Genomic DNA, 55995 nt, shown 5'->3' on the forward strand with positions numbered 1-55995 from the left:
GCCTTGATCTGCTGGTCGGCATTGCCCTTCTCCCAGCCATCGCGCAGCAACCAGCCGAACGAAGAGTGGGCTCCACGGGCGCTGATATTGATGTTCTCGGCGACGCTGGACAGCGGAATGATGCCTTCCTTCTTGCGATCTTCCGGGCACAGCAGCACACCGGCGGCGATGGCGTCGCGGGGTGAGCGCAGTTGCAGGGCCTCCCCGCATAACTCAAGGCTGCCGGCGCTGGCGCGTTCCAAGCCGCTGAGCAAACGGAACAACTCCGTGCGCCCTGCCCCCACCAGGCCGAACAGACCGAGAATCTCGCCCTTGCGCACCTCAAAACTGACCGGCTCACGCAAACCCGGACCCAGCAAACCGTCGACCTTGAGCGCCACCTCACCGTGCTCGCGCGGGCGGTAGTCGTAGATGTCCTGGATGTCGCGGCCGACCATGCAGGTCACCAACTGGTCGTGGGTCAACGCGCTCATGTCGTCGAAGGTGCGCACGTAACGGCCGTCCTTGAACACCGTGACCGCGTTGCAGATGCGGAACACCTCTTCCATGCGGTGCGACACGTAGAGCACCACTTTGCCCTCGTCCCGCAGGCGCGTAATGATCGCCATCAAGCGGTCGATCTCCCGCGCCGACAGGCTGCTGGTCGGTTCGTCGAAGGCAATCACATGGGCGCCACGGGACAGCGCCTTGGCAATTTCCACCAGTTGGCGCTGGCCCAGGGACAGGCGCCCGAGTTTTTCCTCGGGGTCGATTTCATCCGCCAGGCCCTTGAGGCAAGCCAGGGCCTGCTTGCGCAACAGGCCCCGGTTGACCACGCCGAAGCGCGAGGGCAAATGCCCGAGGAACAGGTTTTCGGCGACGGTCATTTCCGGCACCAGGTGCAGCTCCTGGTGGATCACCGCCACGCCGCTGGCGATGCTGTCGGCGGCGCATTTGAACGCCATGGTCTGCGCGCCGATCTGCACCGTGCCGCTGCTGGGAATATAGGCGCCGCCGAGGATCTTCAGCAGCGTCGACTTGCCCGCACCGTTCTCGCCCATCAGGGCGTGCACCTGCCCCGGGTGGGCGGTGAAGCTGATGCCGTCCAGCGCCTTGACCCCGGGAAAGGTTTTGCCGATAGCGTCGAAACGCAGGGCCGCCGCCGTCATTTCCACAGCCCGATCTTGGTCAGTTCTTCCTGGAAGTTGGCGCGGGTGATCAGGGTCACTTCATCCATGGCCGTGTACTTCGGCGGTTCGGTGCCCTTGGTGACCCACTCGTACATCATCAGCGCGGTGTTGTAGCCTTCGATGTGCGGGCTTGGCAGCATGGAGCCGAAGAAGCCGCTGTTGGCCTTCTTCAATTCGCCGATGGCGTCGGTGCCATTGATGCCGATGCCGATCACATTGGCGGCGGCGAAACCGGCGCTTTCAGTGGCGCGCACGCCGCCGAGCACGGTGTTGTCGTTCATGCCGCCGATGATCAGGTTTTTCGCGCCGCTGGGCAGCTTGACCAGGGCCGAGTTGGTGGCGTCCATGCTGCCGGGGACGTCGAGGGTTTTCAGCGCGGCGGTGAGGATATGGTCCTTGGGAATGCCGGCTTCTTCCAGGGATTTGATCGAGCCATCGGTGCGTTTTTTGCCGGTGTCGAGTTCATTGAAGGTGTTGATCACCGCGTAGGTGTCCTTCCAGTCCCAACCGCGTTTTTTCGCTTCGGCGGCCATGGCCGCGCCTTGTTTCTGGCCCACTTCAAACGCGGCCATGCCCAGGTACGGCACGTCTTCCATGAAGTTGCCCTTGGCGTCGACAAAGCGATCATCCACGGCAATCACTTTCAGGCCGTTGGCCTTGGCCTTGGCGACGATGGCCGGGCCCAGGGACACATCCGGCGGGCAGATCACAAAGCCCTTGGCGCCGTTGGCGGCCAGGCTGTCGATGGCCGAGAGGGTTTTCTCGCCATCGGGCACGGCGATCTTGATCACGGTAAAGCCATGTTCCTTGCCGGCTTTTTCGGCAAAGGCCCATTCGGTCTGGAACCACGGCTCCTCGGCCTGCTTGACCAGGAAGCCGATCTTCACTTCCTCGGCAAATGCGAAAGTACTGAGGCCGCTGAGCACGGCGGCAGCTGCCAGTACGCGTATTGCTTTTTTCATGAACGGCACCTCTTGTTGTTATTGGGAGTGGCAAGTTCTAGTCGTGGTACATCACCGACCGCCCGCCATCGATCATCAGGCAGGTGGCATTGATAAAGGGCGCCTCGTCGGTGGCCAGGAACAGCGCCGTCATCGCCACCTCGATGGGCTGGCCGATGCGCTTGGGCGGGTGCAGGTCGAACGCACGCTGGCGTTCGGCGTGAGGGTCGGGGAAACGGTTCCAGTAGTCGACGTTGAGCTGGGTTTCGATATAGCCCGGGGCGATGGCATTCACGCGGATGCCCTTGGGCGCGTATTCGATGCCAAGGGCGCGGGTAAGGCCGAGCAGGCCGTGCTTGGCCACGGGGTAAGGGAAGCAGCCGGGAATGATGTGGCTGGAATGGGTGGAGGCGATATTGATGATGTTGCCGATGCCCTGCTCGAGCATGTGCGGCAACACCGTGCGGCAGCCATACCAGGCGCCGTCGAGGTCAATGGCGAAGCAACGGCGCCAGTCTTCGTCGCTCATCTCCAACGGGTCGCGGAACACGTTGACCCCGGCGCAATTGACCAGCACATCCACCCGGCCGAAGCGCTCAATGGCCACATTGACCAACGCCAGCCATTGCGCTTTGGAGGTGATATCGACGGGTTGGGCGTAGATCTCGGCGCCGCGTTCGCGCCAGTGGGCAGCGACTTTCTCGACCTTTTCGCCCTGGATATCCGCAATCACCAGGCGCGCCTGCTGGGCCTGGAAACACGCGACGATCGCCTCACCAATGCCCTGGGCGGCGCCGGTGATGATCACCACCTTGTTCTTCAGGCGCTCGCCGTAGGTTGGCTCGGGCACGGCGGGTAATGACAACGGTTGGGGCTGCATCGCGTCACCTGTTTTATTTTTGGCAGTGAGTGCTGATGCAGACGACTATAAACCCATCATTTGAAACATCTCAATATATAAATTTGCATCCCACATAGTGAGTAAAATCAAAAAATAATGTGGGAGGGGCTTGCTCCCGATAGCGGCACGTCAGCTACAGAAAGGCTGACTGATTCACCGCTATCGGGAGCACGCCCCCTCCCACATTTGATCTACAGTGTGTTCAAGAAGGTGGCTTCAGCCGAGAGCAAAATCCCGCAGCGCATCACCTTCCATGCGATAGCGCACCCACTCCTCCTGCGGCTGGGCGCCGATGGATTTATAAAAGGCAATCGCCGGCTCGTTCCAGTCCAGCACGCTCCACTCGAAGCGCGCGCACCCGTTATCAAAGGCAATCTTCGCCAAATGACGCAACAGCTTCTTGCCCGCCCCACCGCCACGTTGTTCCGGGTTGATATACAAGTCTTCCAGGTACAGGCAGTTGCTGCCCAGCCACGTGGAATAGCTGAAAAAGAACACCGCAAACCCAATCGGCAAGCCATCCCGCGAGCAGATCAGGCCATGGGCGGTGGCGCCCTCGCTGAACAGGCTGCGCTGGATGTCCACCACGCTGGCGATCACTTCATGCCGGGCTTTCTCGTACTCGGCGAGTTCGGTGATGAAAGTCAGGATCTGCGCAGCATCGCTGGGCACGGCGGGGCGAATCTCGATGGTCATGGGCGAGCCTTGGGCAATTTCAAAGCACACATACTAAGGCGCTTTGATGACTGATTGCAGTGCAATTTATGGGGAGCCCGGCAACCGACACACAAAATCTTACAGGTGCCACGGCACCGTTCGTCGCCACCCAGGCACGATCATCAAGGCACAACTGACCAATAGAGGGTAAGGACATCAATCATATGGAGACACCCTCATGAAGCATTCCAAGTTTGCCGCCCTCGCATTTGCTGGCCTGTTGTCTTCGGTTTCGCTGAGTGGTTTCGCTGCCACGTCGTCCACCGGCCCTACCAACCCGGACGCCACCACCGAATCGCAGAAATCCATGGGCACCGGCCTGGACACCAACGGCGGTGCGGTCATCGATAACACCAATGGTGCCGACCCGCATACCCAGGGTCACGATACCCAACGCCAGGCGCCAGCGGCCGTCGGCAACGGCAAAATGGGCCCTTCGGTGAATGAGCCGAAGATCAATAAAGGCGATGACTCGAACCTGCCGGGCGCGCCGAAACAGCCTGCGCCTTGACGCATCAAATGCAATCGCAACACCCGATCATTCCCCAATGAAGAGGTACGCATGAACGTCGATAAAGACCTTGAAAAAGAAGTCCTCACCCGCCTGCTGCACGCTCATCCTCAGGGGCTGGGCAAGGAAGTGCTGGATAACTACCGCGGAGAGAAAGTGGTCGCCAGTGCGTTGGCATTTCTGCAAGACCGCGGGTTGATCAAGGATGGGCATGTGACCACCGACGACGCCGGTGAATACTCGCTGAATCTGCCGATCAAGTTGACGGCGTCGGGTGTGGACGAGGCGCGCAAACTCGAAGGTGAGACGCGCCAGTAGTCCTCATATAAAACCCAATGTGAGAGGGAGTAAGCCTTCCTCTCACATGCTTGGGCCTATCTTCAGTCAGTAAGTAATGCGTCGACTTCAGCGGTGCCTGGGGAAGTTGCCGGGCCCCAACGCGTCACCGCCAGGGCCGCCGCTGCGTTCGCCCGCTGTGCTGCCGCAGCAGGTTTCAACCCAGCCGCCAACCCCGCAATAAACACGCCCGCATGCGCATCGCCCGCGCCATTGCTATCCACCGCCTGCACCTTGAAGCCCGGCACATGCTCGATCTGACCCGCACGCCCCACCCAGCAGCCATTCGGTCCGTCACGCACCACCAATAGCGTCTCGGCGCGCAGGTGCTGGCTGAGCGCCGGCAACGCTGCAGCGATGTCCGCCGCGCCGGTAAACGCCAAGGCTTCAGGACCATTGCTGGTCCAGATATCGATACGTGGCAACAGCGCACCCATCAAGGCCGAATCCGGCGCTTTGACCAGCGGCCCCGGATCGAACACCACCACGACTTCCCGGGGCAGTGCCAGCAGCCAGTCGATCAGCGCCTGGGCCTTGCCTTCCAGGAGCAGGCTGTAGCCACTGACGTAGACGTAGTCGTCGACACGCGGTACGACGGTGGTCAAATCCTCCTGGCTGAGTTCACCCTCGACGCCGATATGGGAAATGAACGTGCGCTCGGTAGTGGCTTCGGTCAGGGACACGCACAAGCCAGTGTCCTTTGCGCTGCTGGCCGCCAGGGCCATGTCAATGCCCTCGGCCTGCATCGCTGCGCGGGCCAGGTCGCCGAAGCGGCCAGTGCCGTGACGGCCCAGATAGACCACCGGCAAGCCATTGCGCCGCGCCGCCGCCATCACGTTGAAACCACCGCCGGCTTCGAAGCTGGCGGACTTGGCCAGCACGTCGCCGCCGGTCGCAGGCAAGGTGTCGAGGGCCATGACCAGGTCGACGATGACCTGGCCGGTGTGCAGCAATCTAGACATTAGGGCTCTCTACCAACGCCGGACGACGGTCAGCCGCGCCGCCCAGTACCGCATAAATCCCACCGGCAACCAGGAAAGTGACGATCCAGCCCAGGCCATTGTGGCCCAGCCAGGAGTCGGACAACGGCCCGGCGAACCAGATGTTCTCGGCAGTGGTGCCAATGGTGGTGAAGCTGAAACCCAGCACGATGGCCACGGCCCAGGCGCCGAAGGCACGCCATTCCACACCGCCGCGATACCAGTAGGCGCTGCTTGGGCTCACGTCCAGCAGGTCCTTGGGGCTGTAGTAGTGACGATGGATCAGGTCGACCACGAAGATCCCCACCCACGCGGTGATCGGCACCGCCAGCAACGAGATGAAGGTGATGAACGGGCCGTAGAAACTGTCGGCGATCAGCATGAAGTAGATGGAACCGGCGAAGATCGCCACGATGTCGACGATCACCGCATGCACGCGCTTGACCTTCAGGCCAAGGGTCAAGGTGGTGAGGCCGGCCGAATACACCGACAGGTTGTTCGACAGCAGCAGCCCGCCAAACGCGGTGATCAGGTACGGCACCGCCATCCAGGTGGGCAGCATGTCGCGGATCGCGATGATCGGGTCAGTGGCCGCGGCCAGGTCGTTGTTGCCGACCGACAGCAGGCCGCCGAGGGTAATCAGCAACACCAGCGGAATGCCCGCACCAAATGCCGCCGACGCCACCAGGCGCACGGCCGTGACGCTGCGGTGCTGGTAGCGCGACATGTCGGCACCGGCGTTGGCCCAGCCGATACCGGTACCGGCGGCCATGGTGCCGATGCCGATGATCATCGCGCTCAGGGGAGCCGGGGTGGCGTTGAACACCGCACTCCAGTCGATGGTGGCGCAGAGGAAACCGCCCACCAGGATATTCAACGCGCCGAACACGTAGGTGGCCCACTTCTGGATCACCAGCAAGGTGGCGTGGCCCAGGCCCGATACGGCCAAGGTCAGCAACACGAACATGCCGATGAAGATCAGGGTGAGGACCGGTGCGCTTTTCGCTTCCACCGCAGAGCCGAACAGAATCGAACACAACGACAGCAACACGAAGGCCGCCGTGGTGGTGTTGACGGTTTCCCAGCCCAGGCGCGACATCAACGACACCAGCGTCGGGCCGATATTGCCGCGCACGCCGAAGATGGCGCGGGACAAGGTCAGGCTGGGGGCACGGCCGCGACGGCCGGCGATGGAGATGATGCCCACCACGGCGAACGAGCCGGCAGCACCTAGGATCGCGACGATGATCGCCTGCCAGATGGCCAGGCCGCGAAACGCCACGAGGGTGGCGCCGAGGGGCAGGCCGAGGATGCTGATATTGGCGGCGAACCACACCCAGAACAGTTGCAGTGGATGGCCGTTGCACTCGCCTTCAGGGACCGGTTCGATACCGCGGGTTTCCAATTGCCCGGCGCTTTGGCCGGAAGAAGTGCTGCTCATGAGTGGTGCTCCTGGTGCCTGTATTGTTGTGGTTGTGGCGGATACGCGGTCTTCCTGACTCAGCGCAATGCGAGCAAGCCTTGAACCAGCGGCTGCAGATCGAGGCCGTTGACCTGCTTGACCTGTTTGATCATCGATTCGGGCCAGCACTGCAGGCCGAGGCAGGCACCGAGCATCGCGCCGAGCATCGCGGCAATCGTGTCGGTATCGCCGCCCAGGCTGGCAGCCAGGCACAGGGCTTCGAACGCGTTCATGGCCCCCACTGCCACTTGCTGGGCGAGGGCAAACGACACCACCACCGACTCCTGGGAGGCGACGGAGGTGCCAATCAATTCATACAGCAGGTCGGCGAACAGGGCTGTGTCGCCGCTGCCGACGCTCAGGGTGCGCGCCCAACTGATACGGGTGGAGATGCGCCCGCCGGCAATCCAATGGCCATGGCCTTCCGCCTGTTGAGCCACCTGGGTGCCGATATTCAAGGCTTCACCCAAGTCCACACCGTTGATGCCCGCGGACACCACCGCCGCCACTGCCGCGGCGCTGGAGATGCCCAGGTTGGTGTTGTGGGTGACCTGGCAGGCCTGGATCACCGCCTGGATAAATCGCGCCGGGTCGCTGACATCGGCGGCGATTCCCACTGGGGTGATGCGCATGGCGGCGCCATTGGTGGTGCCGTAGCGCCCGGATTCTTCCGGGGTATGGCCGTTGAGGATCATATCGATTGCACGCTTGGTCGACGGGCCGAGCAGATCCTGGGAGCCCTTGGCGCGCATCACCGCTTCCCAATCGATCAGGCGCCGGGCGAGCACGGCGGGGTCGATCTTGCCTCGGCCCTCGACCAGCAGCTCACCGACCAGGATCGCTTGCTCGGTGTCATCGGTGATGGAGCCCGCCGGCATATTGGGCGCGATGGGTTGGTCGGCGTCGGCATTTTCCAGGCCGGTAATGGCACCAAAGCGCTGTTGCACTTGCTCACGGCTCAGGGATTGGGTGGGCATGCCCAGGGCATCGCCCAACGCCAGGCCGTAGAAAGCGCCGAGGGCGCGGGTATTGGGGGTCATTTTGAAGATCCAAACTGCAGGTGCAGGCGAAAGTGCAGAGGGTCGAGCAGGCTTTCGACGTACTCCATGAAGCGCTCGCGGCGATCGTAGGTGGTGCGCGAGGCCTTGAGGAACACCGTGCCCACCGGGCGGCCAAGCAACTCGGCATCTTCATCGCTGAGGGGCTCGGCGCCGATCCATTGGTCACCTTCGGCACCGACGTAACCGTAGGCTGCCAGGGTGATGGTCAGGGAATTATCGATCAGCCCAACGCGCGGCAGGCTTTCCAGGCCACCGGACGCGGGCATCAGCGAGCGCTCAAGGGAAACGGCCGTGCCATCAGTCGTGCGGCGACGGCGGTCGAGGGCGATAAATTGGTCGGTGCCGAAGCGACTGAACAGATCGGCGCGCGTCACCGCTTCCAGGCGCAGAATATCGGTGGTCACCAGGGCCCCGGTGTCCGCCAGGGCCTGGGCCCAACCGCTGGTTTGATCCAGCGCCATGCCATCAAATGTGACGATGGAGCCCACGCCGCTCTGGGTCGCGATGTAATTGCGCCTTTTGAGTTCGGCGAGGGCTTCACGCAGCGTGCCCCGGCTGACCGCAAACTCTTCAGCCAGTTGATGCTCGCCCGGCAACAGGAAACCGTCGGCCATCACCCCTCCCTCGATACGGCGGATGAGCTCGTCGACGACGCGTTTTTTCTTATCAAATCGGACATGTCTAATCATGTACAAATTGATAACCGAAAGCGGCCATTTGCAGCAAGCGAATTATTTCAGGGAGATGAAAAAACCGGTCTCACGGCTCCAGGCCAATACGGAAAAACTCGCCGCCGCTCCATACGCCAAGCCAGTTCTGACCATTGATCGGGCGACTCACTGCCAACTCCACCAATTGGTAGAACACATTGCGATGCACCAGAGCTTCGAGGTTGGTACGCACGCGCAGATAGGGGGACGGTTCCTGGGTGACGGGATCGATCACCACCCGCAGTGGATGCTCAATATCGGCTGCAACCTGCTCGTCGACGTTGGTGGTGAAACGCAGCACCTGGCTTTCGCCCTGCCCTTCGACGTCGAGAGTAACCGCGACAAAGGGCGCATCATCGACGGTGATACCGACTTTTTCCACTGGGGTGATCAGGAAGTAATCATCGCCATCTCGGCGGATGATATTAGAAAACAATTTGACCATCGGCTTACGCCCGATCGGCGTGCCCTGGTAGAACCAGGTGCCGTCACGGGCGATGCGCATGTCGATGTTGCCGCAGAAATCCGGGTTCCACAGATGCACCGGCGCCGGTCCCTTGCCCTTGGGCAACTGAGCCAACAGATCGTTGGCCTTGGCGGAATCGGTCATGGTGTTCTCCTTGGTGTTACTGATCGCCCATGCCCAACAGGCCTCGGGCGTACTGCGCCAAGGGGCGGGCAATCAGGTCTTCTGGCTTGTTGTCGTGGAACGTCAGTAAACCGCCACGACTGCGAATACGTGCAGTATCAATCAAATACTGGGTGCTGGTCTCGATCAACATGATCTGGATTACCCCGTTGTCCAGGCCAAGCCGGTCCAGCGCCTCTTGATCAGCCCATTCGTCGGCGTTGCCGATACGGTCATCGGCCTTGGCGAAACGGCAGTACAGCAGGTAGTGGGCACCCGCCGCACGGGCCTCGGCCATCGCCTGCTCCAGGCCTTCCGGCTGACGAGCACGACGCACCATGGGGAAGTATTCGACGAAACCGTTGAAGGCTTCCTCGGCCACCACATTCGGCCGCGGGTAGGCGCTGCCGGGCGGTACAAATGCACCCTGGGCGATAAAGACAAAGGAATCCGGCTGTATGCGCACCGAGGCGGTACGACGAGTGTCGCTGTGGTCCAGCAACCCGGCGTCGCTCATCTGATAACGGGTGCCTTCGGCCATATCGCTGACGGTCATGCAACCACTCAGCGTCAACGACGCCAGCAACAAAACCAGACTACGCATCCTAATCCTCCAGAAGCCGGTGACGGAAAACCGGCGAATGGACACGAGATGCAGAATCCGCGCCATTTGGAAACAACGCAGAACTAAATGTGGGAGGGGGCTTGCTCCCTCCCACATTGGATGATGTCTAATCTTGGGAAAGCATTATCCGCCGATGATCTTCATGATCGTCGCGCCGCCGGAGAACGCCACTTCCTGTTTATCGCCCAGGGCCTTCATCAGCAGGCCTTGCAGGGCCGGCAGCGCCTGGTGGCGAGGCTTGTCCAACAGGTCGCCGACATAGTGACGGTTGCTCGACGACAGGCAGCCATGCAGCCAGCCGGTCGACGACAAGCGCAGCCGTGAACAGGTGCGGCAGAACGGTACGCTTTCGTTGGCGATCACGCCGAAGAAGCCTTTGCCCGGCACTTCGTAGCGTACCGCCGTGGCATCCACGGGAGCGTTGGCTTGCAGGTATTCGTGGTGTTCGCCGATCAGGCCGAGCAGTTGTTGCAGGCTGACGAACTGCTGCAGGAATGCATTGGAGTCCTTGGCCAGGTGGCCCATGCGCATCAACTCGATAAAACGCAGCTCGTAGCCACGCTCCAGACAGTAGTCGAGCAGCGGCATCACCTGGTCGAGGTTCTGGCCGCGCAACGGCACCATGTTGACCTTGATCTTGATCCCGGCAGCACGCGCCTGGTCCATGCCATCGAGCACGGTCGCCAGGTCGCCGCCACGGGCGATGCTGCGAAAGGCGCCGGCATCCAGGGTATCGAGGGAGACGTTGATACGCCGAATCCCCGCATCCACCAGCAGCGGCAGTTTGCGCGCCAGCAACTGGCCGTTGGTGGTCAGGCTGATGTCGCTGAGGCCCATGCCGCCCACGGCGCCCATGAAGGCTTCCAGCTTGGGGCTGACCAGCGGCTCGCCACCGGTGATGCGCAAGCGCTCGATGCCCGCCGCCTCGATCAGGTAGGCCACGCCACGGGCCATGGCCTCGGCCGAGAGTTCGTCCTGGGCAGCCACCAGCCGCTTGCCGTTCGGCACGCAGTAGGTACACGCGTAATTGCAGGCTGAGGTCAGGCTGATCCGCAAATTGCGAAAACGCCTGCCTTGACGATCAACGATCATGGATCACTCCGGCAGAGGATGATTCGGGCGTGCTAAAAACTGACTGATAAATCAGCTTTTAGCAATATCCTTGCCTGAGTATATTCCTGGGTTACTGCGCCTGGCAGCAAATCATTACGTGGCCGGGGTTTCGACGGGGGCCGCTTCAACCAGTGCCGGCTCGGAGCTGTGCTTGCGCTTGTTGCCCATGCGCACACCGATATCCATCAGGAACTGGAAGAAACCTTCCTGGTCTTCCAGCACATTGCTCCAGAACGGCGAGTGGTACAGCGCCACGGCGCCGTGCACCAAGGCCCAGGCGGCGCAGTAGTGGAAATACGGCGGTACGTCTTCAAGCTTGCCTTCGCTGATGCGGCCCTTGATCAGCAGGGTCAGGCGCTCGAAGTTCGAGGCGCGGATCTTGTGCAGCTCCTCGACCATCTCCGGCACTTGATGGCCCTTGACCACCTTCTCTTCCAGGCGGTCGAACAGGCGGTAGCGCTGCGGGTCGCGCATGCGGAACTCGAAGTAGGCGCGGGACAGCGCTTCCTTGTCCTTGTCGACATCGGCCGAATGCAGCAGCTCGTTCAAGTCGCGCTCGTAGTCGAGCATCAGGCGCAGGTAGATCTCGGCCTTGGACTTGAAGTGCTTGTAGATCGTGCCTTTGCCGATACCCACGGCATCCGCGATCATCTCGACGGTGACGCTGTCTTCGCCTTGTTCGAGGAACAACTTGAGTGCGGTGTCGAGAATTTCCTGCTCACGGCGGCGAAACTCACGGACCTTACGGGGTTCTTTGTGCATGAGGAAGAGGTCTGCAAAGGTCGGAATAGGGAGGGCTGCGCAGGGCCACGAATACATGGCGATACGATTTACCCAGTGCGAGGGATTATCCCGACTGAGCGGTCGTTGGGCAACGTCTATGTGAACCCGCCCTGCACTTTACTTTCAAGGCGCCAACGTTTTCATGCCTATCAGTCAGAAATAATACGCAAAAACTGCACCCGTGCATCTGCCCAATGAGAACTCAAGCGAAGCGCATGTATTCCAAATCTGTTTAAAAAACGATCAGTCGCGACTGGACTGAATCAGATACTGATCAATACTTGAACTGTCGGCGTGACATCTCCCCCAAGTGAAGCGCCGACCTGGGTACCGACGGACTGTGTGCCCTTGTTTTACTCCTAATGGTCTTAACCCGGATTCACCCCCCAGAACCCGGGTTTTTTTTGCCTGCGATTCAGTCGTGTCATGCGGCGACGTGGGCCAGCGGGAACAGGCGCTTGAAGTTCTCGGTGGTCTGCTCGGCAAAGCGCTCATAGGACTCACCGCGCAGCATCGCCAGGTAGTCCGCCACATCCCGTACATATTCGGGCAGGTTCGGTTTGCCACGATGGGGAATCGGCGCCAGGTACGGCGAATCGGTTTCCACCAGCAGGCGGTCGGCTGGCACTTGGCGCGCCACGTCGCGCAGGGCATCGGCATTGCGGAAAGTGACAATGCCCGACAGGGAAATATAGAAGCCCAGGTCGAGCGCTGCCCTGGCCATGTCCCAATCCTCGGTAAAGCAATGCAACACGCCGGCCTGGGGCAACGCGGCTTCGCGCAACAGGGCCAGGGTGTCGGCACGGGCACCACGGGTGTGGACGATCACCGGCTTGCCGGTTTGCCCGGCGGCCTGTAAGTGCAGGCGAAACGAGGCCTGCTGCAACTCGGCGGCTTCCGGCTCGTAATGGTAGTCCAGGCCGGTTTCGCCAATGGCCACCACTCGCGGGTGATTGAGTTCGCCCAGCAGCCAGTCGAGGGCCGGGGCTTCGCCAGGCTTGAGGTCCAGCGGGTGGATACCCACCGAGCAATCCACATCGGCATAACGCTCGGCCAGGGTTTTGACGTCGGCAGCATTGTCGGCGCTGACGCCAATGCACAGGAAATGCCCTACCCCACGCTGGCGTGCAGCGTCGAGGGCAGCATCCAGGGAGCCGCCGTGTTGGGCGAGGTCAAGGCGATCAAGGTGGCAATGGGAATCTACAAGCATAGGAAATTACGACTTAGGTCACGGAAAGTGTCTGGCCAACGATACACCCGTCGGCCAAGGAAATTAACGGCGGCCGAGCAAGCCGACCCACTGCACCAGCAGCGCTTCAAGCAACAGCACGCGGTTGAGGTTGGCCTTGCCGAGCACCTTCTGGCGCTGGGCGAGGATCCAGTCCTGGATAGTCAGCACCTTGTCCTGGGCACTTTTCTGCGCGAGGTATTGCACCACCTTGCGCATATCCGGCAGGCCCAGGCCGTTTTCGTCCTGGGTCAACTGGTAGCGCAGGATCAGGCTCGACCAGTCACAGAACCAGTCGAACAGCAGCAGCAAGGGAATGTCCTTCCAGGCGCTTTCAGCCAACTGGGTGGCGGACAGCTCTTGCTTGAGCAGTTTTTTCACCCCATCCACAACCAGGGCGCGTTGCTCACGTACGCCTTGGGCTTGCAGCTTGACGGCCGCCAGCGGGGAACCGGCCGCCAGGGTCAGCAACTCGATCCGCTCCTCTGCGGAGCAATCCGGCAGCGCCTTCGCCAGCCATTGCAGGCTCATGGCTTCACTGGGCAACGGGCAGGCCTGCTGTACGCACCGGCTGCGAATGGTCGGCAACAAGCGGCTGGACTGGTGGCTCACCAGCAACAGCACCGTGTCGCCGGAGGGTTCTTCCAGGCTCTTGAGCAAGGCGTTGGCAGCGTTGACGTTCATGGCCTCCACCGGCTCGATCAGCACCACCTTGCGCCCGCCCATCTGCGCGGTCTGCACCACGAAACTGACGAGGTCACGCACCTGGTCGACCTTGATCGCCTTGTCGGCTTCCTCGGGTTCGAGCAGGTAGTTGTCCGGGTGGCTGCCGGCCTTGAGCAACAGGCAGGATTTGCACGCGCCGCAGGCTTCAAGGTTGACCGGGCGCTGGCACAGCAGGCTGGCCATGAGTCGCTCAGCCAGATCGCGCTTACCAATCCCGATCGGCCCGTGCAGCAGATAGGCGTGGGCGTGCTGGGCACGGCCGGCCAACTGCTGCCAGAGACTGTCCTGCCATGGGTAGGCTTCAGCCACGGGCGCGCTCCAACAGCTTGGGTAACAGGGCGTCGATGGCCTGCTGCACCTGCGTCAACGGCTGGGCTGCGTCCAGCAGGTGGTAGCGCGCCGGTTCCGCCTGGGCGCGCCTGAGGAACGCGCTGCGCACAGCATCGAAAAAACCCTGGCCTTCCAGTTCGAAACGGTCGAGACGCCCACGGGCGCTGGCGCGGGCCATGCCCACTGCCACCGGCAGGTCGAACAACAGGGTAAGGTCGGGACGTAGATCACCCTGCACAAAGGTTTCCAACGTGGCGATACGCGCCAGGGACAAACCCCGGCCACCGCCCTGGTAGGCATACGTGGAATCGGTAAAACGGTCGCAGATCACCACGGCACCGCGGGCCAGGGCCGGACGAATCACCTCGGCCAGGTGCTGGGCACGGGCAGCGAACACCAGCAGCAGCTCGGTGTCCGGGTTCATCTGTTCTTCGCCTGGGGCCAGCAACACGTCACGGATGCGCTCGGCCAGGGGTGTACCGCCGGGCTCACGGGTCAACACCACCTCGACACCTTCAGCGCGCAAGCGGCCGGCCAGGTAATCGCGGTTGGTGCTTTTGCCGGCGCCTTCGGGGCCTTCCAGGGTAATAAACAAGCCAGTCACAGGCAGTCCTTAGTCAGAGTCATTGCGGGCTTTGCGGCGCGGCGTCATCCGGCGCGGGCTCGGCGGGTGCATCAGCAGGCGGCGCTACGTCTTCCGGCGGTTTTACCAGCGGTGCCGGGCTTGAGCGGTAATCGGCACGGCGCTTGAGCTGGAACTCACGCACAGCGGCATTATGCGCACCCAGGTCATCGGAGAAAATATGGCTGCCGTCGCCACGGGCGACGAAATACAGGCTGCTGCCCGGCACCGGGTTCAACGCGGCATGGATCGCCTCGCGGCCGACCATGGCGATGGGTGTCGGCGGCAGGCCGGCCACCATGTAGGTGTTATAGGGGTTGGCTTCCTTGAGGTGCGCACGGGTCAACTTGCCGTTGTAGCGCTCGCCCAGGCCGTAGATCACGGTGGGGTCGGTCTGCAGCAGCATGCCGATCTTCAGGCGGCGTACGAATACCCCGGCAATCTGCCCGCGCTCTTCCGGCACACCGGTCTCTTTCTCCACCAGGGAGGCCATGATCAAGGCTTGATAGGGGTCGGTATAGGGCGCGTCGGCAGCACGCTTGCTCCACTCCTGGGCGAGGACATCATCCAGGCGGTTATAGGCTTTCTTCAGGAACTCGACATCGGTCATGCCGCGCACGAAGCGGTAGGTATCCGGGAAGAACCGACCTTCGGGGAACACGCCAGGATGGCCGAGCTTGTCCATCACTTCGCTGTCACTCAGGCCCGCCAGGGTCTGCACGATCTTTTCATGCTTGGCCAGGGCCGAACGCACCTGGCGGAAATTCCAGCCCTCCACCAGCGTCAGGCTGTATTGCACCACTTCGCCGCGCTGCCACAGGCCGATCAGGCCTTCGGCGGTCATGCCCGGGGTCATGCGGTATTCACCGCTGTGCAGCGGTTGACCGTCCAGGTTGAAGCGCCAATACAGGCGCAACCAGAACGCGCCGTCGAGCACGCCATCGGCTTCCAGGCGATTGAAGGTCCCGGTGGGCGTCGCCCCGGCCGGCACATCGAGCAATTGCTCCTGGGTCAGATTCAACGGCTGCTTCAAGGCAGCGTCATATTTCCACGCGGAAAACCCCAACAGCAAAGCCGCCGAGAACAGACCGATCAGCAGCAGTACAACCAGTTTTCGTATCAACTCAAATATCCAATAGCGCGCGAACAATGCCCTGCAGTTTACGGGTGAGCGGCCCAACCGACCAGCTCATCGCAGCGCACCCACGCACCGGCCAAATGCCATATACGCTGTTGCACATAAAGACTTCGTCAGCCTCCCGCAATTGCTCAAGGCTGATGTCAGCCACGGCTACCGGGATGCCCAGGGCGCTCGCCTGAGCCAGAATCTCGGCGCGCATGACGCCTGCAACGCCGCAACGATTCAGATCGGCGGTTAGTAACAAGCCATTACTTACCAGGAACAGGTTGCTGAATACGCCTTCGATGACACGCCCGGACACATCCAGCATCAACCCTTCGGCATATTCGGCATCCTGCCATTCCGCACGGGCGATCACCTGCTCGAGGCGATTGAGGTGCTTGAGACCGGCCAGCAGCGGCTGCTCGGCCAGGCGGGTGGCGCACGCAAACAGACGAACACCGTCGGCTCCATGGGCCTGGGGATAGGTAGCAGGCGGATTGCCCTGCAAGATACGACGCACTGGCGCCTCGGGGTTGATGCCATAACCGCGCAGGCTGTCGCCGCGGGTGAGGATCAGCTTGAGGACACCGTCGCCGAGAGCGGCGGCATAGGCCTGCACTTCGCTGCGGACCAGCACCTGATCCACAACGAGAGCGAGGCGCCTGCAGCCCTCATCCAGGCGTTGCAGGTGACGGTCAAGCAGCACGGGCTGCCCGGCCTTGACGGCGATGGTCTCGAACAGGCCATCACCGTACGCCAGGCCGCGATCTTTCAGGGGCACGCTGCCCCCTGGCTGACCGTCGACCCAGCTGTGCATCACTCGGCGAACCGGCGGAACACCAAGGAACCGTTGGTGCCACCGAAGCCGAACGAGTTGGAAATCGCAACGTCGATCGGCATCTGTTGCGGCTCATGCGGCACGAAGTTCAGGTCGCAGCCTTCGTCCGGCTCATCGAGGTTGATGGTCGGCGGAGCGACCTGGTCCTTGATGGCCATCACGCTGAAGATCGCTTCTACCGCGCCCGCCGCACCCAAGAGGTGGCCGGTCATGGACTTGGTAGAACTGACCGCCAGCTTGTAGGCGTGCGCGCCGAACACCGACTTGATGGCTTCGGCTTCCGCCAGGTCGCCCGTCGGGGTCGAGGTGCCATGGGCATTGATGTACTGCACCTGGTCCGGGTTGACCTTGGCATCGCGCAAGGCGTTGGTGATGCAACGCGCAGCGCCGGCACCGTCGGACGGTGGCGAGGTCATGTGATAGGCGTCGCCACTCATGCCAAACCCGATCAACTCGGCATAGATGGTGGCACCACGCGCCTTGGCGTGTTCCAACTCTTCGAGCACCAGGGCACCGGCGCCGTCGGCCAGTACAAAGCCGTCACGGCCCTTGTCCCACGGACGGCTGGCACGGGTCGGCTCGTCATTGCGGGTCGACAGTGCACGGGAGGCGCCAAAGCCGCCCATTCCCAGGCCACAGGCGGCCATTTCAGCACCACCGGCGATCATCACGTCGGCTTCGTCATAGGCGATGTTACGCGCCGCCATGCCGATGCAGTGGGTACCCGTGGTGCACGCGGTAGCAATCGCGTAGTTAGGCCCCTGCGCCCCCAAGTGGATGGACAGGAAACCGGAAATCATATTGATGATCGAGCCAGGCACGAAGAACGGTGAAATTCGACGAGGGCCGGAATCATGCAGCGTGCGGCTGGTTTCTTCGATATTGGTCAAACCGCCAATACCCGAACCCATGGCCACGCCGATGCGCTCACGGTTGGCGTCGGTCACTTCCAGGCCAGCGTTACGCACTGCCTGGAAACCGGCTGCCAGGCCGTATTGAATGAACAGGTCGAGCTTGCGGGACTCTTTGATCGAGAGATATTCCTCGACATTGAACCCCTTTACCGAGCCGCCAAAACGGGTGGAATAGGCAGAAAGGTCCGTGTGTTCGATCAGACCAATACCACTGCGGCCAGCCAGAATGCCCTGCCAACTGCTCGGCACATCCGTACCCAGTGGCGACAACATACCCATACCGGTGACTACGACGCGTCTACGCGACACAGCACTCTCCTTTTTCTAATGACGACACTTTGCTTCAGAGCTTACTTTCATCAGCGCTAAAGAAAAAACCGCACGCCGTTACAGCAGTGCGGTTTTTCCCTAACAGCAGGCGACGACTACAAACTATTACGCCTGGTGGTTCGTAACGTAGTCGATAGCAGCTTGAACAGTAGTGATTTTTTCAGCTTCTTCGTCCGGGATTTCGGTCTCGAATTCCTCTTCCAGAGCCATCACCAGCTCAACGGTGTCAAGGGAATCGGCACCCAGGTCTTCTACGAAGGAAGCAGTGTTGACCACTTCTTCTTCTTTGACGCCCAGTTGCTCGGCAACGATTTTCTTGACGCGCTCTTCGATGGTGCTCATACCTTGTTTAACTCCTAATGGACAAATTCAGGCAGCTGGCCAGTGGGTAAGTGTATAGAAAGCCTTTTCAGCTTTTCAACTGAAAGCTTCACCCTGTACCCGGTTTGCCACCTGCCTATAAATTAAGTTGCAGCTTTATAACGGATTTTAGACAGCTCGTATGACATTTTTTTGAAGCGATCCGTCACAATTTAGCTCATGTACATCCCGCCGTTCACCGGGATTGTAGCCCCAGTCACGTATGCCGCACCGTCGGATGCCAGGAAAGCGACCACATTCGCGATCTCTTGAGCCTGGCCCAGACGGCCCAGCGGAATCTGCGTCAGCAAGCCTTCCCGCTGTGCTTCCGGCAGTTCGCGGGTCATATCGGTGTCGATGAACCCTGGGGCCACCGAGTTGACCGTAATCGACCGCGAACCGACTTCACGCGCCAATGCACGGCTGAAACCTTCCAGGCCGGCCTTGGCGGCTGCATAGTTTACTTGGCCTGCGTTGCCCATGGCACCCACTACGGAGCCAATATTGATAATTCGACCCCAACGGGCCTTGGTCATGCCGCGCAAAACCCCCTTGGACAGGCGAAACAGACTGTTCAGGTTGGTATCGACCACGTCGTACCATTCGTCGTCTTTCATGCGCATCATCAGGTTATCGCGGGTGATACCGGCGTTGTTCACCAGAATTGCCGGCGCACCGAACTGTGCGGTGATCTCGGCCAGTACGGCAGCCACGGACTCATCGCTGGTCACGTTCAGCTCAAGGCCGGTGCCTTGAACGCCGTTTTCCTTCAGGGTCGCGGCGATACGCTCGGCGCCCGAAGCAGAAGTGGCGGTGCCGATCACGACGGCGCCCTGACGGCCCAGTTCCAGGGCGATGGCCTGGCCAATGCCACGGCTCGCGCCGGTAACCAGTGCAACTTTACCTTGCAGACTCATGCAGGCTTCTCCTAAGTTCGGGGGTCAGGCCAGCGCCGCACGAGCGGCAGCGAAGGCATCCGGGGTATTGAGGTTGGCAGTCGACACGCCGTCGGCGCAGCGTTTGTTCAGGCCAGCCAGGACTTTGCCCGGGCCGCACTCGACCAGCTCGGTGGCGCCATTGGCGGCCAGGGTCTGGACCGACTCGACCCAGCGCACAGGCTTGTAGAGTTGCTCCAGCAGGTCGCGCTTGAGGGTGTCGAGGTCGGCGGCCACGGCTGCGCTGACGTTCTGCACCAGCGGGATCTGTGGCGCCTGCCAGTTGATGGCAGCGATGGACTCGGCAAAACGCTCGGCAGCCGGGCGCATCAGCTCGCAGTGCGACGGCACGCTCACCGGCAACGGCAATGCACGCTTGGCACCCCGCGCCTTGCAGCCTTCGATGGCACGCTCGACGGCCGCCCTGGCACCGGCGATCACCACCTGGCCTGGGGAGTTGAAGTTTACCGCGCTGACTACTTCGCCCTGGGCCGCTTCGGCGCAGGCTTCGATCACGACGGCATCGTCCAGCCCCAGGATAGCGGCCATGCCGCCCTGCCCGGCCGGAACGGCTTCCTGCATCAGCTGTCCACGACGCTCGACCAGCTTGACCGCTTCAGCAAGGGTCAGGCTGCCCGCCGCCACCAGGGCGCTGTATTCGCCCAGGCTATGACCGGCCACGAAAGCCGGACGCGCACCGCCTTCGGCCAACCACAAGCGCCACAGGGCTATCGAAGCGGTCAGGATGGCTGGCTGGGTTTTATCGGTTTGATTGAGCTGCTCTTCCGGCCCCTGTTGGGTCAGCGCCCACAGGTCGTAACCCAGGGCCTCGGAAGCTTCCTTGAACGTGTCCAGGATCAGCGGGTATTGCGCGCCCAGCTCGGCCAACATGCCGAGGGACTGCGAACCCTGCCCTGGAAAGACGAATGCGAGGGATGTAGACATGTAACAAGCCCCTAATGATCTGGTCGTCGGAAATGGTCGCTCCTCGGTGGGAGCGCACGAAACTGACAGATTGGATGGTCAATTGAACTGGCCGGTCACATTTAAGCATTCCCCGGCCGATTCGCCTAAGGCAACAGGTCCTCGAGACGGCCGTGCAAGCGTTGCGGCAGGTTTTCCTGGATCTCGATCACCGCCCGCGCAATCGCACTCTGGAAGCCTTCGACCCCGGCCGAACCGTGGCTTTTCACCACGATGCCCTGCAACCCCAGGAAGCTCGCACCATTATGCCGCGCCGGGGCCAGATCGGCCTGCAGGCGACGCATCAACGGCAGCGCCAGGGCGCCCACCAGGCGCGATACCAGGTTACGCCTGAACAAGGCCTCGATACGCGAGGCGATCATGGTCGCCAGGCCTTCACTGGACTTGAGCAGGATATTGCCGACAAACCCGTCGCACACCACCACATCCGCCTCGCCTCGGTACAACCCATCACCCTCGACAAATCCGATGTAGTTCAGGCCTCGCGCACCTTGCAGCAAGGTGGCGGCAAGCTTGACCTGCTGGTTGCCCTTGATGTCTTCGGTGCCGATATTCAGCAAGGCCACCCGCGGCCGGGCCACGCCCAGCGCTTCGGCGGCCACCGAGCCCATCACGGCAAACTGGAACAGGTGCTCGGCACTGCAATCGACGTTCGCCCCCAGGTCCAGCAACTGGCAATAGCCCTTCTGCGTCGGAATCGCCGCCACCATTGCCGGCCGATCAATGCCAGGCAGCGTCTTGAGCACATGCCGCGACAACGCCATCAGGGCGCCGGTGTTGCCGGCACTGACACAGGCTTGCACCTTGCCATCACGCAGCAGCTCCAAGGCCACCCGCATCGACGAGTCAGGCTTGCCACGCAGGGCTGTCGCCGGTTTCTCATCCATGGTGATGGTTTCGCTGGCTGGCGTAATCGTCAGGCGCGCGCGATCCACCGCCGGATGGCTGGCAATCAATTCTTCAAGGAGGGAGGGTTGACCGACGAGGGTCAGATGCAGCGAGGGCGTGGCAGACAGGCTGGCAATGCAGGCCTGAACAATGCTGCGGGGACCGAAGTCCCCGCCCATTGCGTCAATCGCGATGACTTGAGCAGACAAGTGATTACTCGTCAGCGCCCTTGTCGATCACTTTACGGCCACGGTATACGCCTTCTGGCGATACGTGGTGACGCAGGTGAATTTCACCGGTGGTTTTTTCTACAGACAGAGTGCTTGCCGTCAGGGCATCGTGGGAACGACGCATGTCACGGGCAGAGCGGGATTTTTTGTTCTGCTGAACAGCCATAATTGATTAACTCCTAAACGTTTGGGTCACGCTTTAACTGCGCCAATACACTGAACGGGTTGGACCGCGTTACCTCGTCCTCGCTCGGTTCGGACTCGTCATCGAGACCCGCCGGCTGCTGGCATTCTTCCGGATGATGAGCAGGCACAATGGGCAAGGCGAGCAGAAGCTCCTCCTCGATCAGTGCATGCAGATCCAAAGGATCTTCGCCCAGTTCCAGCACGTCATAACCTTTCGGCAACGACTGGGTATTCGCACCCTCCTTTACCACAGCATAACTGCACTCGCTGTGAATCGGCAGGGTGACCAGCTCAAGACAACGCTGGCAAACCATTTTGACCTCGGTGTCGATAAAACTGTGAATTACCACAGATTTACGTTCATCTCGTTCAAAAACGAATTTGGCCTGCACCGTACCGACAGTGTCGGAAAGCGGGTCGCAGAGTCTCTCCAAATCGGCCAGCAGCAACTCACCTTGAAGGGAAGTGCCACGATCAGCCAATTTGCGCGGGTCAACGTGAGGTGGAATCGGGTCATTCAACATAGGCGCAGCATTATAGGGATGCACCCAGCCATGTCAAAGGAAATTCAGCCCTGTGCGTCGGCCGGTCGCCCCGCTAGAATCGGCGGCTGCCTTGAGGAGACGTATATGCTGCCTTTATTACTCGCTTCCAGCTCGGTTTATCGCCGGGAATTGCTCAGCCGCCTGCACCTGCCATTCATCTGCAGCTCGCCGGATATCGACGAAAGCCATGCTGCACATGAGTCCGCCATCGAACTGGTCAAGCGCCTGGCCGAAGCAAAGGCCCGCGCCCTCGCCGCCAGCCACCCGGGACACCTGATCATCGGCTCAGACCAGGTCGCCGCGCTGAAAGGCCGCATCATCGGCAAGCCTCACACCTTCGAAAATGCGCGCGAGCAGTTATTGGCCGCCAGTGGCAAGCGTGTCAGCTTCCTCACCGGCCTGGCCCTGTTGAACAGCGAGACGGGGCACTGCCAGGTCGACTGCGTGCCCTTTACCGTGCACATGCGCGAGCTGGATGCAGCGCGCATCGAGCGCTACCTGCGGATCGAGCAGCCGTATGACTGTGCGGGCAGCTTCAAGGCGGAAGGATTGGGCGTGAGCTTGTTCCAAAGCACCGAAGGGCCGGACGCAACCAGCCTGGTCGGCTTACCGCTGATTCGGCTGGTGGATATGCTACTCAGCGAGGGCGTGCAAATCCCTTAAGAACACAACCAAATGTGGGAGGCGGCTTGCCCCCTCCGACATTTATCCATACTGACTAAAATCTCAGCGCAGCGCCGGGCCCTGGAAGCCCATGTACAGCGCCAGCTTCTCAGCCACGCTGGCGCCGAGCTTCTTGGAGAAACGATCAAACGGCGACTCTTCAACGGTGAAGTCCACCAGTTCTTTCTCGCCGACCACATCCCGCGCTACCGAACTGGCACTGCCCAAACCATCGATCAGCCCCAGCGGCAATGCTTGCTCGCCCGACCACACCAACCCGGAGAACAACTCCGGATGATCTTTGTCCTTCAGGCGATCCCCACGGCCCTGCTTCACGCTGGCGATGAACTGGCGATGGGTAGTGTCGAGCACGCCTTGCCAGAACTGGGTTTCATCGGCCTTTTGCGGCTGGAACGGATCAAGGAACGACTTGTGCTCGCCCGAGTTGTAGGTACGACGCTCAACCCCCAGCTTCTCCATGGCACCGACAAAGCCGTAGCCAGCCGCCGTCACACCAATGGAGCCGACAAGACTGGCCTTGTCGGCGTAGATCTGGTCGGCGGCACTGGCAATGTAATACGCGCCCGAAGCCCCTAGGTCGGAAATCACCGCGTACAGCTTGATATCCGGGTGCAGGCCGCGCAGGCGGCGAATCTCGTCATACACATAACCCGATTGCACCGGGCTGCCGCCTGGGCTGTTGATGCGCAGGATCACGCCCTTGACCTTGGGGTCTTCAAACGCGGCACGCAGACTGCTGACGATATTGTCGGCGCTGGCAGGTTCCTTGTCGGCAATCACCCCCCGCACTTCGATCAACGCGGTGTAGTTGGCGCCACGGGTCGCGCTCTTTTCCATGTCCATCAGCGGGCTGAACAGCGCCAGCATGAGCAACAGGTAAGTGAAGGTCAGCAACTTGAAGAAAATCCCCCAGCGCCGCGCACGGCGTTGCTCCTGGACACTGGCCAGCAGCGTCTTCTCCAGCAGTTTCCAGCTCTTGTCGTCACCGCTTTCAGCCTTTTCAGGCGCTTTCCACTCGTCACTCATGCCATCAACCCCAGCAAAGACTTATTGGGCCCGACCGAGCCAGGCCTGCAATTCAGAAAAATGATCAATCGTGACCCTCGGCTCGTATTGCTGCAACGCCTCGGCGGACTGGGCGCCATAGCTGACTGCCACGCTGTCCATGCCGGCGTTGCGCGCCATCATCAGGTCGAAGGAAGCATCACCTACCATCAGCGCCTCACGCGGCGACACACCGCAATGGGCAAGGATCTGCTCCAGCATCAGAGGGTGAGGCTTGCTGGCGGTTTCATCTGCGGCACGGGTGATGTCGAAATAATCTTCAAAACCGTGGGCACTGAGCACCCGATCCAGGCCGCGACGGGCCTTGCCGGTGGCGACGGCCAGGTGATAGCCCTCGGCGCGAAAAGCCTCCAGCGACTGCGCCACACCCTCGAACAACGGCGAAGGTGTGGCTTCCAGCGCAATGTAGTGATCCGCGTAATGCTCGCGGAACGTCACCAGTTCAGCGTCGCTGATCTCGGGGTACAAGGTGCGGATCGCCTCAGGCAAGCCCAGGCCGATAATGCCTTTGACCGCCAGGTCAGTGCACAACTCGAAGCCCGAGCGGGTCGAAGCCCTGTGCATCGACTCGACAATCCCACCGATGGAGTTACACAGGGTGCCGTCCCAATCGAAAATCAGCAGCTTGTAGTCAAGGTGCGACACTCAAACGCTCCACGGTCTTGGCCCACATCTCATCGACCGGCGCCTGCAGCTTCAGCTCGCCGCCGTCAGGCAGCGGCACGGTGAGCATGTAGGCGTGCAGGAACAGGCGCTTGCCGCCCAGGTCGCGGATTTCCTTGGAAAAACCCTCGTCGCCGTACTTGGTATCACCGGCGATGCAGTGACCGGCGTGCAGGGTGTGCACACGAATCTGGTGGGTACGCCCCGTCACCGGCTTGGCCTCGACCATGGTGGCGAAATCACCAAAGCGACGCAGCACCTTGAACAGGGTCAGGGCTTCCTTGCCCTCCTCGTCCACTTCGACCATGCGCTCGCCAGAGCGCAGGTTGCTCTTCTGCAACGGCGCGCGGACGCTCTTGATCGAGCTGGCCCAGTTGCCGCGCACCAGCGCCATGTAGCGCTTGTCCACGCCATCGCCGCGCAGGGCGGTGTGCAGATGGCGCAACATGCTGCGTTTCTTGGCGATCATCAACAGGCCGGAGGTGTCGCGGTCCAGGCGGTGAACCAGTTCCAGCTCCTTGCAATCCGGGCGCAGCTGACGGAAGGCTTCGATCACGCCGAAATTCAGGCCGCTGCCACCGTGAACCGCAATACCGCAGGGCTTGTTGATCACAATCAGCTTGTTATCTTCGAAGACAATCGATGCCTCAAGGCGCTGCAACAGGCCCTGGGCCAATGGCACGGGCTCATCGCGCTCAGGTACGCGCACGGGCGGCACACGGACAATATCGCCCGCCTGCAACTTGTACTCAGGCTTGATGCGGCCCTTGTTCACGCGCACTTCGCCTTTGCGCAAGATGCGGTAGATCAAGGTCTTGGGCACACCCTTGAGCCTGGCCAGGAGAAAATTATCGATGCGTTGGCCGGCATATTCCGGCGAGACCTCGAGCAGCTGGACGCTGGGGGTCTGGGGGGCGGTAGTCGTCATGGCGGCGATGATAACAATTTTTTATGGAATTGAAGCACTTAATCATTACTGCTATAGTCGCGAACGCCGCCAAAAGCGGCCTGGGCAGAGGACTAGCGGCAAACTGCCGGCCCTGACCATCGCAATTCATCAGGACGCGAGGCCGTCCTACGGGGCTTTCGCCACCCTGGAAGGCTCGAGATTGTAACAAGCGCAGGTGACATGAGGCCTGAAGCGAGTGCAGAAAGCAGAGTGAATACTCGCGTTCTGCGCCGATATTTACGGCCAGTTCACAAAGTGCAGTCAGTCTTGAGCCAGACCACGGCGAATGCTTCGGAAACAACGCCTGTTAAGAGCTGAGTGAGAGCGCAATCGCCCCTTACTCAGTCTTGTTTAGCCATGAGCGTGGACTCCCCATTGGAGAACACGGTAAATGCCAACCCGCTGCGGATTCTGCGCGCGGCAGCACCCGAATTATCAGGGATACGTGTAGGGTGGAGATGCACAACCGTCGGACCGTGTAGCACTAGGCTTATATTTAGACGCTTCATCTCGTCCACAGTCGCCGGTTGATTCCTCCTCCTGACCTTAGCTTTTGTTGAAGTGGTGCCTTTGTCACCACCGCTAACAAGCAGGACGCGTCCGTCGCGATACCGGCCCAATTGGCCGATTTTGCTGGACACTGGAGTGGCCAACCACTCTTGACGCACCTGACACCGACCGTGAGAAGTCGTGTGTGCCGAACGCCGTTTCCGGCAGCCCGGAAACCGACGGTACAACATGAAAAGAATGCTGATTAACGCAACTCAACCCGAAGAGTTGCGTGTTGCACTGGTAGATGGCCAACGCCTCTACGACCTGGACATCGAATCCGGTGCACGCGAGCAAAAGAAGGCCAACATCTATAAAGGCCGTATTACTCGCATCGAACCAAGCCTTGAGGCTGCCTTTGTCGATTTCGGCTCCGAGCGCCACGGCTTCCTGCCCCTCAAAGAAATCTCCCGCGAATACTTCAAGAAATCCCCCGAAGGCCGCGTAAACATCAAGGACGTCCTGAGCGAAGGCCAGGAAGTCATCGTTCAGGTCGAAAAAGAAGAACGTGGCAACAAGGGCGCCGCCCTGACCACCTTCATCAGCCTGGCCGGCCGTTACCTCGTGCTGATGCCGAACAACCCACGTGCCGGCGGCATCTCCCGTCGCATCGAAGGCGAAGAGCGCAACGAACTGCGTGAAGCGTTGAACGGCCTGATCGCACCGGCCGATATGGGCCTGATCGTGCGCACTGCCGGCCTGGGCCGCAGCAGCGAAGAAATGCAGTGGGACCTCGACTACCTGCTGCAACTGTGGACCGCCATCAAAGAAGCCTCCCTGGATCGTTCCGCGCCGTTCCTGATCTACCAGGAAAGCAACGTGATCATCCGCGCCATCCGCGATTACCTGCGCCAGGACATCGGCGAAGTGCTGATCGACAGCGTCGAAGCCCAGGACGAAGCCCTGACCTTCATCCGCCAGGTGATGCCGCAGTACGCCAGCAAGATCAAGCTGTACGAAGACAGCGTGCCGCTGTTCAATCGTTTCCAGATCGAAAGCCAGATCGAGACCGCTTTCCAGCGTGTGGTCGAACTGCCTTCCGGCGGCTCCATCGTGATCGACCCGACCGAAGCCCTGGTGTCCATCGACATCAACTCGGCGCGCGCCACGAAGGGTAGCGACATCGAAGAAACCGCCCTGCAGACCAACCTGGAAGCGGCTGAAGAAATCGCCCGCCAGCTGCGCCTGCGTGACATCGGCGGCCTGATCGTGATCGACTTCATCGACATGACCCCCGCCAAGAACCAGCGCGCCGTGGAAGAGAAAGTCCGCGAATGCCTGGAAGCCGACCGCGCCCGCGTACAGGTCGGCCGCATCTCGCGCTTCGGCCTGCTGGAAATGTCCCGTCAGCGCCTGCGTCCATCCCTGGGCGAGAGCAGCGGCATCGTCTGCCCGCGTTGCAACGGCACCGGCATCATCCGTGACGTTGAATCGCTGTCCCTGGCGATCCTGCGCCTGATCGAAGAAGAAGCCCTGAAAGACCGCACCGCCGAAGTCCGCGCACAAGTGCCGATCCCGGTTGCCGCTTTCCTGCTCAACGAAAAACGCAACTCGATCACCAAGATCGAACTGCGCACCCGTGCTCGTATCGTGATCCTGCCGAACGATCACCTCGAGACGCCGCACTTCGAAGTACAGCGCCTGCGTGACGACAGCCCGGAAGCCCACAGCGGCCAGTCCAGCTACGAAATCGCTGCCGCCGCCGCCGAAGTGGAAGAAGTCCAGCCAGCCGCCGCGACCCGCACCCTGGTGCGCCAGGAAGCCGCCGTGAAAACCGCGCCAGCCCGTGCCAACGCACCGGTGCCGGTTGAAGCCGCTGCCCCGGTTGCCGCACCGGCCGCCCTGCCTGAGCCGAGCCTGTTCAAGGGCCTGGTGAAGTCGCTGGTCAGCCTGTTCGCCACCAAGGAAGAGCCTGCGGCACCGGTCGTGGTTGAAAAACCTGCGACCGAACGCCCAGCACGCAACGAAGAGCGTCGCAACGGTCGCCAGCAGAGCCGTAACCGCAACGGTCGCCGTGACGAAGAGCGCAAGCCGCGTGAAGAACGTGCGCCTCGCGAAGAACGCGCACCACGTGAAGAGCGTGCACCTCGCGAAGCGCGTGAAGAAACCCCGGCCGTAGCCCGTGAAGAACGTGCACCGCGTGAAGAGCGCGCACCACGTACCCCACGTGCGCCGCGTGAAGATCGCAAGCCGCGTGGCGAGCGTGAAGAACGCGTGCGTGAACTGCGCGAGCCATTGGATGCCGCCCCTGCCGTTGCAGGTGTTGCAGCCACTGCCGCTGAAGAGCGCCCAGCTCGCCAGCCGCGTGAAGAGCGTGCACCGCGTGAAGAGCGCCAGCCGCGCCCACCGCGTGAAGAGCGTCAACCACGTGCCGAGCAAGCCGCTGCCGCCAGCGAAGAAGACGTACTGGCCGGCGAAGAGCAATTGCAGGAAGACGGCCAGGACAACGCCGAAGGCGATCGTCCACGCCGCCGCTCCCGTGGCCAGCGTCGTCGCAGCAACCGCCGTGAGCGTCAGCGTGATGCCAATGGCAATGTGATCGAAGGCTCGGAAGAGGCCGGCGAGAACGCAGAAGCCGCCACCCACGAACCGACCGGTGCCGAACTGGCTGCCGGCCTGGCCGTTACCGCAGCGGTTGCCAGCTCGGTGATCAGCGCACCGGCTGAAGCCCAGGCGCATGAACAGGCTGAACGCGCGACTGCCACTGTTGAAGAAACCGCTGCTGTAGAAGCGCCAGTTACCGAGACCCCAGTGGTTGAAGCACCGGTCGTTGAAGCAACTACCCCTGTCGAAGCCCCAGTGGTTCCGGAAGTGGAAGTGGCACCGATCCGCGACGCCCAGCCAGAAACCGAAGTGGTTGCAGTTGAAGCCGCTCCGGTTGTTGAGCCTCAGCCAGTAGTTGAAGCCGCCGCTGAAGCCCCGGCTGTCGAAGAAGCTGCCCCGGCAGTGCGTGAAGTTCGCGAAGAACAGACCGCCTTCCAGTGGACTGCCGAACCTGCCGCCCCGGTTGAAGCACCAGCGCCTGCACCGGTGGTAGAAGAAGCGCCTGCGCCGGTTGCCGAAGCAGTGGTTGCCGAGCCTGCGCCAGCCGTCGAGTCTGCACCGGTGGTTGTTGAAGCACCGGTGGTAGCCGAAGTCGAAGCACCCGTGGTAGAAGCGGCACCGGCCAGCGCCCTGACCGAAAACGGCCGTGCGCCGAACGACCCACGTGAAGTGCGTCGTCGTCGCAAGGAAGCTGAGGCAGCTGCCGCCGCTGCTGCTGCCGCTCCAGCCGTAGTCGAAGCTGTCGAGGCGCCAGCCCCGGTTGCTGAAACCGTGGTTGAGCACACTGCTGCTGAAGCAGTGGTAGAGCACAAGGCCCAGGAAGAAGAACACGAGCCTAAACCCCTCGCCTGATTCCATCCGCCACTAAAAAGCCCCGCCTGAGTGATCAGGCGGGGCTTTTTTATAGATCTCGAAAACAACGAAGATCAAATTTAGTCTGGGTTAAAAATTAACCGTTTCGGCAGATCCACATCCCACAGAACACCCGCATCTTCCACCTGCACTTCCCGCACCCGGGCACGTGCGAACAATGGCTTGCCTCCACGATCCCCGGTCAGCGCCATCAGGTCCGGACCAAAAGCGCGACCAAAGGCCACTGGATGCCCATAGTCACCCGCCTGCACCGGCACGCTGATGCCATCCTCCTCCAGCGCGTCAATCACCCGTTCAATGCTCGATGATTGGATAAACGGCATATCCCCCAACACCACCAGCCAGCCATCCGCCGAGGCGCTGGCCGCGACGGCTGCGGCGATGCTCTCGCCCATGCCGGCTGACGGCAGCAGCAAGACCTGGCAGCCATACGCCTGGGCCAACCGAATGACCTCCGTGCGATCCGGCGTGGTCACCAGCCAGCGCGCCACCAGGCGATCCGGCAAATTCACCAATACCTGCTCGATCACCGGACGCATCACCCCATCACGGCCCACGCAATTGGCGAGCAACTTATCCTGGTCAGCCCCCGCTTCGGCTCGGAACCGGCTGCCCTGCCCCGCCGCCAAGACAATCGCCGTCACCATTACTCAGCAACCACCGGCAGGGGCTTTTTCTGCATCGGCGTCACGCCGTTCTTGATCGCGACAATTTCCGCCATCAACGACAAGGCGATCTCCGCCGGCGTATGGCTACCGATATGCAGGCCAATCGGCCCATGTAAACGCGCAATCGCATCCGTCGACAAACCCAGCGCCGCCAGATTCTCGCGACGCGTCTGGCTATTGATTCGCGAACCCAGCGCACCGATGTAGAAGGCACTGGAGTTCAGCGCCGTCAGCAACGCCATATCATCAAGGCGCGGATCATGGGTCAGGCAGACAATGGCCGTGCGCTCGTCGGTCTGGATATTCAGCACCGCCTCATCAGGCATACCCGGCACGAAGCGGCCGTGCTGCTCTTCCCAGCCGTAGACAAACTCGCTACGCGGATCGCATATCAGTACTTCGAAATCCAGCAGGCGCGCCATTTCCGCCACGTAGCGCGACAGTTGCCCGGCACCGATCAACAGCAGGCGCCAGCGCGGGCCGTAGATAGCCCGCAGGCGTTCGCCATCGAAGGTGACCACATCGGTCTTGTTCGCACTGCTCAACGTGACTTCACCGGAGACCAGGTCCAGTTCCCGCGCGACAATTTCATGCGCCTCGCAACGCTCCAGCAACTGCGCGACCCAGGCCCAGTCTTGCACCCGCTCCTCGGTCAAGCGCAGGGTGCCGCCGCATGGCAGGCCGAAACGCGCCGCCTCGTCGCGCGTCACGCCGTAGGTCACCAACTGCACCGGCGGCCCGTCGTGCGTCAGACGGCCATCCTGCAAGCGGGCGATCAAGTCGTCCTCGATGCAACCGCCGGACACCGAGCCGATCACCACGCCATCCCCCCGCAACGCCAACATGGCGCCCGGTGGACGCGGCGCGCTGCCCCACGTCTGCACAACGCTATACAACACCACCTGCTGCCCGGCGCGGCGCCATTCGAGCACGCTGCGCAGGACATTTAAATCAACACTGTCCATAACTTCTCCTGCCAGTCTGCGTTTGGAACGTACCGTGTGGCGCGAATTTCATCGAGTCATTGACTGTAAGTCAAAATATTCCAAAAAAGTAATCCTCCACAAACGCAAACGCCCCGAACCAGTCGGGGCGTTTGCGGATAGCTGTCAGCGTGGGTTCACGCCATCAGCGGCTTACTTGATCACCGGTGCAGGGCCTTCGGCCACGCCCAGGTCATCTTCTTCACGGGTGTCGGAGATACTGCGACCACCGGAAGCCAACTCGCTTTGCAGTTGGTCGGTGTCCAGTTCCTTGACCCACTTGGCCACAACGAGGGTGGCAACGGCGTTACCCACCAGGTTGGTCAGTGCACGGGCTTCGGACATGAAGCGGTCGATACCCAGGATCAGCGCCAGGCCGGCAACCGGCAGGTGGCCGACAGCCGACAGGGTGGCTGCCAGTACGATAAAGCCGCTACCGGTCACGCCAGCAGCACCTTTGGAGGACAGCAGCAGCACCAGCAGCAGGGTGATCTGGTGGGTGATGTCCATGTGGGTGTCAGTCGCCTGGGCGATGAACACGGCCGCCATGGTCAGGTAGATCGAGGTACCGTCGAGGTTGAACGAGTAGCCGGTCGGGATTACCAGGCCGACTACGGATTTCTTCGCGCCCAGACGCTCCATCTTGATCAGCATGCGTGGCAGTGCGGACTCGGAGGAAGAAGTACCCAGTACGATCAACAGTTCTTCACGGATGTAGCGGATCAGTTTGATCACGCTGAAACCGTGGGCGCGGCAGATACCGCCCAGCACCACCAGCACGAACAGCAGGCAAGTGATGTAGAAGCAGATCATCAACTGGCCCAACTGCACCAGGGAACCTACACCGTAGGCACCGATGGTGAACGCCATGGCGCCCAGGGCACCGATTGGCGCGAGCTTCATGATCATGTTGATGATGTTGAACATCACGTGGGCGAAGCGATCGATGAAGTCCAGCACCGGCTTGCCGTAGGCACCCAGGCGATGCAGGGCGAAACCGAAGATCACCGAGAACATCAGCACTTGCAGGATGTCGCCGTTGGCGAAGGCGCCGACGATGGTGTTCGGGATCACATTGAGGATAAAGGCGACAATACTCTGGTCTTTACCGGCAGTGACGAAGCCCTGGATTGCCGCAAGTTTCGAAGGCTCCAGGGTTGATACATCAATGTGCATGCCGGCGCCCGGTTGCACAACGTTCACCACGATCAGGCCGATCAGCAGTGCGATGGTGGAAACGATTTCGAAGTACAGCAGCGCGTAGCCACCGGTTTTGCCGACCGATTTCATGCTTTGCATGCCGGCGATGCCGCTGACAACGGTGCAGAAGATGATCGGGGCAATGACCATTTTGATCAGCTTGATGAAGCCGTCACCCAGTGGCTTGAGCGCCACACCGGTCTGCGGGTAGAAGTGACCGAGCAAAATACCGATAACGATTGCAACGATCACCTGGAAATACAGGGATTTGTAGATTGGCTGACGAGTCGTCATTGCAGAGTTCCTCAATCGTCCCGTGTGGCAAATATCCGCCATTGCCCACGACACTTGAATTGCGAACCCTCCTGCACTGGAGGGATTTGTTGTTTGCGAAGCCTGTAGCACCAGGCCTGCGCTGTAATCCTTATCGCAAACGCCGTGCCACTTTGCTGAAAACCCCTGGGGGCCTTAAGACATCAGGGCTGCGGATTTCAAAGCCCCCTCCGAAGAGCCGAATCGGCTGGCGGATTTCCGCCGCACCGCCCAATCCCGTCCTACAATTTGGCGGATATCCGCCTTGTTGCCCTGCCGGGTGATGACTACCATCCGCCCTTCCATGGACGAGGGCCCCGCATGCGTGAACGTACCATCGCCAGCCATTACGCCCGGGCAGCCCTGGGCGGTGCGCGTCGAACCGGTTACGACTATTCGGGCCTGTTGCAACAGCTGGGCATCACCCCGGAACTGTTGACCGAACCTCGCGCCCGCATTGCGCCCGAGCAATTCACCCGGCTGCTGCAAATGCTCTGGCTGGCACTGGACGATGAGTATCTGGGGTTCGCCGACGGCCCGAGCAAACGCGGCACCTTCGCCATGATGTGCCATGCGCTGATCCACTGCCGCACCCTGGAGAAGGCTCTGGAACGCGGCTTATTATTTTATAGCCTATTCCCACAAGGCCCGCGCTGGCAGCTGACACGAGAAGGCGAAATGGCCCGCCTGAGCCTGGATGATTCTCACCTGTGGGACCCGGATCACTTCCTCAGCGAATGCCTGCTGGTGATCTGGCACCGCCTGGGCAGTTGGCTGATCGGCCAGCGCATTCGTTTGCACCAGGCCACGTTCAGCTACCCGATGCCGGCCCACGCCGCTGAATATGACCTGCTGTTCCCCTGCGCCCAGGTGTTCGGTGCCCCGCACAGCAGCCTGGTGTTTCCCGCCCGCTACCTGAGCCTGCCATTGTTGCAGGACGAACGTACCCTAAAGCATTTCCTTGAGCGTTCCCCCGCCGACCTGCTGTCACGCCCGGATGAAGGCGACAGTTTGAGCAGCCAGCTGCGACGCTTGTTGAGCCGCGACCGCACGCCTTGGCCAGACCTGGAGGCCGTCGCCCAGCATTTGCACGTCAGCCCGCAAACCCTGCGCCGACATTTGCGCGAAGAAGGCACCAGCTTTCAGGCGCTTAAGGATGAATTGCGGCGGGACATCGCCATCTACCACCTGGGGCGGGCGGATTTGTCCTTGCCGGCGATCGCCGAGCAGCTGGGGTTCTCCGAACCGTCGGCGTTTCATCGGGCGTTCAAGAAGTGGACGGGACTGACACCGGGGGCCTATCGGGCGCAGGAGAATTAGAGGGGTGTTGTTTGTGAGGGCCTCATCGGGGTGCAAGCCCCCGATAGGCATAAGTATCTACACAACTTCAGTAGGATAACGCGTAGCAGGGGGCTCGGCTCAAGATGTGTAGATACTTATGCCCGGACAGGGCCAGCCCAGCCACTGAAGATCACACAGACGGAAAGTGAATCTTGAACGCCGCCCCACCCAGCGGCGAATCCCCCAGGGTCAGTCGTGCGCCGTAGCTTTCTATGATGTCCTTGACCACCGCCAACCCGATCCCCTGCCCCGGATGCTGACGGTCCAGGCGCTCGCCCCGTTGCAGAATCCGTGCACGCTGGTCCGGCGGCACCCCGGGGCCGTCGTCCTCGATGCACAACTCGAGCCCTTCGGAATTTTCCACCAGGCTGACGCGCACTTCACTCAGGCACAACCGATAGGCGTTTTCCAGCAGGTTGCCGAGCAATTCAAGCAGGGCGCCCTTCTCGATCGGTACATCGCATTCGTCCGGCAGTTCAAAGGACACCGCGACGCCCTTGTCGCGGTAGACCTTGCCCAGGGTATCGCAGAGGCTTTGCACTACCGGTTCCAGGCGCACCTGATGGCGCACCAGGCCGCTTTTGCGCAGGCTGGCACGCTGCAGCTGGTAGCCGATCTGCTGGCTCATGCGTTCGATCTGGGATTGCAGCACCCAGGCCTGGTCGCGATCTTCCGGACGTTGCGCCATGTCTTCGCTCACGCTTTGCAACACGGCGAGTGGCGTTTTCAGGCTGTGGGCCAGGTCATCGAGGGAGTCGCGGTAACGTGCCCGTTGTTCGCGCTCGCTGTGCAGCAGGCGGTTAAGGGAGCCGGTGAGACGCAGCAATTCGCGAGGGTGTTGCTCGGAGAGGCTTTCGCGGGTACCGCCTTCGATCTGGTCAAGCTCCTGGCTCAATCGCCGCAGGGCCTGCAGGCCCCAGGTCAGGCCGAGCCACAGCAAGGTCAGCAACACCAGCAGTGCCGCGCCGAAGCCCAGGTAGAGGTTTTCGCGCAGGCCTTCGAGGGTCAATTGGTATTCGCGCACCGGTTGCAGGGCCACGATACTGAACGCCGCACTCTTGCCGCCGAGCAGCCTGACCTCGACGTCATAGACGAAGAACTCCTGCCCGTCGGCCTCGCGAATCCGCGCAAACTCATTGCCGCGCCCGTCATAGCGCGGCTTGTAGTTGATGTTTTCGTCCCGGGTGGCCCGCGAACGCCACACCAGGTGGCCTTCGCGGTCATAGATATAGCCGAGCAACCGGCTATCGGTGAGGTTGAAGCGTTCATCCGGCAACTGCGCCGGCATCAGCAGGCGATTGTTTTCCACCCGCGCGGCGGAGATCAGGGTGGTGACGTCCGACGCCAGGCGCTGCTCGATGGAATCCTGCAATGCCAGGCTGAACGCGCCCTGCATGGCGGGCAACAGGCCCAGCATAAACAGCACGGCCAGGGTGGCGGCCGCCAGCATCAAGCGCACACGTAGCGAGCGAATCAACGGCAGCGCTCATTGAACAGGTAGCCCAGGCCACGCACGGTGTCGATCGGCTTGAACCCCGCCGGGCCTTCCAGCTTGCGGCGCAGGCGGCCGACCAGCACTTCAATCACATTCGGATCGCGCTCATCGTCGTCGGGGTAGAGCTGCTCCATCAGGCGGTCCTTGGCGACGACCTGCTGGTGATGGCGCATCAGGTATTCGAGGATGCGATATTCATAGGCGGTCAATGCCAGGGGCTGTTCATCGAGGGATGCCTGCTTGCGGTTGAGGTCCAGCAGCAAGGGCCCGGCGACGATGGTCGACTGGGTAAACCCGCTGGAGCGGCGCAGCAAGGCGTTCATCCGCGCCTCCAGCTCTTCGAACTGGAACGGCTTGACCACATAGTCGTCGGCCCCGGCGGCCAGGCCTTCGACCTTGTCCTGCCAGTTGCCACGCGCGGTGAGGATCAGGATCGGAAAGGTCTTGGCCTGGCTGCGCAGTTGGCGGATCAGGTCCAGGCCGCCCATGCCGGGCAGGCCCAGGTCGATGATCGCCAGGTCATGGTTGAATTGACCGGTCTGGTACAGGGCCTCTTCGGCATTGGCCACGGCCTCGACCACGTGGCCGCTGTCGGTCAGGCGGGTAAACAGGTGATGGCGCAACAGCGCCTCATCTTCCACCACCAGCAATTTCATAAGGCTCTCCAAAGCAAATCAACTGTCCGACAGAGGGATATCATAGCGGCCCTGCAGGTCTTGCGGGCGCAGTTTAATACCGTTGAACCGGCCGCTCAGGTGTTCATAGCCGGCGCGATAGCTCGGCTGCGGGGTGGCCTGGCCAAGGGACTGCCCCCAGGGCGTGGGCTGACTGCCAGCATCTTCGATGCTGACGCGCTGCATCAGGATGCTGGACTTCTTGGTTTTCTCACGACCGAATGCGGCAAAGGCACCATCGGAGGCCTGAACCCCGACGGTGGCACTGAGCATGGTTAAGGCCAACATCAGCTTCTTGATCGCAGTCATGGTGTTACCTCATTACGCGTTTGGCTGTGAGGCCAGACTACGCAAGCGCCCCTGAACTCCCCCTGAACAGGCTTTGAACCTCGCCTGAATCACGGCGGGCTATCCTCTTGCCCATCAACTCGGCAAAATACCGCCCATGACGCCCCTACCCGCTTGCTGCACCCCACTCGACGCCCATTGGCCGCTGCCCGACCCCTTGCCGGGCACGGTGTTTCTCAGCACCCGGTTCGATCCTGCATTGCTGGCACCTGGCGACTTCCAGCATTGCGCCGTGCCGCCACCGGCGAGTATCCAGCGTTCGGTGGCCAAGCGTCAGGCCGAGTTTCTCGCCGGCCGCCTGTGTGCGCGCGCGGCCCTGCAACAGCTCGATCAGATCAACTGCATCCCGGCGATCGGCGAAGACCGCGCACCGGTGTGGCCCGCCCACATCAGCGGTTCCATTACCCACAGCACCGGGCATGCCGCCGCGATTGTCGGGCACAAGGCGCAATGGCGTGGGTTGGGGATGGACCTGGAGAACCTGCTGAGCCTGGAACGGGCGGAGCGCCTGGCCGGGGAAATTCTGACGGTGCAAGAGCTGCAGCGTATGGCTGATGTGCCGCGAGAACAGATCGCCTTGCTGGTGACGCTGACGTTTTCGGTCAAGGAGAGTTTGTTCAAGGCGCTCTACCCGATCGTGCAGAAGCGCTTTTATTTTGAACATGCCGAGGTGGTGGAGTGGTCAGAGGCCGGGCATGTGCGCTTGCGCTTGCTCACCGACCTGTCCAGCGAGTGGTGCCACGGCAAGGAACTATCGGCGCAATACTCAGTGAATGATGGCCAACTGTTGAGCCTGGTAGCCGTAGCAGCTGTCGAGCCTTAGCGAGGCTGCGCCACGCGCAACTCGACGTTAGATCGGTAGCGCGGCCGACGCAGCCTCGCTTGCGCTCGGCAGCTGCTACGGATTTGCTCGGCGTGGGATAAGACGTCAGGGTTTGTCTTGATCTCTGGGCCAACTCAGGCTGAAGCAGGCGCCGCCCAGGTTGTTGCTCTTGCTGATCAACGCTCGCCCGCCGTGCCAATAAATGATGCGCCGCACAATCGACAACCCCAGGCCATGCCCGCCCGAGGCACGGGTGCGGCTGTCATCCAGGCGCAGGAACGGCGTGAAGATACGCTCCCAGGCACTTTCCGGCACACCGGGCCCGTCGTCCTCCACATCGATGCGACAGCGCACCTGGCCCACCTGATAACTGATCAACACCTGGCCCTGGGCGTGGCGCATGGCGTTGCTCACCAGGTTTTGCAGGGCGCGGTGCAAGTAGCGCGGTTCGGCATCGACCCAAGCGTCATCCCAATGTGCCGACGACAGGCAAATCCCCCTGGCCACAGTCACTTGCGGGCGCAGTGGCGATAATTCGCCGATCACTTGATCAAGCAGCGCATCGAGATCGACCCGTTGGAAAATCAACGCCGGCGCACCCTGCTCAAGCCTTGCGTAGGTGAGCATTTCATCCACCAGGCCGTCTAGGTCCTGGATATCACTGTCCATGCCTTCCAGGTACTTGCGCCGCGCTTCAGGCGTGGCGGCGTCGCCGATCATCTCCAGGCCGAAGCGCAGGCGTGCCACCGGTGTTCGCAGTTCATGGGACACCGCGCGCACCAGTTCGCGCTGGATTGCCAGCAGTTGCTGCAGGTGCTCGGCCATGCCATTAAAGGCCGCCGCCAGGCGCCCCACCGAGTCGGCACCCCGGGCCGGCACACGCACCTCGAGGTTGCCTTTGGCGATGCGCGTGGCGGCGGCTTCCAGGCCTCGGAGCCGGCGCTCAAGCTGACGCACCAATAGATAGACAATCAGGCCGATCAGGGTCAGGCCGATCAAGGCGATCAGGACCAGCCATTGCGCCGGGTACGGGCTCATCTGGTACAGCGGGCCGAGCTCCAGCACCCAGGGCGTGCCGACCATGCCGGCAAACACGCGGATCGAATCGCCGCCCTTGCCCAGGGCCATGACCGTATCGCCCTCCGATACACGGCGGCGTTGGTCGTCGTCCATATCGGCCTGATCCAGGGTCATCAGGTGCATTTCGAAACCAAAGCCCTTGGCTTCCTTTATATCCGCCAGCCGTTGCGGCTGCTCGGCCACGGGGAAGCGCACCAGTTCATCGGCCAGCAAGTAAATGGTCGCGCGGGCCAGTTGCTCGCTGATCTGCTGCACCTCCCCCGTCAGCACCCACTGTTCCTTATCGCTGACCAGGCGCAGCACCCGGGCGGCATGGGGGCCGGTCTGCTCCACCAGCACCTGGCCGCGTTGCAGGCGGGTGCGCTGGCTGAGGTCCAGTTGGGCATCGGTGAGGCCGCGCAATTCCAGGGGGATGCCGAGCAAGCGCTCCCACACGGCCAGGGCGCGCTGGCGTTCGATGGGGCTCATGGGCTGCAGGTTATCGCCCATCAAGGCAAAGGTGCCGTGGGCCAGGCGCTCGCGGTATTGGCCGCTGCGCACCTCGTTGAGCAGGTGCAGGGCCAGCACGCCGAGCAGCGCCACCAGAATCAGCGCCGCGCACATGCCGCCATAGATACGCAGGAAGATCGAGTTCACAACGGCATATCGGCAGCGGCTTCAGGGACGAACAGATAGCCTTTGCTGCGGATGGTCTTGATCAGCCGTGGGTGGATCGGGTCATCGCCGATTTTCGGGCGAATCCGTGAGATGCGCACATCAATGGAGCGGTCCTGGCCGTCGTAGCCTATGCCGCGCAGGGCGATAAAGATTTCTTCGCGGGACAGGATGCGCCCGGCATTCGCCACCAGCAGCCACAGCAGGTCGAACTCGGCACTGGTCAACTCGATACCGTCACCCTGCAGCCAGGCTTCGCGCAGGGCGTTGTCCACCAGCAGCGGGCCGAATTGCAGGCGGCGCTGGCTTTCCACGCTGGCGGGTTCGGCCGGCTCACTGCGGCGCAACAGGGCCTGGATACGCGCGAGCAACAGGCGCGGGCGCACGGGTTTGCACACGTAGTCGTCGGCGCCCATGTCCAGGCCGAGCACCTGGTCCATGTCGTCGGTGCGGGCGGTGAGCATCAGGATCACGCCGTCGTAGCGTTCGCGCACTTTGCGGCAAATGCTCAGGCCGTCTTCGCCGGGCAGCATCAGGTCGAGAATCACCAGGTCCGGTTGCTCGGCGAGGATCCGCGCCGCAGCCAGGGCGCCATCACCTTCCACGGAAACCCGCAGGCCGTTGCTTTCCAGGTAATCGCGGGTCAACTCGGCGAGTCGCTCGTCGTCCTCGACGATCAGGATGTGCCAGGCTTCTTGCTCCACGGGTGATCCTCGTTGTTATAAAGGGATGCGTTGGCCGAGGAGGCCACACCTTATTTGTAATGTTTTGAGGGCATAACAGAGGCCGATTGTAGTCATGCCCAAGCCCTCTCGCACAAGCCGGGAAATCCATTCGGTGATCGCGCTTTTCTGTGATAGGGTTCGCGCCCTCAAAAATCCAACCGGCTGTTTTCAACTTGGAATATTCAGTGACAAACGGCCGAATCCAGCAGTGCTGCGGCCTACACGGGTGTTCCACGTTTCATACACATTTTACCCACAACGTTATCCACAGGCAGTACGTTGCTAAGCCCCCCAAAACGCATTATCTTGTAGCTCGGCGCTAAAAAAACCCTACATGTAGGGTTTTCAGCGAAAAGACCCAACACAAATCAGACAAGAAACTCAAGCCCTTTCTTGCTCCTGTTGGGTCTAATCCAAGCATTTTTTGAAAGCCCAAACCGCTCAAGCGGATGGCAGCCGTTTTCCAGCTCCAACAGCGGAAAACGGTACGGGTGTTGCAGTGCTTGAACCTGGCAACTGTCACCCACCAGGAATACGGCCAAGGGCGTTTGAGCCCCGAACCGAAGACTTCGGCATGGAAGCGGCGCGATCAGCTCCCTTCCTCCTGTCCCGAAGTTGTTATGCCAGGCCCAGGCCTGCTGTAAGTGCTTCAGGACGGAACGGTGGGCACCGTGATGGTGCCCAAATAAATATAGAAATGTGGAGACAACCCCCCATGCAAACCGACACAACTCGCGAGAACCCGCAAGGCTCCGTGCCGCAGGCCGCTGATTCGAATATGGATCTGTCCGCCACTGCACCTGGCCAATTGCGCGTGATCAAGCGTAACGGGACTGTCGTTCCTTACACCGATGACAAAATCACCGTCGCCATCACCAAAGCGTTTCTTGCAGTTGAAGGCGGCACCGCTGCTGCCTCGTCGCGCATCCACGACACCGTTGCCCGCCTGACCGAACAGGTCACCGCGACCTTCAAGCGTCGCATGCCGTCGGGCGGCACCATCCACATCGAAGAAATCCAGGACCAGGTCGAACTGGCCCTGATGCGTGCCGGCGAGCAGAAAGTGGCCCGCGACTACGTGATCTACCGCGATTCGCGCGCCAAGGAACGTGCCGTCCGCACCCCGGCCGAAGAAGCCGCCGTGCAAGCGCACCCGTCGATCCGCATCACCCTGGCCGACGGCAGCTTCGCCCCGCTGGACCTGGGCCGCCTGAACACCATCATCACCGAGGCCTGCGAAGGCCTGGAAGAAGTCGACGGTGACCTGATCCAGCGCGAAACCCTGAAGAACCTGTACGACGGCGTGGCCCTGACCGACGTCAACACCGCCTTGGTGATGACCGCCCGTACCCTGGTTGAACGCGAGCCGAACTACTCGTTCGTGACCGCGCGCCTGCTGATGGACACCCTGCGTGCCGAAGGCCTGGGCTTCCTGGGCGTGGCCGACAGCGCCACCCACCACGAGATGGCCGACCTGTACGCCAAGGCGCTGCCTGCCTATATCGCCAAAGGTATCGAATTCGAATTGCTGAACCCGATCCTGGCCACCTTCGACCTGGAAAAACTCGGCAAGGCGATCAATCACGAGCGCGACCAGCAGTTCACCTACCTGGGCCTGCAAACTTTGTACGACCGTTACTTCATCCACAAGGACGGGATCCGCTTCGAACTGCCGCAAGTGTTCTTCATGCGCGTGGCCATGGGCCTGGCGATCGAAGAGAAGCACAAGGAAGACCGTGCGATCGAGTTCTACAACCTGCTGTCGTCCTTCGACTACATGTCGTCCACTCCGACCCTGTTCAACGCCGGTACCCTGCGTCCACAGCTGTCGAGCTGCTACCTGACCACCGTGCCGGATGACCTGTCGGGCATCTACCACGCGATCCACGACAACGCCATGTTGTCCAAATTCGCCGGTGGCCTGGGCAACGACTGGACACCAGTGCGCGCACTGGGTTCGTACATCAAGGGCACCAACGGCAAGTCCCAGGGCGTCGTACCGTTCCTGAAAGTCGTGAACGACACCGCCGTAGCGGTCAACCAGGGCGGCAAACGCAAAGGCGCCGTGTGTGCCTACCTGGAAACCTGGCACATGGACATTGAAGAGTTCATCGAGCTGCGCAAGAACACCGGTGATGACCGTCGTCGTACCCACGACATGAACACCGCCAACTGGATCCCTGACCTGTTCATGAAGCGCGTCTTCGATGACGGCAAGTGGACCCTGTTCTCGCCATCCGAAGTGCCGGACCTGCACGACCTGACCGGCAAGGCCTTCGAAGAGCGCTACGAGTACTACGAAGCCCTCACCGAATACCCAGGCAAGGTCAAGCTGTTCAAGACCATCCAGGCCAAGGACCTGTGGCGCAAGATGCTGTCCATGCTGTTCGAAACCGGCCACCCATGGCTGACCTTCAAGGACCCTTGCAACCTGCGCAGCCCGCAGCAGCACGTGGGCGTGGTCCACAGCTCGAACCTGTGCACCGAGATCACCTTGAACACCAACAAGGACGAGATCGCCGTTTGCAACCTGGGCTCGATCAACCTGCCGAACCACATCGTCAACGGCAAGCTGGACACCGCCAAACTGGAACGCACCGTCAACACCGCCGTACGCATGCTCGATAACGTGATCGACATCAACTACTACTCGGTGCCACAGGCGCAGAACTCCAACTTCAAGCACCGTCCGGTCGGCCTCGGCATCATGGGCTTCCAGGACGCACTGTACCTGCAGCACATTCCCTACGGTTCGGACGCTGCGGTCGAGTTCGCCGACAAGTCCATGGAAGCGGTCAGCTACTACGCGATCCAGGCTTCCTGCGACCTGGCCGACGAGCGCGGCGCCTACGAGACGTTCCAGGGTTCGCTGTGGTCCAAGGGCATCCTGCCGCTGGATTCGCAACAGATCCTGATCGAACAGCGTGGCCAGAAGTACATCGACGTTGACCTGAACGAATCCCTGGACTGGGCACCGGTACGTGCCCGTGTGCAGAAAGGCATCCGTAACTCCAACATCATGGCCATCGCACCGACCGCGACCATCGCCAACATCACGGGCGTATCGCAGTCGATCGAACCGACCTACCAGAACCTGTATGTGAAATCGAACCTGTCGGGCGAATTCACCGTGATCAACCCGTACCTGGTCCGCGACCTGAAAGCCCGCGGCCTGTGGGACTCGGTCATGATCAACGACCTGAAGTACTACGACGGTTCCGTGCAGCAGATCGAACGCATCCCGCAGGAACTCAAAGAGCTCTACGCGACCGCCTTCGAAGTGGACACCAAGTGGATCGTCGATGCCGCCAGCCGTCGCCAGAAGTGGATCGACCAGGCTCAGTCCCTGAACCTGTACATCGCCGGCGCATCGGGCAAGAAGCTCGACGTGACCTACCGCATGGCCTGGTACCGTGGCCTGAAAACCACTTACTACCTCCGTGCCCTGGCCGCGACCAGCACCGAGAAGTCGACCATCAACACCGGCAAGCTGAACGCTGTGTCCAGCGGTAACCACGGTGATGATTCGGTGCTCGCCGCGCCTGCCGGCCCGGCGCCAGTGCCAAAGGCCTGCGCGATCGACGAGCCGGATTGCGAAGCTTGTCAATAAGCTGAGCCGATCCCGGGGCTGAATGCCCAGGGCTTGCTCCCCCCCGATAGACCTGGATGCAGTAGGGTTTATCGGGGGGGTTTGCAACAAACACCGCAACGGCTTTATTTGGCGCCGGCATCCGCGGCACAAGTCATATGAAACCAAAGGCTATGCCTTCCGTTGGACGCCCTCCAACCTTCCCCCACAGCTCCTTTCTGCCGTGAACCACTGCCACCGAATGCAAAGACGTGTCGGCAGTACCGACGACCCCTTTGGCCAAATCGTCCAGGCTCACTTGCCTGACGTGGTTCTTCAAGCCCAGACGATCAAAGGCTTCCTTACTCCACTCCCCATCATTTAACGAAGCAAGCGCCTGCGCGTAAGTCATTCCCCCCTTACCATCGTTGCCTTCTTCTTGGGCGCGCTTGGCACTTACGGCAAACATAAAAATAGCTTCCTTCATCAGCTCCTTATCATCACCCTTGAAGTTCGCTGCGATGGCAGCCTGCCTCAATTCATCCTTAGTGAGATGAAGCTTATAGCCGTCCCGCATGGTTACGTCGTAGCCATCCCCAGCCTCTTTCACCTCCTTAAAAACATCAGTAGCCTTCTGACCAAAATGCATCATTGACGCTTTGATCGCAGAGACGGTTCCACAGTTACCCTCGGCCCCCTGACTAAATCCGGTAAAGACGTCCTTGGGTTTTTTACCGGGGTTATCAAGAGACAAATCGGGCCGATAATCACCGAGGTCTGCCCCACTGAAAAGCGGACCGCCAGAATTACGTGGCCCACCACCAGAATCACGTGGCCCACCACCGAAAACACTACTGTTATTCCCGTAACCGCCACTCACCCCACCACTGCGGCCGTGACTACCGCCGCCTCCCGGCGCCACACCTGACTCAGAGAACCATTCCCTTAACTGCTCCCTGAGAAACCCATGGGACGCACGAGGCGCATTAGATGTTTCATCCGCCCCGATCAACTCATTAAGGATGCCCTTGAACCTTGCATCGCCGAGCTCCTCGCGTTTTTCATAAAGTTTGTCGCGCAGCTCTCTGACAAGTTGGCTCTTGCCAGTAATTTTCGCATCCTCAAGTGCCCTGAGCAGGTTTCCGACGCTGTCCTTATGCGCAGTCGGCCCACCCCCCCAAGCCGGATACCACCCCGGTCCTACAGTATGAAAATGCGAATTGCTGCTGTGATGGCCAACCTCCGATAATAAGCTCCCCATGCCCCCTCTCCCGATGTCAGATAGCTCAATGGCTTTCGGATGATGGGTGACGCGACAGGCACAGAATGTTCCATTCGATTCTTGTCAAAAAAAAACCCCTCGATCGAGGGGTTTTTAAACAAGCGCATTACGCCATGGCATCAGGTCATCTGAATGATGGTCTGCATGATGGTGCTCTGGGTGGAGATGGTCTTGGCGTTCGCCTGGTAGTTGCTCTGGGCCTTGATCAGGTCCACCAGCTCGTTGGTCAGGTTGACGTTGGAGTTCTCCAGGGAGTTGGCCACGATCGAACCCAGGGTACCGGATTGCGGGGCATCGTAACCCGGCTGGCCCGAGGCGAAGGTCTCTCTCCAGGTGGTGCCGCCCGATGGTTGCAGGCCTTGCTCGTTGTTGAAGCTGGCCAGGGAGATCTGGCCGATGGCCTTGCTCTGCTGGTTGCTGAACGTGGCGAACATTACGCCATTGCCGTCGATTTTCAGGCCGGTGATCTGGCCAGTGGCGTAACCATCGGTGGTCGGCGGGTTGCGGTAACTGGCGGAGTTGTACTGGGTGATATTGGCCATGTTGACGGCAATGTTTGGCGCTGTAGCCTTGTTAGCCGTCCATACGCCGTTGGTCACCGAGCCCGGGATCCAACCGGTGAGCGTCAGGGTCGTGCCCGCCACACCACCGGTGCTGATACCCGTCAGTTTACCTGCACCGTCAAAGCTCAATATCGACGGCACGGGAGCAGTAGTACCGGTGGTGGTAGGCTTGGAGCCATCCAGGTTACGACCGTCAATCAGCGTGTAGGAACTCCACTGGTTGGCGTCGGTTTTCACCATGTACTGCACCATCTCGTGGGAGTTGCCCTGGGAGTCATAGAGGGTGGTGCTGTACTGGGTGGTGAAAGTGGTGGTGTCGGTCGGGTCGAACGGCTTGGTGGTCTGGTTGATCACCGGCTCCGACGAGTTCAGGTTGCTGGTGGAGTCCACTTTGGTGGACGCCTTCGGTGGCAGGTACGACAGGTTCAATTGCAGGTCGGTCAAGCCGCCTTTGATGATCTTGCCGTCGTCATCTGCCGCGTAGCCCTGCAGGCGCGAGGTACCGGTGTTGTTGGTGATATAGCCGTCTTTGTCGGCACGGAAGGCACCGCTACGGGTGTATTCCAGCGAGCCATCGCTGCCCTTCTGCACGAAGAAGCCACCGCCCTGGATCGCCATGTCCAGCACGCCGCCGCTGTTGTTGACGTCACCCTGGGTGAACTGTTGGGACACCGCTGCCAGGTTCACACCGTTGCCGATGCTGTTCTGGCCGGTGCCCAGTTTGGACGCGGCGTAGATATCCGCGAATTCCGCACGGGACGACTTGAAGCCAGTGGTCGCAACGTTGGCAATGTTGTTGCCGGTTACGTCCAGTTGTTTGTTGGCCGCATAGAGGCCGCTAAGGCCGATATTAAAAGACATGTTTCTCTCCCTCTGCCGTATTTAGCCGGCTCTATGTACCGATAGTCTGAATTTGCGACAGCTTGACGCTGCCCATGCCACCTGCAAGGTTCAGCAGCATTTCGCCGCCGGTCTTGCTCAACGTCACGCTGGTCACCGTTGCCGGCAACGAAGTCGCCATGGCCACCGACTCACCCTTGTCGTTCTTGGTCGTCGCCGCGAAGGTGTAGGTGCCGGCCGGGGCGACCTCACCGTTCTCGTTCTTGCCATCCCAGATAAAGTCTGACGAACCCGCGCTTTGGGCACCCATATCGATAGTGCGCACCACGTTGCCGTCTTTATCGGAGATCTTGATCGAAACGTTGCCCGTCGCCGCAGTCACCGCCACCGAACCGGTCATGCTCTTGCTCGTGTCCACCAAGGCCTTGTTGGTCTGGGTAATGATCGAGCGCCCCACCAGCGACGAAGCCTGCAGCGCCTGCGACGAGCTGAAGTTACTGGAGATCGCATTGACCGAGTCGTTCAGGGTGTTGATGCCTTCCAGGCTGCTGAATTGCGCCAGCTGGGCCACGAACGCACCGTTGTCCTGAGGCGACAGCGGGTTCTGGTTTTTCAGTTGGGTCACCAGCAGTTGCAGGAACGCATCCTTGCCCAGGGACTGGCTGCCCGTCGCCGTCTTGGTAGCGTCGGCGACGGTGGTGTTGTCGGTGGCGGTCTTGACCTTGGAGTTGAAAAGGTCCTGGACTGCCGTGTTGGTCGTGGTATCAACGATGGCCATTATTTGGCGCCCCTTATCACTGACCCAAGGTCAGGACCTTCTGCATCATGGTTTTGGCGGTGTTCATCATTTCCGCGTTGGTCTGGAACGAGCGGCTGGCGGAGATCATGTCTGCCATTTCCTCGACCACGTTGACGTTGGGGTAATAGACATAACCCTTTTCGTTCGCGGCAGGATGGTTCGGCTCGTAACGGGCCTCGAGGTTGCTCTGGTCTTCGACCACACCGAGGACCTGCACGCCCTGGCCGGCGGCGTCCTGGTTCTGGAACAGCGAATCGCTGCCACCGCTCTGGCCGCCCTGGAACATGGTGGCGAACACCGGGTGACGGGCGCGGTAGGTCTGGTCGATGCTCGAAGACACGGTCTCGGCGTTGGCGATGTTACTGGCGACGGTGTTCAAGCGCGTGGTCTGCGCGCTCATGCCACTGCCGGCAATATTGAAAACACTGGACAGGGACATGGCTTACTCTCCACGCAGGGCTGACATCAGCCCTTTGAATTTACTGTTGAGCAGGGTAAAGCTGGCCTGAAAGTTCACCGAGTTCTCGGCATAGGCCGATTGCTCCAGCTGGGCGTCGACGGTGTTCTGGTCGATCGACGGCTGCATCGGCGTGCGATACAGCAGCGACTCGTCACCACTGCTCAGGCCTTGCGCTTCGATATGACGGCTGTTGGTCATGTTCAAGGCGAAGGTGCCGTTCTTGGTCTTGTCCTGCTGTGCGGCGAGCACGGCGGAAAAATCCAGGTCCCGAGCCTTGTAGTTCGGGGTGTCGGCGTTGGCAATGTTGTTGGCCAGGACTTCGGCACGCTGGGCGCGGAAGCCCAGGGCTTGTTCGTGGATACCGAGCGCTTTATCGAAGCTGATGCTCATGGCGGAAACCTTTAGGCTGACCTGCTGTTAACAGGGTTATAGCAAGGCGCATGCCAATATCTGATACCCCCGTAAATCAAGGGGTTGCGAGGAGCTTGCCGGCGGCAATGCCAGAAAAGCGGCAACGGGTTTCCGCGTGGCGCCAGTAAAGCGGCAATGGGGAGTTGCCGCTTTCTTTAACTTTGCCGCAGAAACAAATATGGGAGGGGGCAAGCCCCCTCCCATATTATTATGTGGCCTGATTATTTAGCCTGGTAGATGATCCCAGGGCTGCATTGCACCATCTGGAAGTGATCCGGCAAACCATTGAGCGCCTCGGATGCACCGAGAAACAGGTAGCCGCCACGCTTGAGGGTGCCGTGGATGCGCAACAGGATGTCTTTCTTCACCTCGGCCGAGAAGTAGATCAGCACGTTGCGGCAGAACACCATGTCGAACTTGCCCAGGCTGGCGTAGCTGTCGAGCAGGTTGAACGAGCGAAACTCAACACGGTTCTTGATCGGCGTCTTGACCGCCCAACGCCCTGCCCCTTTCGGGTCGAAGTAACGTTGCAGGCGTTCCTGGGACAAGCCACGGCCCAGGGCCAGACTGTCGTACTCGCCGGTCTTGCAATTGGTGAGCATGGTGCCGGACAGGTCGGTGGCGACGATCTGCGCCCCGGCTTTAAGCTGGCCCATGTTGGTCCGCTCGAACTCATCGATGGACATCGAAATCGAGTACGGTTCCTGACCCGAAGAGCAGGCGGCCGACCAGATACGCAGGCGCTGGCCCGGGCTGGCCTTGATGGCCTCCGGCAGCACTTTGCTCTTGAGCACTTCAAAGGGGTAGGTATCGCGAAACCATAGGGTTTCGTTGGTGGTCATGGCATCGACCACCATCTCTTTGAGGCCACTGCGCGGCTGGCCCTGGATCCGTTGAACCAACTCGCCCAGGGACTTGATGCCCTGCTGCTCCATCAGTTTGTTAAGACGGCTGGATACCAGGTATTGCTTGTTTTCACCGAGCAATATGCCACAGGCTTTTTCCAGGAAGACCCGGAACTGTTCAAAATCCAAATTACCCGTAGACACTGATACCGCCTCTAAAATCGTATGACCGCCAGGGGAAAACCCTAGCCGTGATCTGCTGCCTTGATCCGGTCGACTACCCGGGATGCCAGGTCATCAGGGCGGAATTTGGCCAGGAAGTCATCGGCACCGACTTTCTTGACCATCGCCTGATTGAATACGCCCGACAACGAAGTATGCAGGATGATATGCAGTTTTTGCATGCGTGGATCGCTGCGTATCTCAGCAGTGAGGGTATAGCCGTCCATTTCCGGCATCTCGATGTCAGAGATCATCATCAAGAATTCTTCTTCCGGCTTCTTGCCTTCATCCACCAGCTTACGCAGGTAATCCAACGCCTGGCGCCCGTCATTGAGGGCGACAACGTCCACGCCGACGGTTTGCAGGCAGCGAGTCACCTGTTTGCGCGCCACCGAGGAGTCATCCACCGTCAGCACACGCAGCGAGACCGCCTTGTGGGCCGTTTCGGCGTCGACCACACCCACGGAAATCGACTCCGAGGTGGGCGCCACTTCGGCGAGGATCTTCTCCACGTCGATGATCTCCACCAACTGGTTATCGACCCGCGTCACCGCCGTGAGGTAGTGATCGCGACCAGTGCCCTTGGGCGGCGGATGGATCTCTTCCCAGTTCATGTTGACGATGCGTTCCACCGAGCGCACCAGGAAACCCTGGGTCTTGGTGTTGTACTCGGTAATGATCACGAACGGGTTCTCGCGATCCTGCAGGCCAGCCGAACCGGTGGCCAGGGCCAGGTCAAGAATCGGGATAGTCGCACCACGAATATTCGCCACACCGCACACCACCGGACTGGACTTGGGCATGATCGTCAGCTTGGGACATTGCAGCACTTCCCGCACCTTGAATACGTTGATGCCATACAGCTGCTTGCCATCCAGGCGAAACAGCAGCAACTCCAGGCGATTCTGCCCTACCAGCTGTGTGCGCTGGTTTACTGAATCCATTACTCCTGCCATGCCATGACTCCTACGCTAAAACCTTTGGCTATACCTACAAGGGCGGCGCGCCCCCAACACTAAAACGGCACGAGCTTTGCTATTTGTTGAATTATGGACATTAAAACGACAGTTTCCCGACGCCTTCACCTGACACGGTTTTGCAGATTGCTCTGCGTACCGCTGGCGCTGCTTGCCTTCAGCCTGGGCACCACGGCCCGTGCAGAGAACGTCACCTTGCCTGATCTACTTATCGGCGTCACTCAAGGCTTTCTTGAGTTCACTGTAGAAGATTATCTGGCAACCACACAGACGCCGGGGCGTTATGAAATCCAGGTCAACCAGTTGGACCCGCGTCTGCGTATGCCGATGTGCGACAAGGAATTGACAGCGACCCTGGAAAGTCCCGCCCAACCCATCGGGCGCGTAACGGTAAAGGTACGCTGCGAAGGCGCCTCGCCCTGGACCGTGTTCGTACCGGCCCAGGTCAAATTGTTCCGTGATGTGGTGGTGGTTGCCCGCCCGCTGAAGCGCACGGGCATCATCGATTTCGAGGACGTCGTACTGCGTGAGCGCGACATCAGCCAGATCAGCCAGGGCTACCTGACATCCCTGGACCAGGCCATCGGGCAGAAATTGACCCGACCAGTGGTCACCGATCAGGTGATTACGCTGGTGCACCTGGAACAGGCCGAGGTCATCCGCAAGGGCGATCAGGTGGTGATTTCCGCGAGCAGCGGCGGCTTGAATGTGAAAATGCCGGGCGAAGCACTGTCCAACGGCGGCATGAGCGAACAGATTCGCGTCAAGAACCTCAACTCCAACCGCGTGATCAAGGCGCGGGTGACAGCCCCAGGGCAAGTCGAGGTCGCTTTATAGATTACTGGTACAGGACGCTGGGTTTTCCTACACTGTGCACGAGAGGCCCCGTGCGGAGATTTATTGTCATTCGCGCCTAAAGTTTGTCCGGGTATGGCCGAAAACATGGCAAGCGTCCAAATACCCAGAGGTTTTTTTATCATGGTCATCGATTTCAGCCGTTTGAATAACACCCCGACGACGTCAGGCACTACGCGCACCACCAGTCCCAAGGACAACGTAGAAGCCAAGGCCCCGGCGCTGCCCGCCAAGGCAGAACAGGCCAGTGCCAGCCAGAGCGGGGAATCCGTACACCTGAGCAATGAGGCTCAACAGTTGCAGAAGGTCACTGACTCGCTGCGCGATCAACCGGTCGTCAATAAAGCCCGCGTGGCCGAATTGAAACAGGCGATCGCCGATGGCAGCTATAAAGTCGACAGCAACCGTGTAGCCAGCAAGCTGCTTAACTTCGAAGCCGAGCGCTAGGCAAAGGCCTGCGCAGGGCTTTTGGACGCTTAAAACCCAAGGCCAGCCATGCATCACGACGAACATTTGCTTCAACTGATCATTGATGATCTAGCGCCGACGCAACAATTGCTCGAGCTGCTCAAAGAAGAATCACTGGCCCTCTATGGCCGGGACATGCCGCTGCTGGAAGAAATTCTGGCACGCAAGCAGTCGTTGATCGTCCTGCTGGAACAGCACGGCAAAAAACGCAGCCAGATCCTCATCAGCCTCGGCCTGCCGGCAGACCACGACGGCCTGGCGCAGTTGGCCAGCCACTCCTCGGTCGGCGATCAACTGCTGGCCCAGAGCAAAGAACTCAACCAATTGCTCGCCCAGTGCCAGGAAGCCAACCTGCTTAACGGTCAGTCGATCCAGCTTCAGCAAGCCACGACCGCCAACCAGTTGCGTATACTCCACGGCGGAGAGCCTCCGGCACTCTATAACGCCCAGGGCTCCACCTCGCGCCTGGTCAAGCCAAGCACCCGCAGCCAAGCCTGACACCGGTTTACAGCGCGCCCTATCCAAGGCGCGCCACATGCTGGCAAAATGCCGGTTCTTGCGTGTAGTCGTATTTTGTCTGGAGATGGAAGAACCGTGTTCAACGCCCTTAATGCGGAAGATGCCCCGCAGCCACCCAAGGTCCTCACCACGCCTCTGGAAATCGCCGGCACCTTGCGGATGCTGCAAGACAGCCATGATCCGCTGATCATCACTTTCCACGAACGCAGCCAGCGCTTCCAGAGCTACCTGGTGGACGTCAACCGCGACAGCAACATGCTGGCGCTGGACGAAATGATCCCCCGCGACGGCGAGCGCCACCTCGAAAACGGCGAACCCTTTCGCATCGAAGGTTTCCATGATGGCGTACGCGTCGCCTGGGAAAGCAAAGGCACCCTGACCATCAGCGAAAAAGGCGGCCACCGTATCTACACCGGCAGCCTGCCGGACGAGGTGGTCTACCATCAGCGCCGCAATGCCTTCCGCGCCGCGTTGAAGCTGGCGCAACTGGTGAATATCGAGCTGGGCGGCGAGAAACTTCAGCTGCCGGTCAACGGCAAACTGCTGGATATTTCCGCCACCGGCTGCAAATTGCGTTTTGAAGGGGATATTTCCGAGCGCCTGCAACTGGGCCAGGTCTACGACCGTTTTATCGCAGCCCTGCCGTTTGGCAGCATGACCACCGCCGTCGAACTGCGATACCTGCACTTCGAAGAAAGAATCAACACGACCTTTGCCGGCGTGCGCTTCCACAACATGAGTGGTTTGGTGCAACGCCAGGTCGAGCGCTTTGTGTACCAGCTGCAGCGTGAAGCACGACGGTTCGACAAAGACGACGATTTTTGATCCTTAACGATCGCAGAAAAAAACGGGCAGACCCTTTGGGATCTGCCCGTTTTTATTTTCAGGGGCGCGCCCTGCTCAATTCGTGAGGATGCTCGTCCGGCCCCAGGGGCTCAGGTGGCCCTTCGAAGACGGGCTCATCCACCGGCGGCTCCGGATCGACCTGCGGCTCGGGATCAGGGACAGTCTGCATCTGCTCCTGCACCACCTGCTCGTCGACCCGCGGGTCCAGCGCCGCCACCAGCGGTGAACTCGACATACTGTCGGGCATTGCCACGTGATGCAGGGGGGCATCTTCCACCTGGTGCAGATTGGTCACCGCCTTAGGCCGGATTCGCCACACCAGGATCAGCGCGCACAGACTGAAAAACGCATACAGCATCTGGCTGCCGAACAGCTTCATCACCACACCCGCCAGCAACGGCCCGACGCTGGCGCCGATACCGTAGGTCACCAGCAGCATGGCCGTCAGCGATACCCGGCGATCCCCTTCCACATGGTCGTTGGAAAACGCCACCGCCAAGGGATACAGGCAAAACTGCACGAGAGAACACAGGAAGCCCGCCACGAACAGCACCTCCAGCGGCACCTGGGTCATGATTGCCAACGGCAGTGCCGCCACCGCCAGGCACAAGGCAAAGCAGCGGATCAGCAGCGCGCGATCATAACGATCCGACAACCAGCCCAGGGGCCATTGCACCAGCAACCCGGCAAAAATGCAGCTACCCATGAACAGACCCACCTGTTCGGTGCTCAGCCCTTGCTGGGAGGCATACAGCGGCGCCAGGCCGTAGAACGACCCGACGATCAACCCCGCCCCCAACACCGTACTCAACGACTGCGGCACGCGCTTGATAAAGAAGCGCGGCTCCATCGGCGCAGGATGCAAGGCCGCCGGGTGAATGCGCCGGGTCATGGCCACCGGCACCAGGCACAGGGCGAAGCACAGCGCCACCAGCATCAGCAGCTCAAGGCCAAGCTGGGGATGCATCACCAGTATCAACTGGCCCAATACCAGACCCAGGTAGGAGGCGATCATATAACCGCTGAACACTACGCCACGCTGCTTGGCATCTGCCTGCTCATTGAGCCAGCTCTCGATGACCATGTACTGGCACATCATCCCCAGGCCCACGATTATCCGCAGCACAATCCAGGCCGGCAGCCAATCGACCAGGCCATGGCCCAGCACCGCCGCACCGACAATCCCGGCACAGGTGGCATAGGCGCGGATATGCCCGACCCGGGCAATCAGGCGATGCCCGATCTTGCCGCCCAGTACCAGGCCAAAGTAGTTGGCCGCCATCAGCGCACCCACCCAAAGGCTGTCGACATGGTCGGCCGCCAGGCGCAAGGCCAGGTAGGTACTGAGCAGGCCGGAGCCAATCAGCATCATCAAGGAGGCGAAATAAAGGGCTCGAAAAGATTTCCAGATCTGGCGCATCGGCGTTCCGAGCGGCTCCTTGCGGTGAGAGACAGGGCTATCGGCATGATAGTCCGGGGTGACCGGGTCCGGACAGGCAACATGCGCTGTTTCCGGGGATTATTTTGCTTAACAGCTCAGACGCTGTCGGATGGCGCGCAAGGTACATGGTTGCGACAAATACATCACGGCACCTGCTGTGAACCTTGATCGGCGGCAAGGTTCGACCTGCGTGCAAAAAGATCGAGCACGCACAAAAAAGCCCCGCCAGGAGGTTCTGTACGGGGCTTTCTCTATGGGCTACGAATCTGGTGTCCCAGGGCCGGTTCGAACGGCCAACCTTCCCCTTAGGAGGGGGATGCTCTATCCAATTGAGCTACTGGGACAAATGACAGCCATCAGGCCAAGGGCACTGCGACGGACGGCGTGCATGTTAACGGCCGAGGTGGGTTTTGTCATGTCGTCCGTGGGCTTTTTAAGTGTAGGCCGAGCCTTGCCCGGGCAATTGCGGTTTCGCCCCGCGAATACGGGCACCTGGCCTCATCGTGCAAAATGCAACCACCCAAAATGCCAGCATTGCAAATTGCAATCCTTCAGCCCGCCAAATCAAACTCAAGCCATTGATTTTATTGAATTAATACATTGGCACGACACCTGCAACAGTTCTCCTGCAAACCCCATTCAGCCAGTGCGTTAAACGGAGAACATGACCATGAACAGTGCCATTCTGTTAGCTCTCAACACCGTCGCCCTGGCTGCACTGGTGATGTTCCACTTTCAATCGACTGGCAGCAACGACCCCGCCCAGATCAGCCAGCAGGCAGTTCCCCACCACTTGCAACAACGTCCGCAACTGGCCGTGATGACACCGAATGCACAAGCGCCAGTACGCCTGACTCAAGGCACCCAGGCCGCGCCGGCATCTGAACACTGGGTTTTTTAAGGACGCTGATCATGAGCAAATTTGCCTGGCTGTTCCTGAGCCTGACCATCGCCACTGGCCTTATGGGCCTGAGTGCAAGCTCCCAGAATGGGCAAACCAGCGCATTCGTCGCCGCCGGCGTTTTCGCAGGCCTGCTTCTGTTGACGCTCGTCGTGGGTCGCCGAATCAAATTTGACCCGGTTTTACGCTGACCCCTCCCTTCTCTGCACTGCCCTCCCCCTACCTTATGTCGCCTCGTCCTAGTAAATTGGCAAATTGCCACTAGTCTTAAAACTAAGGGCAAAAGGCCACTTTGCTATAGGATGTGCGACCTCAAACCCTGTGGTGGCCTGGACTTACGGGAAGTTCCCTCGTGGAATCACTCATGGAAAAGTTTTCCAACCAGTCCGCAAAAATGCAAATGAGTGCTGGCATAAAGCCTCTAGGCAGTTCAATATTTGTCACAGAATTGACGCCAAGGAACTGGCAAATCTGAGGCATGATGCGGCCTCTTTGCAATTCGGGTTGAACTTTGGTCGTGAGTCTTGTCTTAACACTCATCTTGCGGCCAATTCCAATAACCGCTCCCCTGAACTAACCGGTTAAATATATGCGCCCATTGAAACAGGCAATTTATTCCAGCCGTACGGCTGACAAGTTCGTCGTACGTCTGCCAGACGGAATGCGGGAACGCATTGCCGAGGTGGCTCGCAATCATCACCGCAGCATGAACTCCGAAATCATCGCGCGCCTGGAGCAGAGCCTTATTCAGGAAGGTGCGCTGGGTGACGAACTGAGCATGCGCCTGGACAGCCCCGAGCTGTCGCTGCACGAGCGCGAACTGCTGCAGCGTTTTCGTCAGCTCTCCCACCGCCAGCAAAATGCCCTCGTCTCGCTTATCGCGCACGACGTAGAGGCGGCCGCAGAAGCCAATTGATCCGCCACTGAAAGCCGAAGCCAGCCCTGTGCTGGCTTTTTTTTGGTTCATCACGGATTACCGGGAAAGACGCTCTTGATCTTCATGAAGAAGAATTCGCTATCCCGGTAACCGTACGCCATCCGTTTGATGACCTTTATTCGATTGTTTATTCCTTCCAACTGACCGGTGTGCATCGGCCAGCGAACCCGACTGACGATGCCCCGCCAATAACCCTTTAGCCGTTTGGCAAACTGGATCAGAGCCGGTATTTCGCTTTCATATGCATGGCGCAGC

The 55995-nt window shown here is 60.6% G+C and carries 58 protein-coding genes and 1 tRNA gene (1 of these 59 only partly in view); 14 read left to right on the forward strand and 45 right to left on the reverse strand.

What is annotated here, in order from left to right:
- From BFP99_RS16805 to BFP99_RS16820, 4 genes are all read right to left on the reverse strand, one after another.
- Nucleotides 1-1148 (reverse strand): ATP-binding cassette domain-containing protein (locus BFP99_RS16805; protein WP_065946556.1); only part of this gene is annotated, 1148 nt, incomplete at its 3' end.
- The gene (locus BFP99_RS16810) at nucleotides 1145-2131 is read right to left on the reverse strand and encodes a substrate-binding domain-containing protein (protein ID WP_065926341.1); all 987 of its coding nucleotides are present in this window, start codon (nucleotides 2129-2131) and stop codon (nucleotides 1145-1147) included. The genes BFP99_RS16810 and BFP99_RS16805, both read right to left, overlap by 4 nt.
- Nucleotides 2132-2168: 37 nt before the next feature.
- On the reverse strand, nucleotides 2169-2990 hold the full coding sequence (locus BFP99_RS16815) for an SDR family oxidoreductase (RefSeq protein WP_065947749.1): 822 nt from the start codon (nucleotides 2988-2990) through the stop codon (nucleotides 2169-2171).
- Between the two features lie 237 nt (nucleotides 2991-3227).
- Nucleotides 3228-3707 (reverse strand): GNAT family N-acetyltransferase, encoded by a 480-nt coding sequence (locus BFP99_RS16820; RefSeq protein WP_027607824.1) that lies wholly within the window; start codon nucleotides 3705-3707, stop codon nucleotides 3228-3230.
- A 199-nt stretch (nucleotides 3708-3906) separates the two neighbouring features.
- Here BFP99_RS16820 and BFP99_RS16825 point away from each other — a divergent pair, with 199 nt between their 5' ends.
- Together BFP99_RS16825 and BFP99_RS16830 are read left to right on the forward strand one after the other, a co-directional pair.
- Nucleotides 3907-4239, forward strand: a complete 333-nt coding sequence (locus tag BFP99_RS16825; protein ID WP_027607823.1) for a hypothetical protein — start codon at nucleotides 3907-3909, stop codon at nucleotides 4237-4239.
- A gap of 51 nt (nucleotides 4240-4290) precedes the next feature.
- Complete coding sequence (locus tag BFP99_RS16830) at nucleotides 4291-4557, forward strand: hypothetical protein (RefSeq protein ID WP_027607822.1); 267 nt, start codon at nucleotides 4291-4293, stop codon at nucleotides 4555-4557.
- Between the two features lie 62 nt (nucleotides 4558-4619).
- Here the strand turns inward: BFP99_RS16830 and BFP99_RS16835 are convergent, their stop codons facing one another.
- The 20 genes from BFP99_RS16835 to BFP99_RS16930 all read right to left on the reverse strand — a co-directional run bounded on the left by BFP99_RS16835 (nucleotide 4620) and on the right by BFP99_RS16930 (nucleotide 22155).
- Nucleotides 4620-5537: a PfkB family carbohydrate kinase gene (locus BFP99_RS16835; protein ID WP_065947750.1), complete on the reverse strand. Its 918-nt coding sequence runs from the start codon at nucleotides 5535-5537 to the stop codon at nucleotides 4620-4622.
- Nucleotides 5530-6996, reverse strand: coding sequence for a purine-cytosine permease family protein (locus BFP99_RS16840; RefSeq protein WP_065926344.1), 1467 nt, complete (start codon nucleotides 6994-6996; stop codon nucleotides 5530-5532). The genes BFP99_RS16835 and BFP99_RS16840 overlap by 8 nt, the downstream gene beginning before the upstream one ends.
- A 59-nt stretch (nucleotides 6997-7055) precedes the next feature.
- Nucleotides 7056-8057 carry an ADP-ribosylglycohydrolase family protein gene (locus BFP99_RS16845; protein WP_065947751.1) on the reverse strand — a complete coding sequence of 334 codons (1002 nt, stop codon included), beginning with the start codon at nucleotides 8055-8057 and terminating at the stop codon, nucleotides 7056-7058.
- Complete coding sequence (locus BFP99_RS16850) at nucleotides 8054-8767, reverse strand: GntR family transcriptional regulator (protein WP_051429403.1); 714 nt, start codon at nucleotides 8765-8767, stop codon at nucleotides 8054-8056. The genes BFP99_RS16845 and BFP99_RS16850 overlap by 4 nt, the downstream gene beginning before the upstream one ends.
- Before the next feature lie 70 nt (nucleotides 8768-8837).
- The gene (locus BFP99_RS16855; RefSeq protein WP_065947752.1) at nucleotides 8838-9398 is read right to left on the reverse strand and encodes a DUF1285 domain-containing protein; all 561 of its coding nucleotides are present in this window, start codon (nucleotides 9396-9398) and stop codon (nucleotides 8838-8840) included.
- Nucleotides 9399-9414: 16 nt separating this feature from the next.
- Complete coding sequence (locus BFP99_RS16860) at nucleotides 9415-10020, reverse strand: DUF4823 domain-containing protein (RefSeq protein ID WP_027607816.1); 606 nt, start codon at nucleotides 10018-10020, stop codon at nucleotides 9415-9417.
- Nucleotides 10021-10164: 144 nt separating this feature from the next.
- Nucleotides 10165-11133 carry a GTP 3',8-cyclase MoaA gene (locus tag BFP99_RS16865; RefSeq protein ID WP_065926347.1) on the reverse strand — a complete coding sequence of 323 codons (969 nt, stop codon included), beginning with the start codon at nucleotides 11131-11133 and terminating at the stop codon, nucleotides 10165-10167.
- A gap of 114 nt (nucleotides 11134-11247) precedes the next feature.
- Complete coding sequence (locus tag BFP99_RS16870) at nucleotides 11248-11916, reverse strand: TetR/AcrR family transcriptional regulator (RefSeq protein ID WP_027607814.1); 669 nt, start codon at nucleotides 11914-11916, stop codon at nucleotides 11248-11250.
- 445 nt (nucleotides 11917-12361) lie between these two features.
- Nucleotides 12362-13147 carry a TatD family hydrolase gene (locus BFP99_RS16875; protein ID WP_065947753.1) on the reverse strand — a complete coding sequence of 262 codons (786 nt, stop codon included), beginning with the start codon at nucleotides 13145-13147 and terminating at the stop codon, nucleotides 12362-12364.
- A 63-nt stretch (nucleotides 13148-13210) separates the two neighbouring features.
- The gene (locus BFP99_RS16880; protein ID WP_065947754.1) at nucleotides 13211-14200 is read right to left on the reverse strand and encodes a DNA polymerase III subunit delta'; all 990 of its coding nucleotides are present in this window, start codon (nucleotides 14198-14200) and stop codon (nucleotides 13211-13213) included.
- The gene (gene tmk / locus BFP99_RS16885) at nucleotides 14193-14825 is read right to left on the reverse strand and encodes a dTMP kinase (RefSeq protein WP_065947755.1); all 633 of its coding nucleotides are present in this window, start codon (nucleotides 14823-14825) and stop codon (nucleotides 14193-14195) included. Before tmk ends, BFP99_RS16880 begins: the two co-directional genes overlap by 8 nt.
- 19 nt (nucleotides 14826-14844) lie before the next feature.
- On the reverse strand, nucleotides 14845-15966 hold the full coding sequence (gene mltG, locus BFP99_RS16890) for an endolytic transglycosylase MltG (protein WP_065947756.1): 1122 nt from the start codon (nucleotides 15964-15966) through the stop codon (nucleotides 14845-14847).
- 1 nt (nucleotide 15967) lies between these two features.
- Nucleotides 15968-16783: an aminodeoxychorismate lyase gene (gene pabC / locus BFP99_RS16895; protein WP_065947757.1), complete on the reverse strand. Its 816-nt coding sequence runs from the start codon at nucleotides 16781-16783 to the stop codon at nucleotides 15968-15970.
- Nucleotides 16783-18027, reverse strand: coding sequence for a beta-ketoacyl-ACP synthase II (gene fabF / locus BFP99_RS16900; RefSeq protein WP_065926163.1), 1245 nt, complete (start codon nucleotides 18025-18027; stop codon nucleotides 16783-16785). The genes pabC and fabF overlap by 1 nt, the downstream gene beginning before the upstream one ends.
- A 126-nt stretch (nucleotides 18028-18153) precedes the next feature.
- Complete coding sequence (gene acpP / locus BFP99_RS16905) at nucleotides 18154-18390, reverse strand: acyl carrier protein (protein WP_003442511.1); 237 nt, start codon at nucleotides 18388-18390, stop codon at nucleotides 18154-18156.
- A 191-nt stretch (nucleotides 18391-18581) separates the two neighbouring features.
- On the reverse strand, nucleotides 18582-19325 hold the full coding sequence (gene fabG, locus BFP99_RS16910) for a 3-oxoacyl-ACP reductase FabG (protein ID WP_065926164.1): 744 nt from the start codon (nucleotides 19323-19325) through the stop codon (nucleotides 18582-18584).
- Between the two features lie 24 nt (nucleotides 19326-19349).
- Nucleotides 19350-20288: an ACP S-malonyltransferase gene (gene fabD, locus BFP99_RS16915; protein WP_065926165.1), complete on the reverse strand. Its 939-nt coding sequence runs from the start codon at nucleotides 20286-20288 to the stop codon at nucleotides 19350-19352.
- Between the two features lie 125 nt (nucleotides 20289-20413).
- A complete protein-coding gene (gene plsX, locus BFP99_RS16920) occupies nucleotides 20414-21424 on the reverse strand; it encodes a phosphate acyltransferase PlsX (RefSeq protein WP_074847485.1) in 1011 nt (336 codons plus the stop codon).
- Between the two features lie 4 nt (nucleotides 21425-21428).
- Nucleotides 21429-21611: a 50S ribosomal protein L32 gene (gene rpmF, locus BFP99_RS16925; protein ID WP_008152339.1), complete on the reverse strand. Its 183-nt coding sequence runs from the start codon at nucleotides 21609-21611 to the stop codon at nucleotides 21429-21431.
- A 13-nt stretch (nucleotides 21612-21624) separates the two neighbouring features.
- Nucleotides 21625-22155: a YceD family protein gene (locus BFP99_RS16930; protein WP_027607804.1), complete on the reverse strand. Its 531-nt coding sequence runs from the start codon at nucleotides 22153-22155 to the stop codon at nucleotides 21625-21627.
- A gap of 105 nt (nucleotides 22156-22260) precedes the next feature.
- Between BFP99_RS16930 and BFP99_RS16935 the strand changes: the two genes are divergently transcribed.
- Nucleotides 22261-22839 (forward strand): Maf family protein, encoded by a 579-nt coding sequence (locus tag BFP99_RS16935; protein ID WP_065926167.1) that lies wholly within the window; start codon nucleotides 22261-22263, stop codon nucleotides 22837-22839.
- Between the two features lie 63 nt (nucleotides 22840-22902).
- On the opposite strand, the gene BFP99_RS16940 is transcribed toward BFP99_RS16935, so the two are convergent.
- The 3 genes from BFP99_RS16940 to rluC are packed head-to-tail and all read right to left on the reverse strand — an operon-like array spanning nucleotide 22903 to nucleotide 25516.
- A complete protein-coding gene (locus BFP99_RS16940; protein ID WP_027607802.1) occupies nucleotides 22903-23886 on the reverse strand; it encodes a S49 family peptidase in 984 nt (327 codons plus the stop codon).
- A 21-nt stretch (nucleotides 23887-23907) separates the two neighbouring features.
- Nucleotides 23908-24570, reverse strand: a complete 663-nt coding sequence (locus BFP99_RS16945) for an HAD-IA family hydrolase (RefSeq protein WP_065947758.1) — start codon at nucleotides 24568-24570, stop codon at nucleotides 23908-23910.
- Nucleotides 24557-25516: a 23S rRNA pseudouridine(955/2504/2580) synthase RluC gene (rluC, locus tag BFP99_RS16950; protein ID WP_053140114.1), complete on the reverse strand. Its 960-nt coding sequence runs from the start codon at nucleotides 25514-25516 to the stop codon at nucleotides 24557-24559. Before rluC ends, BFP99_RS16945 begins: the two co-directional genes overlap by 14 nt.
- 768 nt (nucleotides 25517-26284) lie before the next feature.
- Here rluC and rne point away from each other — a divergent pair.
- On the forward strand, nucleotides 26285-29482 hold the full coding sequence (gene rne / locus BFP99_RS16955) for a ribonuclease E (RefSeq protein WP_083221208.1): 3198 nt from the start codon (nucleotides 26285-26287) through the stop codon (nucleotides 29480-29482).
- A gap of 80 nt (nucleotides 29483-29562) precedes the next feature.
- On the opposite strand, the gene BFP99_RS16960 is transcribed toward rne, so the two are convergent.
- From BFP99_RS16960 to BFP99_RS16970, 3 genes are all read right to left on the reverse strand, one after another.
- Nucleotides 29563-30150, reverse strand: coding sequence for a nucleotidyltransferase family protein (locus BFP99_RS16960; protein ID WP_065947760.1), 588 nt, complete (start codon nucleotides 30148-30150; stop codon nucleotides 29563-29565).
- Nucleotides 30150-31136 (reverse strand): XdhC family protein, encoded by a 987-nt coding sequence (locus tag BFP99_RS16965; protein WP_065947761.1) that lies wholly within the window; start codon nucleotides 31134-31136, stop codon nucleotides 30150-30152. Before BFP99_RS16965 ends, BFP99_RS16960 begins: the two co-directional genes overlap by 1 nt.
- A gap of 171 nt (nucleotides 31137-31307) precedes the next feature.
- Nucleotides 31308-32648, reverse strand: coding sequence for a dicarboxylate/amino acid:cation symporter (locus BFP99_RS16970; RefSeq protein WP_065926173.1), 1341 nt, complete (start codon nucleotides 32646-32648; stop codon nucleotides 31308-31310).
- A 339-nt stretch (nucleotides 32649-32987) separates the two neighbouring features.
- Between BFP99_RS16970 and BFP99_RS16975 the strand changes: the two genes are divergently transcribed.
- Nucleotides 32988-33986: an AraC family transcriptional regulator gene (locus tag BFP99_RS16975; protein WP_065947762.1), complete on the forward strand. Its 999-nt coding sequence runs from the start codon at nucleotides 32988-32990 to the stop codon at nucleotides 33984-33986.
- 151 nt (nucleotides 33987-34137) lie between these two features.
- Here the strand turns inward: BFP99_RS16975 and BFP99_RS16980 are convergent, their stop codons facing one another.
- The 3 genes from BFP99_RS16980 to BFP99_RS16990 are packed head-to-tail and all read right to left on the reverse strand — an operon-like array spanning nucleotide 34138 to nucleotide 36485.
- Nucleotides 34138-35484 carry an ATP-binding protein gene (locus BFP99_RS16980; RefSeq protein WP_065926175.1) on the reverse strand — a complete coding sequence of 449 codons (1347 nt, stop codon included), beginning with the start codon at nucleotides 35482-35484 and terminating at the stop codon, nucleotides 34138-34140.
- Nucleotides 35481-36158: a response regulator gene (locus BFP99_RS16985; protein WP_017138377.1), complete on the reverse strand. Its 678-nt coding sequence runs from the start codon at nucleotides 36156-36158 to the stop codon at nucleotides 35481-35483. The genes BFP99_RS16980 and BFP99_RS16985 overlap by 4 nt, the downstream gene beginning before the upstream one ends.
- Nucleotides 36159-36176: 18 nt before the next feature.
- Nucleotides 36177-36485, reverse strand: a complete 309-nt coding sequence (locus BFP99_RS16990; protein ID WP_065926176.1) for a hypothetical protein — start codon at nucleotides 36483-36485, stop codon at nucleotides 36177-36179.
- Between the two features lie 136 nt (nucleotides 36486-36621).
- Here BFP99_RS16990 and BFP99_RS16995 point away from each other — a divergent pair, with 136 nt between their 5' ends.
- Nucleotides 36622-37347, forward strand: coding sequence for a 4'-phosphopantetheinyl transferase family protein (locus tag BFP99_RS16995; RefSeq protein WP_065926177.1), 726 nt, complete (start codon nucleotides 36622-36624; stop codon nucleotides 37345-37347).
- Between the two features lie 105 nt (nucleotides 37348-37452).
- Here the strand turns inward: BFP99_RS16995 and BFP99_RS17000 are convergent, their stop codons facing one another.
- The gene (locus BFP99_RS17000) at nucleotides 37453-39063 is read right to left on the reverse strand and encodes an ATP-binding protein (RefSeq protein WP_065926178.1); all 1611 of its coding nucleotides are present in this window, start codon (nucleotides 39061-39063) and stop codon (nucleotides 37453-37455) included.
- Nucleotides 39060-39785, reverse strand: a complete 726-nt coding sequence (locus BFP99_RS17005; protein ID WP_065926179.1) for a response regulator — start codon at nucleotides 39783-39785, stop codon at nucleotides 39060-39062. Before BFP99_RS17005 ends, BFP99_RS17000 begins: the two co-directional genes overlap by 4 nt.
- Before the next feature lie 736 nt (nucleotides 39786-40521).
- On the opposite strand from BFP99_RS17005, the gene BFP99_RS17010 reads away from it, so the two are divergent.
- Nucleotides 40522-43416: a ribonucleoside-diphosphate reductase subunit alpha gene (locus BFP99_RS17010; RefSeq protein WP_065947763.1), complete on the forward strand. Its 2895-nt coding sequence runs from the start codon at nucleotides 40522-40524 to the stop codon at nucleotides 43414-43416.
- A gap of 133 nt (nucleotides 43417-43549) precedes the next feature.
- On the opposite strand, the gene BFP99_RS17015 is transcribed toward BFP99_RS17010, so the two are convergent.
- From BFP99_RS17015 to BFP99_RS17045, 7 genes are all read right to left on the reverse strand, one after another.
- Complete coding sequence (locus BFP99_RS17015; RefSeq protein ID WP_141690792.1) at nucleotides 43550-44635, reverse strand: hypothetical protein; 1086 nt, start codon at nucleotides 44633-44635, stop codon at nucleotides 43550-43552.
- 140 nt (nucleotides 44636-44775) lie between these two features.
- Nucleotides 44776-46080 (reverse strand): flagellar hook protein FlgE, encoded by a 1305-nt coding sequence (gene flgE, locus BFP99_RS17020; protein WP_065926182.1) that lies wholly within the window; start codon nucleotides 46078-46080, stop codon nucleotides 44776-44778.
- 31 nt (nucleotides 46081-46111) lie between these two features.
- Entirely contained in the window at nucleotides 46112-46837 is a 726-nt protein-coding gene (gene flgD, locus BFP99_RS17025) for a flagellar hook assembly protein FlgD (RefSeq protein ID WP_027607786.1), read from the reverse strand.
- Between the two features lie 16 nt (nucleotides 46838-46853).
- Complete coding sequence (flgC, locus tag BFP99_RS17030; protein ID WP_024076985.1) at nucleotides 46854-47297, reverse strand: flagellar basal body rod protein FlgC; 444 nt, start codon at nucleotides 47295-47297, stop codon at nucleotides 46854-46856.
- A gap of 3 nt (nucleotides 47298-47300) precedes the next feature.
- Nucleotides 47301-47708, reverse strand: coding sequence for a flagellar basal body rod protein FlgB (gene flgB, locus BFP99_RS17035; RefSeq protein WP_003175633.1), 408 nt, complete (start codon nucleotides 47706-47708; stop codon nucleotides 47301-47303).
- 242 nt (nucleotides 47709-47950) lie between these two features.
- On the reverse strand, nucleotides 47951-48778 hold the full coding sequence (cheR, locus tag BFP99_RS17040) for a protein-glutamate O-methyltransferase CheR (RefSeq protein WP_065947764.1): 828 nt from the start codon (nucleotides 48776-48778) through the stop codon (nucleotides 47951-47953).
- 41 nt (nucleotides 48779-48819) lie between these two features.
- The gene (locus tag BFP99_RS17045; RefSeq protein ID WP_027607784.1) at nucleotides 48820-49752 is read right to left on the reverse strand and encodes a chemotaxis protein CheV; all 933 of its coding nucleotides are present in this window, start codon (nucleotides 49750-49752) and stop codon (nucleotides 48820-48822) included.
- A 93-nt stretch (nucleotides 49753-49845) separates the two neighbouring features.
- On the opposite strand from BFP99_RS17045, the gene flgA reads away from it, so the two are divergent.
- The 4 genes from flgA (at nucleotide 49846) to BFP99_RS17065 (ending at nucleotide 52440) form a co-directional block, all read left to right on the forward strand.
- Nucleotides 49846-50610: a flagellar basal body P-ring formation chaperone FlgA gene (gene flgA / locus BFP99_RS17050; RefSeq protein ID WP_065947765.1), complete on the forward strand. Its 765-nt coding sequence runs from the start codon at nucleotides 49846-49848 to the stop codon at nucleotides 50608-50610.
- A gap of 141 nt (nucleotides 50611-50751) precedes the next feature.
- Complete coding sequence (gene flgM / locus BFP99_RS17055) at nucleotides 50752-51075, forward strand: flagellar biosynthesis anti-sigma factor FlgM (RefSeq protein WP_065939081.1); 324 nt, start codon at nucleotides 50752-50754, stop codon at nucleotides 51073-51075.
- Nucleotides 51076-51123: 48 nt separating this feature from the next.
- Nucleotides 51124-51594: a flagella synthesis protein FlgN gene (locus BFP99_RS17060; RefSeq protein ID WP_027607781.1), complete on the forward strand. Its 471-nt coding sequence runs from the start codon at nucleotides 51124-51126 to the stop codon at nucleotides 51592-51594.
- Between the two features lie 96 nt (nucleotides 51595-51690).
- Nucleotides 51691-52440, forward strand: coding sequence for a flagellar brake protein (locus BFP99_RS17065; RefSeq protein ID WP_065926185.1), 750 nt, complete (start codon nucleotides 51691-51693; stop codon nucleotides 52438-52440).
- 58 nt (nucleotides 52441-52498) lie between these two features.
- Here the strand turns inward: BFP99_RS17065 and BFP99_RS17070 are convergent, their stop codons facing one another.
- Nucleotides 52499-53881 (reverse strand): MFS transporter, encoded by a 1383-nt coding sequence (locus tag BFP99_RS17070; RefSeq protein WP_065926186.1) that lies wholly within the window; start codon nucleotides 53879-53881, stop codon nucleotides 52499-52501.
- A gap of 288 nt (nucleotides 53882-54169) precedes the next feature.
- A tRNA-Arg gene (locus BFP99_RS17075) sits at nucleotides 54170-54246 on the reverse strand.
- A gap of 326 nt (nucleotides 54247-54572) precedes the next feature.
- On the opposite strand from BFP99_RS17075, the gene BFP99_RS17080 reads away from it, so the two are divergent.
- The 3 genes from BFP99_RS17080 (at nucleotide 54573) to BFP99_RS17090 (ending at nucleotide 55719) form a co-directional block, all read left to right on the forward strand.
- Complete coding sequence (locus BFP99_RS17080) at nucleotides 54573-54803, forward strand: hypothetical protein (protein WP_065926187.1); 231 nt, start codon at nucleotides 54573-54575, stop codon at nucleotides 54801-54803.
- 11 nt (nucleotides 54804-54814) lie between these two features.
- The gene (locus BFP99_RS17085; RefSeq protein WP_065947766.1) at nucleotides 54815-54994 is read left to right on the forward strand and encodes a PA3371 family protein; all 180 of its coding nucleotides are present in this window, start codon (nucleotides 54815-54817) and stop codon (nucleotides 54992-54994) included.
- 398 nt (nucleotides 54995-55392) lie between these two features.
- Nucleotides 55393-55719: an Arc family DNA-binding protein gene (locus tag BFP99_RS17090; protein WP_003175643.1), complete on the forward strand. Its 327-nt coding sequence runs from the start codon at nucleotides 55393-55395 to the stop codon at nucleotides 55717-55719.
- A 50-nt stretch (nucleotides 55720-55769) separates the two neighbouring features.
- On the opposite strand, the gene BFP99_RS17095 is transcribed toward BFP99_RS17090, so the two are convergent.
- A protein-coding gene (locus tag BFP99_RS17095) for an ISL3 family transposase (protein WP_065947083.1) crosses the window boundary here: on the reverse strand, nucleotides 55770-55995 show its 3' portion. It continues 980 nt past the right edge of the window; 226 of the gene's 1206 nt are visible here — the last part of the coding sequence; its start codon lies off the right edge, out of view — the gene reads right to left on this strand; its stop codon occupies nucleotides 55770-55772.

Origin of the sequence: Pseudomonas sp. 1 R 17, from assembly GCF_900067035.1 — a bacterium.
Taxonomy (GTDB): Bacteria; Pseudomonadota; Gammaproteobacteria; order Pseudomonadales; family Pseudomonadaceae; genus Aquipseudomonas; species Aquipseudomonas marginalis.

What these genes read in the sequence shown, in the direction of transcription:
- BFP99_RS16820 (WP_027607824.1), bottom strand. Translation starts at nt 3,707, where the DNA reads ATGACCATCGAGATTCGCCCCGCCGTGCCCAGCGATGCTGCGCAGATC.
- BFP99_RS16875 (WP_065947753.1), bottom strand. Translation starts at nt 13,147, where the DNA reads ATGCTTGTAGATTCCCATTGCCACCTTGATCGCCTTGACCTCGCCCAA.
- acpP (WP_003442511.1), bottom strand. Translation starts at nt 18,390, where the DNA reads ATGAGCACCATCGAAGAGCGCGTCAAGAAAATCGTTGCCGAGCAACTG.
- BFP99_RS16940 (WP_027607802.1), bottom strand. Translation starts at nt 23,886, where the DNA reads ATGAGTGACGAGTGGAAAGCGCCTGAAAAGGCTGAAAGCGGTGACGAC.
- BFP99_RS17080 (WP_065926187.1), top strand. Translation starts at nt 54,573, where the DNA reads ATGAACAGTGCCATTCTGTTAGCTCTCAACACCGTCGCCCTGGCTGCA.
- rne (WP_083221208.1), top strand. Translation starts at nt 26,285, where the DNA reads ATGCTGATTAACGCAACTCAACCCGAAGAGTTGCGTGTTGCACTGGTA.
- pabC (WP_065947757.1), bottom strand. Translation starts at nt 16,783, where the DNA reads ATGCACAGCTGGGTCGACGGTCAGCCAGGGGGCAGCGTGCCCCTGAAA.
- flgE (WP_065926182.1), bottom strand. Translation starts at nt 46,080, where the DNA reads ATGTCTTTTAATATCGGCCTTAGCGGCCTCTATGCGGCCAACAAACAA.
- BFP99_RS16935 (WP_065926167.1), top strand. Translation starts at nt 22,261, where the DNA reads ATGCTGCCTTTATTACTCGCTTCCAGCTCGGTTTATCGCCGGGAATTG.
- BFP99_RS16865 (WP_065926347.1), bottom strand. Translation starts at nt 11,133, where the DNA reads ATGATCGTTGATCGTCAAGGCAGGCGTTTTCGCAATTTGCGGATCAGC.
- rluC (WP_053140114.1), bottom strand. Translation starts at nt 25,516, where the DNA reads ATGACGACTACCGCCCCCCAGACCCCCAGCGTCCAGCTGCTCGAGGTC.
- BFP99_RS16840 (WP_065926344.1), bottom strand. Translation starts at nt 6,996, where the DNA reads ATGAGCAGCACTTCTTCCGGCCAAAGCGCCGGGCAATTGGAAACCCGC.
- flgC (WP_024076985.1), bottom strand. Translation starts at nt 47,297, where the DNA reads ATGTCCCTGTCCAGTGTTTTCAATATTGCCGGCAGTGGCATGAGCGCG.
- BFP99_RS16855 (WP_065947752.1), bottom strand. Translation starts at nt 9,398, where the DNA reads ATGACCGATTCCGCCAAGGCCAACGATCTGTTGGCTCAGTTGCCCAAG.
- BFP99_RS16860 (WP_027607816.1), bottom strand. Translation starts at nt 10,020, where the DNA reads ATGCGTAGTCTGGTTTTGTTGCTGGCGTCGTTGACGCTGAGTGGTTGC.
- BFP99_RS17010 (WP_065947763.1), top strand. Translation starts at nt 40,522, where the DNA reads ATGCAAACCGACACAACTCGCGAGAACCCGCAAGGCTCCGTGCCGCAG.
- BFP99_RS16995 (WP_065926177.1), top strand. Translation starts at nt 36,622, where the DNA reads ATGACGCCCCTACCCGCTTGCTGCACCCCACTCGACGCCCATTGGCCG.
- BFP99_RS16970 (WP_065926173.1), bottom strand. Translation starts at nt 32,648, where the DNA reads ATGACGACTCGTCAGCCAATCTACAAATCCCTGTATTTCCAGGTGATC.
- BFP99_RS16870 (WP_027607814.1), bottom strand. Translation starts at nt 11,916, where the DNA reads ATGCACAAAGAACCCCGTAAGGTCCGTGAGTTTCGCCGCCGTGAGCAG.
- fabD (WP_065926165.1), bottom strand. Translation starts at nt 20,288, where the DNA reads ATGTCTACATCCCTCGCATTCGTCTTTCCAGGGCAGGGTTCGCAGTCC.
- flgA (WP_065947765.1), top strand. Translation starts at nt 49,846, where the DNA reads ATGGACATTAAAACGACAGTTTCCCGACGCCTTCACCTGACACGGTTT.
- BFP99_RS16830 (WP_027607822.1), top strand. Translation starts at nt 4,291, where the DNA reads ATGAACGTCGATAAAGACCTTGAAAAAGAAGTCCTCACCCGCCTGCTG.
- BFP99_RS17070 (WP_065926186.1), bottom strand. Translation starts at nt 53,881, where the DNA reads ATGCGCCAGATCTGGAAATCTTTTCGAGCCCTTTATTTCGCCTCCTTG.
- BFP99_RS17060 (WP_027607781.1), top strand. Translation starts at nt 51,124, where the DNA reads ATGCATCACGACGAACATTTGCTTCAACTGATCATTGATGATCTAGCG.
- BFP99_RS16835 (WP_065947750.1), bottom strand. Translation starts at nt 5,537, where the DNA reads ATGTCTAGATTGCTGCACACCGGCCAGGTCATCGTCGACCTGGTCATG.
- BFP99_RS17045 (WP_027607784.1), bottom strand. Translation starts at nt 49,752, where the DNA reads ATGGCAGGAGTAATGGATTCAGTAAACCAGCGCACACAGCTGGTAGGG.
- rpmF (WP_008152339.1), bottom strand. Translation starts at nt 21,611, where the DNA reads ATGGCTGTTCAGCAGAACAAAAAATCCCGCTCTGCCCGTGACATGCGT.
- BFP99_RS17015 (WP_141690792.1), bottom strand. Translation starts at nt 44,635, where the DNA reads ATGGGGAGCTTATTATCGGAGGTTGGCCATCACAGCAGCAATTCGCAT.
- flgM (WP_065939081.1), top strand. Translation starts at nt 50,752, where the DNA reads ATGGTCATCGATTTCAGCCGTTTGAATAACACCCCGACGACGTCAGGC.
- BFP99_RS16810 (WP_065926341.1), bottom strand. Translation starts at nt 2,131, where the DNA reads ATGAAAAAAGCAATACGCGTACTGGCAGCTGCCGCCGTGCTCAGCGGC.
- BFP99_RS16985 (WP_017138377.1), bottom strand. Translation starts at nt 36,158, where the DNA reads ATGAAATTGCTGGTGGTGGAAGATGAGGCGCTGTTGCGCCATCACCTG.
- BFP99_RS16825 (WP_027607823.1), top strand. Translation starts at nt 3,907, where the DNA reads ATGAAGCATTCCAAGTTTGCCGCCCTCGCATTTGCTGGCCTGTTGTCT.
- fabG (WP_065926164.1), bottom strand. Translation starts at nt 19,325, where the DNA reads ATGAGTCTGCAAGGTAAAGTTGCACTGGTTACCGGCGCGAGCCGTGGC.
- BFP99_RS16850 (WP_051429403.1), bottom strand. Translation starts at nt 8,767, where the DNA reads ATGATTAGACATGTCCGATTTGATAAGAAAAAACGCGTCGTCGACGAG.
- BFP99_RS16990 (WP_065926176.1), bottom strand. Translation starts at nt 36,485, where the DNA reads ATGACTGCGATCAAGAAGCTGATGTTGGCCTTAACCATGCTCAGTGCC.
- BFP99_RS17085 (WP_065947766.1), top strand. Translation starts at nt 54,815, where the DNA reads ATGAGCAAATTTGCCTGGCTGTTCCTGAGCCTGACCATCGCCACTGGC.
- BFP99_RS16960 (WP_065947760.1), bottom strand. Translation starts at nt 30,150, where the DNA reads ATGGTGACGGCGATTGTCTTGGCGGCGGGGCAGGGCAGCCGGTTCCGA.
- BFP99_RS17090 (WP_003175643.1), top strand. Translation starts at nt 55,393, where the DNA reads ATGCGCCCATTGAAACAGGCAATTTATTCCAGCCGTACGGCTGACAAG.
- BFP99_RS16845 (WP_065947751.1), bottom strand. Translation starts at nt 8,057, where the DNA reads ATGACCCCCAATACCCGCGCCCTCGGCGCTTTCTACGGCCTGGCGTTG.
- BFP99_RS16815 (WP_065947749.1), bottom strand. Translation starts at nt 2,990, where the DNA reads ATGCAGCCCCAACCGTTGTCATTACCCGCCGTGCCCGAGCCAACCTAC.
- flgD (WP_027607786.1), bottom strand. Translation starts at nt 46,837, where the DNA reads ATGGCCATCGTTGATACCACGACCAACACGGCAGTCCAGGACCTTTTC.
- BFP99_RS16965 (WP_065947761.1), bottom strand. Translation starts at nt 31,136, where the DNA reads ATGGACAGTGTTGATTTAAATGTCCTGCGCAGCGTGCTCGAATGGCGC.
- BFP99_RS16975 (WP_065947762.1), top strand. Translation starts at nt 32,988, where the DNA reads ATGCGTGAACGTACCATCGCCAGCCATTACGCCCGGGCAGCCCTGGGC.
- flgB (WP_003175633.1), bottom strand. Translation starts at nt 47,708, where the DNA reads ATGAGCATCAGCTTCGATAAAGCGCTCGGTATCCACGAACAAGCCCTG.
- BFP99_RS16930 (WP_027607804.1), bottom strand. Translation starts at nt 22,155, where the DNA reads ATGTTGAATGACCCGATTCCACCTCACGTTGACCCGCGCAAATTGGCT.